General features: G+C 59.7%; 58 protein-coding genes and 1 pseudogene. 23 read left to right on the top strand and 36 right to left on the bottom strand.

Annotated features, from left to right (window positions below; translation table 11 throughout):
• Positions 1–399: 399 nt before the first annotated feature.
• From VHO05_RS08960 to VHO05_RS08910, 11 genes are all read right to left on the bottom strand, one after another.
• The gene (locus tag VHO05_RS08960) at positions 400–699 is read right to left on the bottom strand and encodes a hypothetical protein (RefSeq protein WP_329646245.1); all 300 of its coding nucleotides are present in this window, start codon (positions 697–699) and stop codon (positions 400–402) included.
• A 107-nt stretch (positions 700–806) separates the two neighbouring features.
• A complete protein-coding gene (locus VHO05_RS08955; RefSeq protein ID WP_329646244.1) occupies positions 807–1,376 on the bottom strand; it encodes a CHC2 zinc finger domain-containing protein in 570 nt (189 codons plus the stop codon).
• A gap of 238 nt (positions 1,377–1,614) precedes the next feature.
• On the bottom strand, positions 1,615–2,574 hold the full coding sequence (locus VHO05_RS08950; protein ID WP_329646243.1) for a replication-relaxation family protein: 960 nt from the start codon (positions 2,572–2,574) through the stop codon (positions 1,615–1,617).
• On the bottom strand, positions 2,571–4,577 hold the full coding sequence (locus VHO05_RS08945; RefSeq protein WP_329646242.1) for a hypothetical protein: 2,007 nt from the start codon (positions 4,575–4,577) through the stop codon (positions 2,571–2,573). Before VHO05_RS08945 ends, VHO05_RS08950 begins: the two co-directional genes overlap by 4 nt.
• Entirely contained in the window at positions 4,574–5,098 is a 525-nt protein-coding gene (locus tag VHO05_RS08940) for a hypothetical protein (RefSeq protein WP_329646241.1), read from the bottom strand. Before VHO05_RS08940 ends, VHO05_RS08945 begins: the two co-directional genes overlap by 4 nt.
• Entirely contained in the window at positions 5,095–5,325 is a 231-nt protein-coding gene (locus tag VHO05_RS08935; protein ID WP_329646240.1) for a hypothetical protein, read from the bottom strand. The genes VHO05_RS08940 and VHO05_RS08935 overlap by 4 nt, the downstream gene beginning before the upstream one ends.
• 360 nt (positions 5,326–5,685) lie before the next feature.
• Positions 5,686–5,922, bottom strand: a complete 237-nt coding sequence (locus tag VHO05_RS08930) for a hypothetical protein (protein ID WP_329646239.1) — start codon at positions 5,920–5,922, stop codon at positions 5,686–5,688.
• Between the two features lie 32 nt (positions 5,923–5,954).
• On the bottom strand, positions 5,955–6,155 hold the full coding sequence (locus VHO05_RS08925) for a hypothetical protein (RefSeq protein WP_329646238.1): 201 nt from the start codon (positions 6,153–6,155) through the stop codon (positions 5,955–5,957).
• 1 nt (position 6,156) lies between these two features.
• Positions 6,157–6,390, bottom strand: a complete 234-nt coding sequence (locus tag VHO05_RS08920; protein ID WP_329646237.1) for a hypothetical protein — start codon at positions 6,388–6,390, stop codon at positions 6,157–6,159.
• Between the two features lie 9 nt (positions 6,391–6,399).
• Complete coding sequence (locus VHO05_RS08915) at positions 6,400–6,663, bottom strand: hypothetical protein (RefSeq protein WP_329646236.1); 264 nt, start codon at positions 6,661–6,663, stop codon at positions 6,400–6,402.
• Positions 6,664–6,717: 54 nt separating this feature from the next.
• On the bottom strand, positions 6,718–6,951 hold the full coding sequence (locus tag VHO05_RS08910; protein WP_329646235.1) for a hypothetical protein: 234 nt from the start codon (positions 6,949–6,951) through the stop codon (positions 6,718–6,720).
• A 273-nt stretch (positions 6,952–7,224) separates the two neighbouring features.
• Here VHO05_RS08910 and VHO05_RS08905 point away from each other — a divergent pair, with 273 nt between their 5' ends.
• The 5 genes from VHO05_RS08905 to VHO05_RS08885 all read left to right on the top strand — a co-directional run bounded on the left by VHO05_RS08905 (position 7,225) and on the right by VHO05_RS08885 (position 11,963).
• Positions 7,225–8,541 (top strand): hypothetical protein, encoded by a 1,317-nt coding sequence (locus VHO05_RS08905; RefSeq protein ID WP_329646234.1) that lies wholly within the window; start codon positions 7,225–7,227, stop codon positions 8,539–8,541.
• Positions 8,542–8,706: 165 nt separating this feature from the next.
• On the top strand, positions 8,707–9,945 hold the full coding sequence (locus tag VHO05_RS08900; RefSeq protein ID WP_329646233.1) for a type IV secretory system conjugative DNA transfer family protein: 1,239 nt from the start codon (positions 8,707–8,709) through the stop codon (positions 9,943–9,945).
• A 293-nt stretch (positions 9,946–10,238) separates the two neighbouring features.
• Positions 10,239–11,099: a CBASS oligonucleotide cyclase gene (locus VHO05_RS08895; RefSeq protein ID WP_329646232.1), complete on the top strand. Its 861-nt coding sequence runs from the start codon at positions 10,239–10,241 to the stop codon at positions 11,097–11,099.
• Between the two features lie 5 nt (positions 11,100–11,104).
• A complete protein-coding gene (locus tag VHO05_RS08890) occupies positions 11,105–11,596 on the top strand; it encodes an SLATT domain-containing protein (protein ID WP_329646231.1) in 492 nt (163 codons plus the stop codon).
• Positions 11,597–11,759: 163 nt separating this feature from the next.
• Positions 11,760–11,963 carry a hypothetical protein gene (locus VHO05_RS08885; RefSeq protein ID WP_329646230.1) on the top strand — a complete coding sequence of 68 codons (204 nt, stop codon included), beginning with the start codon at positions 11,760–11,762 and terminating at the stop codon, positions 11,961–11,963.
• 689 nt (positions 11,964–12,652) lie between these two features.
• Here the strand turns inward: VHO05_RS08885 and VHO05_RS08880 are convergent.
• The 3 genes from VHO05_RS08880 to VHO05_RS08870 all read right to left on the bottom strand — a co-directional run bounded on the left by VHO05_RS08880 (position 12,653) and on the right by VHO05_RS08870 (position 15,386).
• Positions 12,653–13,300 carry a DUF4326 domain-containing protein gene (locus VHO05_RS08880; RefSeq protein WP_329646229.1) on the bottom strand — a complete coding sequence of 216 codons (648 nt, stop codon included), beginning with the start codon at positions 13,298–13,300 and terminating at the stop codon, positions 12,653–12,655.
• Positions 13,301–13,370: 70 nt separating this feature from the next.
• A complete protein-coding gene (gene groL, locus VHO05_RS08875; RefSeq protein WP_329646228.1) occupies positions 13,371–14,996 on the bottom strand; it encodes a chaperonin GroEL in 1,626 nt (541 codons plus the stop codon).
• A 75-nt stretch (positions 14,997–15,071) separates the two neighbouring features.
• Entirely contained in the window at positions 15,072–15,386 is a 315-nt protein-coding gene (locus tag VHO05_RS08870; protein WP_329646227.1) for a co-chaperone GroES, read from the bottom strand.
• A 773-nt stretch (positions 15,387–16,159) separates the two neighbouring features.
• On the opposite strand from VHO05_RS08870, the gene VHO05_RS08865 reads away from it, so the two are divergent.
• On the top strand, positions 16,160–17,650 hold the full coding sequence (locus tag VHO05_RS08865; protein WP_329646226.1) for an ATPase domain-containing protein: 1,491 nt from the start codon (positions 16,160–16,162) through the stop codon (positions 17,648–17,650).
• 184 nt (positions 17,651–17,834) lie between these two features.
• On the opposite strand, the gene VHO05_RS08860 is transcribed toward VHO05_RS08865, so the two are convergent.
• Positions 17,835–18,248 (bottom strand): hypothetical protein, encoded by a 414-nt coding sequence (locus VHO05_RS08860; RefSeq protein ID WP_329646225.1) that lies wholly within the window; start codon positions 18,246–18,248, stop codon positions 17,835–17,837.
• Between VHO05_RS08860 and VHO05_RS08855 the strand changes: the two genes are divergently transcribed.
• The 7 genes from VHO05_RS08855 (at position 18,219) to VHO05_RS08830 (ending at position 22,847) form a co-directional block, all read left to right on the top strand.
• A complete protein-coding gene (locus VHO05_RS08855; protein ID WP_329646224.1) occupies positions 18,219–19,310 on the top strand; it encodes an ATP-binding protein in 1,092 nt (363 codons plus the stop codon). The genes VHO05_RS08860 and VHO05_RS08855 overlap by 30 nt on opposite strands.
• Positions 19,307–19,609: a hypothetical protein gene (locus VHO05_RS08850; protein WP_329646223.1), complete on the top strand. Its 303-nt coding sequence runs from the start codon at positions 19,307–19,309 to the stop codon at positions 19,607–19,609. The genes VHO05_RS08855 and VHO05_RS08850 overlap by 4 nt, the downstream gene beginning before the upstream one ends.
• 116 nt (positions 19,610–19,725) lie before the next feature.
• Complete coding sequence (locus VHO05_RS08845; protein ID WP_329646222.1) at positions 19,726–20,187, top strand: Hsp20 family protein; 462 nt, start codon at positions 19,726–19,728, stop codon at positions 20,185–20,187.
• Between the two features lie 82 nt (positions 20,188–20,269).
• A complete protein-coding gene (locus VHO05_RS08840) occupies positions 20,270–20,779 on the top strand; it encodes an Hsp20/alpha crystallin family protein (RefSeq protein WP_329646221.1) in 510 nt (169 codons plus the stop codon).
• Between the two features lie 129 nt (positions 20,780–20,908).
• Positions 20,909–21,352, top strand: coding sequence for a hypothetical protein (locus VHO05_RS08835; RefSeq protein ID WP_329646220.1), 444 nt, complete (start codon positions 20,909–20,911; stop codon positions 21,350–21,352).
• 427 nt (positions 21,353–21,779) lie between these two features.
• Complete coding sequence (locus VHO05_RS20235) at positions 21,780–22,076, top strand: PilZ domain-containing protein (RefSeq protein WP_414653734.1); 297 nt, start codon at positions 21,780–21,782, stop codon at positions 22,074–22,076.
• A 228-nt stretch (positions 22,077–22,304) separates the two neighbouring features.
• Positions 22,305–22,847, top strand: coding sequence for a ferritin-like domain-containing protein (locus tag VHO05_RS08830; protein WP_329646219.1), 543 nt, complete (start codon positions 22,305–22,307; stop codon positions 22,845–22,847).
• 162 nt (positions 22,848–23,009) lie between these two features.
• Here VHO05_RS08830 and VHO05_RS08825 read toward each other — a convergent pair whose 3' ends face one another.
• The 10 genes and pseudogenes from VHO05_RS08825 to VHO05_RS08780 form a co-directional block, all read right to left on the bottom strand.
• On the bottom strand, positions 23,010–23,846 hold the full coding sequence (locus tag VHO05_RS08825) for a hypothetical protein (protein ID WP_329646218.1): 837 nt from the start codon (positions 23,844–23,846) through the stop codon (positions 23,010–23,012).
• Between the two features lie 13 nt (positions 23,847–23,859).
• Positions 23,860–24,132, bottom strand: a complete 273-nt coding sequence (locus VHO05_RS08820; protein ID WP_329647537.1) for a hypothetical protein — start codon at positions 24,130–24,132, stop codon at positions 23,860–23,862.
• A pseudogene (locus tag VHO05_RS08815) lies at positions 24,050–24,647 on the bottom strand (cysteine hydrolase family protein). Before VHO05_RS08815 ends, VHO05_RS08820 begins: the two are co-directional and overlap by 83 nt.
• A gap of 49 nt (positions 24,648–24,696) precedes the next feature.
• Positions 24,697–25,128 carry a DUF421 domain-containing protein gene (locus VHO05_RS08810; protein WP_329646217.1) on the bottom strand — a complete coding sequence of 144 codons (432 nt, stop codon included), beginning with the start codon at positions 25,126–25,128 and terminating at the stop codon, positions 24,697–24,699.
• A 217-nt stretch (positions 25,129–25,345) separates the two neighbouring features.
• The gene (locus tag VHO05_RS08805; RefSeq protein ID WP_329646216.1) at positions 25,346–25,747 is read right to left on the bottom strand and encodes a DUF3768 domain-containing protein; all 402 of its coding nucleotides are present in this window, start codon (positions 25,745–25,747) and stop codon (positions 25,346–25,348) included.
• A gap of 42 nt (positions 25,748–25,789) precedes the next feature.
• Entirely contained in the window at positions 25,790–25,960 is a 171-nt protein-coding gene (locus VHO05_RS08800) for a hypothetical protein (protein WP_329646215.1), read from the bottom strand.
• An 884-nt stretch (positions 25,961–26,844) separates the two neighbouring features.
• Positions 26,845–27,105, bottom strand: coding sequence for a hypothetical protein (locus VHO05_RS08795; protein ID WP_329646214.1), 261 nt, complete (start codon positions 27,103–27,105; stop codon positions 26,845–26,847).
• Positions 27,106–27,388: 283 nt separating this feature from the next.
• Complete coding sequence (locus VHO05_RS08790; protein WP_329646213.1) at positions 27,389–27,748, bottom strand: helix-turn-helix domain-containing protein; 360 nt, start codon at positions 27,746–27,748, stop codon at positions 27,389–27,391.
• Between the two features lie 17 nt (positions 27,749–27,765).
• Positions 27,766–28,521, bottom strand: a complete 756-nt coding sequence (locus tag VHO05_RS08785) for a hypothetical protein (protein ID WP_329646212.1) — start codon at positions 28,519–28,521, stop codon at positions 27,766–27,768.
• 1,104 nt (positions 28,522–29,625) lie between these two features.
• Positions 29,626–30,135, bottom strand: a complete 510-nt coding sequence (locus VHO05_RS08780) for a zinc ribbon domain-containing protein (protein WP_329646211.1) — start codon at positions 30,133–30,135, stop codon at positions 29,626–29,628.
• A 310-nt stretch (positions 30,136–30,445) separates the two neighbouring features.
• Here VHO05_RS08780 and VHO05_RS08775 point away from each other — a divergent pair, with 310 nt between their 5' ends.
• The 3 genes from VHO05_RS08775 (at position 30,446) to VHO05_RS08765 (ending at position 32,476) form a co-directional block, all read left to right on the top strand.
• Positions 30,446–31,999, top strand: coding sequence for a Fic family protein (locus VHO05_RS08775; protein ID WP_329646210.1), 1,554 nt, complete (start codon positions 30,446–30,448; stop codon positions 31,997–31,999).
• 71 nt (positions 32,000–32,070) lie between these two features.
• Entirely contained in the window at positions 32,071–32,250 is a 180-nt protein-coding gene (locus VHO05_RS08770; RefSeq protein ID WP_329646209.1) for a hypothetical protein, read from the top strand.
• Positions 32,234–32,476, top strand: coding sequence for a hypothetical protein (locus tag VHO05_RS08765; RefSeq protein ID WP_329646208.1), 243 nt, complete (start codon positions 32,234–32,236; stop codon positions 32,474–32,476). Before VHO05_RS08770 ends, VHO05_RS08765 begins: the two co-directional genes overlap by 17 nt.
• Positions 32,477–32,523: 47 nt before the next feature.
• Here the strand turns inward: VHO05_RS08765 and VHO05_RS08760 are convergent, their stop codons facing one another.
• The 5 genes from VHO05_RS08760 to VHO05_RS08740 are packed head-to-tail and all read right to left on the bottom strand — an operon-like array spanning position 32,524 to position 38,934.
• Positions 32,524–33,357 carry an ABC transporter ATP-binding protein gene (locus VHO05_RS08760; RefSeq protein WP_329646207.1) on the bottom strand — a complete coding sequence of 278 codons (834 nt, stop codon included), beginning with the start codon at positions 33,355–33,357 and terminating at the stop codon, positions 32,524–32,526.
• Entirely contained in the window at positions 33,348–34,367 is a 1,020-nt protein-coding gene (locus VHO05_RS08755) for an iron ABC transporter permease (RefSeq protein ID WP_329646206.1), read from the bottom strand. The genes VHO05_RS08760 and VHO05_RS08755 overlap by 10 nt, the downstream gene beginning before the upstream one ends.
• Complete coding sequence (locus VHO05_RS08750; protein ID WP_329646205.1) at positions 34,364–35,467, bottom strand: LLM class flavin-dependent oxidoreductase; 1,104 nt, start codon at positions 35,465–35,467, stop codon at positions 34,364–34,366. The genes VHO05_RS08755 and VHO05_RS08750 overlap by 4 nt, the downstream gene beginning before the upstream one ends.
• The gene (locus tag VHO05_RS08745; RefSeq protein WP_329646204.1) at positions 35,457–36,500 is read right to left on the bottom strand and encodes an ABC transporter substrate-binding protein; all 1,044 of its coding nucleotides are present in this window, start codon (positions 36,498–36,500) and stop codon (positions 35,457–35,459) included. Before VHO05_RS08745 ends, VHO05_RS08750 begins: the two co-directional genes overlap by 11 nt.
• 58 nt (positions 36,501–36,558) lie before the next feature.
• Complete coding sequence (locus VHO05_RS08740) at positions 36,559–38,934, bottom strand: TonB-dependent receptor (protein WP_329646203.1); 2,376 nt, start codon at positions 38,932–38,934, stop codon at positions 36,559–36,561.
• A gap of 589 nt (positions 38,935–39,523) precedes the next feature.
• Here VHO05_RS08740 and VHO05_RS08735 point away from each other — a divergent pair.
• Complete coding sequence (locus VHO05_RS08735) at positions 39,524–39,961, top strand: alcohol dehydrogenase catalytic domain-containing protein (protein ID WP_329646202.1); 438 nt, start codon at positions 39,524–39,526, stop codon at positions 39,959–39,961.
• On the top strand, positions 39,843–40,100 hold the full coding sequence (locus tag VHO05_RS08730) for a hypothetical protein (RefSeq protein WP_329647536.1): 258 nt from the start codon (positions 39,843–39,845) through the stop codon (positions 40,098–40,100). The genes VHO05_RS08735 and VHO05_RS08730 overlap by 119 nt, the downstream gene beginning before the upstream one ends.
• A 273-nt stretch (positions 40,101–40,373) precedes the next feature.
• Here VHO05_RS08730 and VHO05_RS08725 read toward each other — a convergent pair whose 3' ends face one another.
• The 3 genes from VHO05_RS08725 to VHO05_RS08715 form a co-directional block, all read right to left on the bottom strand.
• A complete protein-coding gene (locus VHO05_RS08725; protein ID WP_329646201.1) occupies positions 40,374–40,616 on the bottom strand; it encodes a hypothetical protein in 243 nt (80 codons plus the stop codon).
• Positions 40,617–40,706: 90 nt separating this feature from the next.
• The gene (locus VHO05_RS08720; protein WP_329646200.1) at positions 40,707–41,939 is read right to left on the bottom strand and encodes an ATP-binding protein; all 1,233 of its coding nucleotides are present in this window, start codon (positions 41,937–41,939) and stop codon (positions 40,707–40,709) included.
• Positions 41,936–42,661 carry a response regulator transcription factor gene (locus VHO05_RS08715; RefSeq protein ID WP_329647497.1) on the bottom strand — a complete coding sequence of 242 codons (726 nt, stop codon included), beginning with the start codon at positions 42,659–42,661 and terminating at the stop codon, positions 41,936–41,938. Before VHO05_RS08715 ends, VHO05_RS08720 begins: the two co-directional genes overlap by 4 nt.
• A 491-nt stretch (positions 42,662–43,152) precedes the next feature.
• Between VHO05_RS08715 and VHO05_RS08710 the strand changes: the two genes are divergently transcribed.
• The 4 genes from VHO05_RS08710 to VHO05_RS08695 all read left to right on the top strand — a co-directional run bounded on the left by VHO05_RS08710 (position 43,153) and on the right by VHO05_RS08695 (position 49,829).
• Entirely contained in the window at positions 43,153–44,004 is an 852-nt protein-coding gene (locus VHO05_RS08710; protein WP_329646199.1) for a DUF3313 domain-containing protein, read from the top strand.
• A 68-nt stretch (positions 44,005–44,072) separates the two neighbouring features.
• Positions 44,073–47,327, top strand: a complete 3,255-nt coding sequence (locus VHO05_RS08705) for a glycosyltransferase family 39 protein (RefSeq protein ID WP_329646198.1) — start codon at positions 44,073–44,075, stop codon at positions 47,325–47,327.
• A gap of 61 nt (positions 47,328–47,388) precedes the next feature.
• Complete coding sequence (locus tag VHO05_RS08700) at positions 47,389–48,087, top strand: patatin-like phospholipase family protein (RefSeq protein ID WP_329646197.1); 699 nt, start codon at positions 47,389–47,391, stop codon at positions 48,085–48,087.
• A gap of 287 nt (positions 48,088–48,374) precedes the next feature.
• The gene (locus VHO05_RS08695; RefSeq protein WP_329646196.1) at positions 48,375–49,829 is read left to right on the top strand and encodes a mannose-1-phosphate guanylyltransferase/mannose-6-phosphate isomerase; all 1,455 of its coding nucleotides are present in this window, start codon (positions 48,375–48,377) and stop codon (positions 49,827–49,829) included.
• A gap of 32 nt (positions 49,830–49,861) precedes the next feature.
• Here the strand turns inward: VHO05_RS08695 and VHO05_RS08690 are convergent, their stop codons facing one another.
• The 3 genes from VHO05_RS08690 to VHO05_RS08680 form a co-directional block, all read right to left on the bottom strand.
• Positions 49,862–51,481, bottom strand: coding sequence for a glycosyltransferase family 39 protein (locus VHO05_RS08690; protein ID WP_329646195.1), 1,620 nt, complete (start codon positions 51,479–51,481; stop codon positions 49,862–49,864).
• A 75-nt stretch (positions 51,482–51,556) separates the two neighbouring features.
• Positions 51,557–52,711, bottom strand: coding sequence for an efflux RND transporter permease subunit (locus tag VHO05_RS08685; RefSeq protein ID WP_329646194.1), 1,155 nt, complete (start codon positions 52,709–52,711; stop codon positions 51,557–51,559).
• Positions 52,708–53,445 carry an efflux RND transporter periplasmic adaptor subunit gene (locus VHO05_RS08680; protein WP_329646193.1) on the bottom strand — a complete coding sequence of 246 codons (738 nt, stop codon included), beginning with the start codon at positions 53,443–53,445 and terminating at the stop codon, positions 52,708–52,710. Before VHO05_RS08680 ends, VHO05_RS08685 begins: the two co-directional genes overlap by 4 nt.
• A gap of 725 nt (positions 53,446–54,170) precedes the next feature.
• On the opposite strand from VHO05_RS08680, the gene VHO05_RS08675 reads away from it, so the two are divergent.
• Positions 54,171–55,619 (top strand): porin, encoded by a 1,449-nt coding sequence (locus VHO05_RS08675; RefSeq protein ID WP_329646192.1) that lies wholly within the window; start codon positions 54,171–54,173, stop codon positions 55,617–55,619.
• Positions 55,620–55,990: the final 371 nt, after the last annotated feature.

Here is a 55,990-nt window from a genome sequence, read left to right as displayed (position 1 = left end):
ATTAAAAACAGTGGGCTGGTAGCCAATACTGCCCCCCGAGCGAGACCGTCGTCCCTTGTTGCCGGCCGGCTCTCCGTCGCGAAGGCAGACCAGGCTGTGCTGTGGTATAGTTGGGCATGCGAAAGGTCCTCGAAGAGTTAATCGCCACCCTCCGTACACTCGATCCTAACGAACAGGAGAGGGCAGCACAGGTTCTCAGGTCCTGGCTGAGCGGCACATGTGAGCTCGGTGTGGACGCGTGACAAGAGCCCTCGCGTGTCGCGAGGGCTCCACTTGCCCCTAAGGCCGGCTGTCGTTGACGTGGCCTGACATCATTCGACAGGCAGCAGGTGATCGCAGGGGCGAGGGCGAGCCCGTGCTGGATCGACGGACGGCACCGTCCCACCCATTCCGATTATCTCATCCCGGATCGTCAACCATTCCGAGCGATCGCTTCAAGCGCGCCAGACCATCGGCACTATCGCCAATGGGGAAGATGAAGTCCGGCGAGAGGGATGAGAATTGCACGAGGGCGCCGTCCGAAATCTCTTTTGCCGCAGCCTTCAAGCGCACGCGCAAAATCTGGATGCCCGCCTTGTTGACCCAGAGCATGACGTCATCGCCCTGCCTTCCCACGCTTATCTCGACGTCAGTGTCAGCGATTGGCAATGCATTCGGACGCGCGTCGCGCACGTCATCGTCGGTGTATTTGTATGACATTCGACAGTCTCCATTCCGTGCCCGCGCGTCGGCCCAGGATGAGCCGCCGCGTCAGGAACAGAAAAATCAGAGCCCCGCTCGCATAGACGCGCGGGGCTCTCGGCTGTTCAGCGTCGCTTCGACTTGTTGGATGCAGCTTTCTTGTCGTCTTCAGCTGCATCCTCGTCGGTGTACTCCCGCAGCACGATTCTGCCATTGGCAGGCAGTGCCGCGAGCACGACGTTGAGGCCCTTGCCATCCTTGTGAGGCCAAGCGCTTCCGATTTTCGTCCAGAACGCTTGCTCCTCTCCTTCGCCGCGATCTTCAACGACGAAAGCCTTATGTGATGGACGTTCTCCGGCCATCTTCCTTCTCCTTTCCTTGCGATGCTCAATCGGCGCGAGGGCAAACCACCGCGCGATGAGACCTGCCGCTTCTCTCTTCGTGACGTTCTCGAATTCCGCTACGAACTCGAGAACTCCGCCGCCCGCGTCGTGATGTGGCGAGAAGCACTTCCACAGGTCGCGGGCAGGATCGACAACGAACTGCTTCCGGTTTGACCCCCTGTGGATCGGGCAGCATCCCGTCAGGGACGTCCCGATCCGTTTGAGATCCCCGAGCAACCCATAGCGCTCAAGCACGGCCGCAAGCGGCACGCGTCGAACCAGCGGAAAGGGAATGACGTTTCGCTTGGTCATTGGAGATCCTTTCAAAGATCACTCCCTACTGCGCAGTATCCAGCATGCGGACCGTTCCGCAATTGACAGGGCCCAGCCATCATTTCGCTATTCAAAGGTGCGCCGGCGCTGAAGGGCGGACCGTCAAGGGCGCCCCTCGCGTATCCTCGCTCGCCCATGTGGGCGCGGCGAAGCCGTAAACCCTTGACGAGCCGCAGAGCCGGCGCGGGAAGCATTAGCGAAATGATGTCGAGCGCGATCACACGCCCTCCAACAGAGAAACGTCATCGCGCTCGCCGGTAATCCAGATCGGACCGAGGGGACCCCGCGCATTGAGGCGCTGCGGCGTGGTGTAGATGAACATGCCGCCAAGCTTCCCACCGCTAATCACGCTCTGAGCGGCGAGCATATTCTGGATGCGCTTCTCGGACGGCGTCACCGTCGCAACGCGGAAGCCTTGAAAACCCCATTGCTCGCGATGACGGTCGTCGCGATAGGCGGCAAGGTACGCGCTGATCTTGCGAGCAAAGCGTCCGGTCACGCTCATGCTCCCGGTGTCCAGCTCGAGAGCAAAATTTAGACGTCGGTCGTCCGAGATGATCAAGCTGAGCAACCGATCAGGAACGACGGAGAGAGGGATTTTCTTGCCCTTGTCGGTGATCGTTACGCGCAGACGGAAAGGATCTCGGAGGCTTCGCGTGGAAGCAGGGAAGTACTCGAGGAGCGATGTGCCGTCACGAAGCGCGATGTTTCCACGTGCCGCGCACGCTGCCTCGAACAAGATCATGGTCTCCGTGACGCCAAGCGCGTGTAGAAGCCATGCATTCGAAGCGCGACGGTTCTTGGTCGCCCACTTAAGGCGAGGATCAATATCCTCGCCGAGTTCAGCCAGCAGGTTCGCACCCTTGCGGCCCACGCCGTAAACCAGGTGCGAAAAGGACTGCAGTTGCACATGCTGATTGGAGGGACGATCCAGATAGCGGTGCGCAAAGAGCGCCATGAGCCGGCGCGTGATGTTCTGCTCGCTAGCCATCGGATCGCTGATGCGCGCAAAGCGAAGCAACTGGTCGCTGGTGGCGAAGCGCCAGCGCGCAACCGCTTGCAGCAGGGCAACGTCCCGATCCGTGAGCCGGAACGGCGGAGGCGTCTGGGGTCGGGAGAGACGCTTCGGACGACTGAGTTGCGTCGTCAGCATGGGCCTAAGTGTACCACGGTTCACTTGCGGTTATCCCCAGGTCGCTTGCCGCCTTTGATCAGGCCGAAGGAGCGCGCCGGCTCCGGTGCAGCGAAATCGTGATCGTCCGTTTCGGGTCGAGCCTCAGCAATCCTCGCCGCTATCAAGCGATCGGCTTCATCAGCGGGCATCAGGTACCTTGATCGCCGATTGATGGTCTCGATAAAGACCGGCAACATCACGCGTTTGAACGAGGCAGAGCGGAAGGTCGGCGCGAGATCAGCGGTGCGCATGCGGAAAGGACGTTGGTCCTCAATCTTCACGAAGCATTCGCGTCGCGGCAGATTGGCAAGCTCCCCGGCAAGGCGATGCAATTGCTCTTCCAACGTATAGAGGGAGGAGGGCAGCCATTCGTAGACGGTCGTGAAGGCCTCGCTCTCCCCTACAGATTCGCTCTGACCCATGCTCCTGCCACGCATCTGGCCCAATGCGCGGCCAAAAACTTCACTTTCCGCAACGCCGGTACTGTGCGAGACCGCACTCGACCGCGACTTCGCGCGTCCATACGAAGAGCCGGACACCCGGGACATGGATTCGCCCGCAGACCACGAGTGAGAACTCGTAAGAGCACTCCCGGAACCGGTGCTTTCGCCGATAGAGAGCACGACCGGCTCTGGCATTGGCAGAAAGAGCGGCTCCTCCTTGGGCGGCGGCGTCAGGGTCTGCGACGCGCCTGCGCTCTCGAACATGGCCGAACTCGCGCCTCCGCCTTCACTGAACGTCGAGCCAATTGCGCTTGCTTCAGAGACGCTGTCGGAGACGCTTTCACCCTCGGCTTCGGTGATGCTGTGCATGCGGCTCGTGCTGCGCCCCTGAGCGATACTTTCCGAACTGCTGCTCGCTTCGTGCGTCGCGTTGCTGCGCGAGGTCGATTTGCTCCGCACTGTCTCACGCTTCGAGCCGACGGCAACCGGGCGCTCGCTGCCCGGTTTCCACTCGCACAGATCAATGAAGCCACCGAACAGGTGTTCTGCCATGTATCGGCTGCTCTCCGGCTCGAGACCACCGAAGCCGACTTTCAGCCCGCAATTGGTCATGATGGCATCGAACAGAAAATCCCCGCGGGCGCGCGCCTGCCCAAGTCGCTGCAGAGCAAGGTAGACGATCAAGCCCATCTTCGCGGTCTGATCGAGCATTCGGGCGACGTCGACCGTGAGGAGGCTCTCGGACTCGTCCAGGATCAGGCGATGCCGCGCGGCGCGCAACGGCGGTCGAAACCGCGCGGCGGCGAAGTACATGCTCGTCATAATGCAGCCAAGGAACGCCGCATCCTGGTAATTAAGACCGGAGAAATCCGCGAGCACGATCGACCGAGAATCCATGATCGTGCGCGGATTGAGTCCATGCTGCTGGCCCAGAATGCGCGCGAGGCGCGGATCACCGAGCCAGCGCACAAAACGGTTCTTGGCGCTCTCCACTACCTCCAGGAACCGGGCCGGCTGACGCTCTGCAAGCGCATGCAGGTCATCGAGTTCGCGTCGTACGACGTAGTTATCATATTCCGAGAGCAGCGATTGCCGCAGTTCTTCGCCGCTGAGAGACAGCACCTCGACCAATTCGACAAGGGTAAGCCGACGGCGGGCGCAGAACATCGCCGCGACGTAGACGATGCGTGCCAAACGCGGCGTCTGCTCCGGCGACGCCTCGAAGCGGCTCTCCAGGATCGACGTCAGAATGCTCGCGACGAGATGACAGCTCTCCCAACTTGTATCCGGCACTTCGAGGCAATTGAGCCCGAACGTCGTTGAACTGGAAGGATCAAGAAAGAGGATCTCGCGCTGCTGCTGATTCGAAAGGGGATTGGCCAGCCATTCGACGATTGCACGCACGCAGCTCCCGTGGGGGTCGATCAAGGTGACCCCATCCAAACCGAGCCGCAGCAGAAAGCGGATGATCAGCTCCAAGAGGCCGCTTTTCCCGCGGCGCGTGCCACCGACGATGACGGCGTGCAGATCGCGCGTGATGGCCTCGAAGAGCGCATTGTTCACGGTGTCTTTTCCTGCAGCATTCCCTTAAGGAGGCGCATGACGGTGAGTAAGGTGTCGGAGCCGATCTCGGGAAGCTGGCCCAGAATCGTCTCGACATCGTCGATGGACAGGCCCGACGGCGAGGCCGGCGCCGAGGAACTGGCGCCCATGGCCAGCGCGAGCCGGCTGCGTGCCTCGGCTAGGACGATTGCCGCTTCCGTCGCCTCGGCTTCGTTTTCAAGGGAGAGCATGCGAAGCCGATGTTCCTGCTCACGCCGGCAGATCTCGGGAAGCTCAGCCAACTCGACCATGAGGCGCGCTACCCGCATGCGCGCGAGGACGAGATCATGCAGCGCATTCGCCTGCGTCCCCTTTGCCGTCAAAAACCGCGCGTGTGCTTCAACGAACCGCGCGTCGCGGTCGGCAATCTCCTCGGGCGTCTTGAAGAGATCAGCGAAGCTGGAGTAGCTCCCGTCTGATGGCAGCTCGGGAATCGAGATCCGTGGTGTGTGCCGCGCCGGGGGCTTTGGCCTCTGCGTCATGAATCGCCTCGGCGCGACTTAAATTCACGCAGGATTTCATCCGCGTGATCGGCTGCTGCTTGCATGCGATCAATAGTTTCGGAGATGTCTTCTGCCTCGCCGGCCTCGTCGGCAACATCACGGGCATACGCGGCGTGCCGGCGGCGGTTGTCGATCCACGACAAAGCCAGAAGCACAAGAAATCCGAGGACGAGCAGGCCGATCGTCCCGTCGCCCTGGTCGGCCATCTGGAAGCCGTAGTTGTGCGTCCGACAGGCCCCCTGGCGATATATCGTTCCGATCGGGCAACACCAGGTCGGCGTCGCCGGATACATGTCGGGCGGGCATGACACCGGCGACCGCGGTGGTGGGATAAACCTTGGCGGTGCGCGGCGGCAGCGCCAAGTGAAGAAATCTCCCCGATACTGGGGCCTCTTTAAAAGCTGGCACCCTGGTGCGCAACGGATGGAATGTCCCGTGTCCCAGCACCGGGCCTCCGTGCCGGTCGACGCGATCGTGATGCCGAGCAGCGCCGCACAAATACCTACGAATCTCTGTGTCATCCGATTCGAAAATGCGGACGCCGCGTGAGGCGGCGCCGCTGACGTCTAGTGCGACGTGACGGGGAAGCAGTCCTCGATCGCATCGTGCAGGTCCATCAGTTCGACGAACTTAGTTTCGCCGACGAGATGCGCATGTTCGCGCATCATCGCGTCGACGCGGTAGTGGCAGCGAGACGCGAAATCATTCGCGCACTCGCCGGGTCTGCGCGTTAGGCCGATGAGATGACCGATCGCGTCGAGATTGACCGTGGTCACGAATTCGGAAACGTGAGGGTTAGTCATGAGGTATCTCCGTTCCAACGCCTTTGGCGCGGCTAAGCATCTTCGGTGATAGCGAGCGGACCCTTGTCGAGGCGCTCAGCGTCGTACCAGGCGCCGGGCGGCTCGAGACGGACGCTCACTTCGGCGAGCACGAGCGAGACCTTGAGGGCAAGCGCTGCCCAGTCGCTCTTCGTGCGCGGCGCGACGAGGACGACGCCGTAGGCGATCGTGACTACGATGACGAAGTTCTTCATGTCAGAGATCCTTTACCGCGTCGGGCATCAGCGCCTCGATGCGTTCGATGTCGGTATCGATGTTCAAGATCTTGTCGGTCAGGGCCTCGATGAGGCGCTGCGCAAAGTCTCTGGTACTCTCCCCATTCTCGCGAGCGAGGTAGAGGTCGTGCCCGTCGGCGATCTCGATGAGTTCGTAATAGACGTCCTCATCGAGTTGGGTGTCCTCGCCGGGACCTTGATCGAAGGTACCCATCTGAGCCTCCTAGTTCGTCTGACGCGCGTGGGCGTTTGCGAGCGTCGCCCAATAGCGCGGGCGGCGGCAGAGATCGGTGTAGTGATCGGCGAGTTCGCTCATCGTCTGGTTGGCGATGGCGAACCCCTGGGGCGAGCGTCCCAAGGCGAAGAACATGGCGATGTGGTCTGAAAGCTGGAGCCGGTACTCGACCGAGTTGGGATAGAGCTTGGCGAGCGCACGCTCGAGGCGGGCGAATGCCCGGGACCGTGGGTAGTCCGGAACGATATCCATGAAGAGAACTTCGGCAGGCGCCCGAAGCGGGACGCCGCGACTTCAGCCCGAGGGCTATTCCTGAGCAGGATCGTCAATGCTGTCGAACCAGCGCTCCAAGGGATTGGTGGCGAGTTCATTGCGGCGACGAACGCTACGAAGAGAGTGGTAACCTTCGAGCGCTTGCCAGAACCCCTCCGACGAGCCGTCAGGCCACGGATGGGCGGCGATGATGCCTCGGTCGGTGTTAGTTTCAGGAGGGAACAGCTCGTGTTGCAGAATAGCAACACTCATGGGATGATTAGACACGCAATACTCTCCTCTTGGTGTATTGCCACGTCCACGGCGTCGGACAACGCGCGTCGGGCAGAACCCTCGGCGCCAACCGCCGGGGGTTTTTCTGGTGTACACGCCACCTGCATAGGCGTCAATAATCAAGGGGATTGGTAGCTACATACGCCTCCAACCACCCCTTATATTGCCATTTGCTCCCTCACACCAGATTTATAGGACGTTTATGCTGCCCATTGACACAGCGCAGCGAACCACCGCATCACGAAAGCCCAGCGCAAGGGCTCGAACGTGACCAGATCTCCAAAAGACACGCCGGTACCCGAGGGGCTCACCGCAGTCGCGCACAATGTCCTCAGCTTATTGCAGCGGCAGTGGTTTGACGGCCGATTCAAGAGAGAGGAAGCCGTGTACCTCGTGCCACTCCTTCTCAGCGCGTATGTCGCTGCTGATGAGGGAAACCCGATCAATAAGAAAACCGCGTCCGCCGCTATGGGGGCGGACGACATCAAGACTGCCCGCAAATATGTCGTCCTGGCGGAGAAGCAGGGCCTCCTGCGCAGTGCGCCCGACGAGCACGATCGCAGGCGCGAACTTCTGTACCCGACGGACGCGCTGAAACAACTTCTCAGACTTGAGCTGGCGCAAATCCGCGACAACTTCGGCCAACCGAGCGAAAGGGATTCTGATTTCGACAAAGCGGCTGAGAGCCAAATCTTCGTGCCGCCCGCACTCACGCACATGCTGGCCCAGGGGAAGATCCCACTTATGGGGGAAGTGTCGTTCGGCGCCGGCGGAAGCGAGGTGCGTCTGGTCGGCCCTAATAATCCCGCAAACTCACGCGCGGCGAACTTCGAGCCGGAACTCGTGCAGGAGCTGCTTTTCCCGAGCGCGGAGAACGTCAAGCTTATCCCCGGCGCTCACCACCTCCACTATGTTGGCAAGATTCATCCTGACGACGGCGAGGCCGCGGAGATCCTTGCCGCGCTTTGCACTCAGATGGCAGCGGTTGAGCCCATCATCGATCCGGGAAGGTCATCGCTTGAGACGTTCGATGGCAGCCTTGTACTCCTTGGCGGGCCGACGTCGAACGCCGTCACAGCTCTGCTTCTTGAAGTGACGCAAAAGAACCCGCAACGAGACGCATTCGCTTCACCGATCGACCCGGTGGTCAAGCTGCGGTACCGACCGCTTTCCGATTGGAAAGCGCCGTGGGTCAAGATCACGGATACCGACTGGGAACCAGTTTGGGGAGTTGAGGATGCCAAAACGCAGGAGATACTACGCCCTCAAGTTGATACTAACGATCGATTGGTGACTGACTTCCTCGTCGTTACGGTAATGCCAAACTTTCTCAACCCGGCAGCGTTGGCGCGAGGCGACCGCATCGTGATTTTTGACGGCGTGCATGGGGTGAGCACCAGGGCAAACGGTTTACTCTTCCAGAACGCGCGAATGCTGAAGGATCTGATCGCACGCAGCAAAGGAAGCCGATCCTGGCAAGCCGTGCTTACCGTGAGCGATATTGATTACTCCGGGAAGCGCCCGAGAGCGAGAAAGCTCGAGACTGCGCCGCTCTACTCCACATTTGAACTCGACTTGCGGTAACGGTCGCCGAAGCAAGCGTAGAATGAAGCAGGGAGCACCTCGCGGGAGGCCGCTCCGTCTCAGGGGCATCATCGAAAGATCGATACCTCGGACCGGCGTCGCATAGCAGGCGACCGAATAGACTTCCCATGGTCTGTGTTTCCTGCCTCGGCGCCGCGCCGAGTTATGGATGCACGCACACACACTTACATCGGCTACGGCAGATCGAACGGGCACATCTACCTGCCCGCGGATGCTCGGCTTGCGCACTTGGCCGTGCTTGGCGCGAGCGGGGTGGGGAAGTCGATTTTTCTTGAGAGCTTAGCAGCGCAGGACATAGCCCGGGGTGACGGCGTTATGCTGCTCGACCCGCATGGCCCACTGGCGGAAGCGGTGCTGCGGCATGTCCCGCCGTCGCGCCACAACGAGGTCTGCGTGCTCGACCTAGCCGACCTCTCCTATCCCGTCGGCATTAACTTCCTCGAAGACGTCGAACCCGACCGAAGGGCAGTGGTCGTCGATGGCGTCATTGCGTCAATGCGAGCCATCTGGCACGAGAGCTGGGGCCCGCGCATGGAACTCATCCTTCGTCACGCAGCGCGGGCGCTCATCGAGGTCCCCAACGCCTCCATCGCCATGATTCCGAAGCTGCTTGTCGACGACGCATATCGGCGTCGTGTGGCGCAGCGCGTGAGCGATCCCTACGCGCGCGCGTTCTTTTCCGACCGCTTCGAAACGTTCCGAGAGACGCACCGAGCTGAAATCGTGGATCCAATTCTGAATAAGCTCGAGGCACTGCTGTCGTTCCCGCATATTCGCAACGTCATCGGCGCCGGCCGCAGCACGCTCCACCTGGAACAAGCGATGACGCGCGGTCGCATCGTAATCGTTTGTCTCGCGCGCACCCGAATTTCCGAGACGGCTTCAAATCTCACGGGGGCGCTTCTCATCGGAAGTGTCTTGAGCAAGCTCACCATGGCGCAGAAGCGTCATTTCCATCTCATCATCGACGAAGCCCACTCGTTCTCGAGCACGGCTGTGGCGAGCCTCGTAAAAGAAGCGAGAAAATTCGGGGTGTCCGTTACATTCGCGACCCAGGACTTAGCCAGTCTCGACGTAAGAACACGTGCGGCGCTCCTCGGTGCAGTCCACAGTCTTATGTGCTTCCGTCTCGGCGTCGAGGACGCCGATCTTCTCGCGCCGTCATTCGATCAGCAATTCCAGAGCTTCAATCCGTACGCCTTACAGCACTTCGCTACCGGCGAAGCGGTCATTCGCATAGGCGGCAACGACGGCGTAGTCGTTGACGTCGCGCGGCCGCGGGAAGGGGAGGGGAACGTCGCAGCCATCAAACAGCAGAGCCGCTTGCACTATGGAAACAGACGAGAGGACGTCGAGCGCAAGCTATTGCGAGCCCTAGCGTGATCAAATTTTGCGCATGAGGGAATGGCGGCCGGCGCATTGCCTTGGACCGATGGGACAACTCGTGACTCCCCCACGTGGTCGACAGATGACCGCAAAACCATAGTAATCGGTACCGTCACATTTGAGTGGATGATGAAGCGTTGGGGGTAAACGTCTCATCTTAAGTGGCATTCGGGGGTAATGCAGGGGGGCGGACGAGGGCCTTAAGCCCGCCTGGCACGCTCGTAGGGGCTGCCTATGGCCGCTAGCAAGGCACAAGGTATACTGACGGTCCCCGTAGATTCGATCGGACCATGGCCACTACAATTGCCCAAGGCTTCAAGAAGCTCAGCGAAAATCTTGAGATCACTGATCTTCAAGAGACAACGGTGTCATCGCGTCAAAAGAACGTCAGAGCGGCTGTAGACAACGGTCTGACCGTCCTCGAAGATTTCCTCACCGGGTCGTACAAGCGCAGCACCATGATCGCGCCGCTTAAAGAGGCGGACGTCGACATCTTCGCGGTTCTGGACCCCAAGCACTACAAGCAGAACGACCCTGCCTCTGTTCTCGAAGCCACGAAGACAGCACTCAAGAAGACGTACAAGACACCGAAGATCAGTCCAAACGGGCAAGCGGTGACCATCACGTTCGACGATTTCATCGTCGATGTCGTGCCGGGCTTTTATCGCACGGGTGGGGGGTACTTAATTGCGGACACCGAACGAAGCAGGTGGATCGCTACCGATCCAAAGATGCACCTCGACATCTGGACGACCAAGAATAAAGCGCACGGAGGCGATCTCATCCCGATGATCAAGATCATCAAAGGGTGGAACAAGAGTAGGAAGCTGCTGCGTTCGTTCCACCTTGAAGTGCTCGCCCTCGCTGTCTTCGAAGGCATCACGATCAGCGATTTCCAGAGCGGCGCACGCTACTTCTTTGACAAAGCGCGCGCCATCGTCCCCGTTAAGCTCGCTGACCCTGCCGGCTACAGCGATGACGTTGCGACATATATCTCGACGCAGAAGCAGATCGACGACATCGTGAACCGATTAAAATGGGCCTACGACACGGCCTTGGAGGCCGAGAACCTCGCGAGCAGCGGCAAGATATCGGCCGCCTTCGAGCGCTGGCAGAAGATATTCCCTGGCTACTTTCCCGCCTACGGCTGACGAATATGAAAAAAGATGGAATTCGCGCAAAGACGCTCACGCTGTACGAAGACACGCTTTACACAGAAAAGGCGCTGTTCTGGCTAGCGACCAACTGGCGCCGCGCGCATTACCTCATCGGCTTACCGAGTTGCATCGTCTCGGCGCTCGCGGGCGTAGCCGTGATCAACGAGGCACCTGCGCTTGCCGCGTTTCTCACAATCACTGCCGCGGTCCTCACGGCGTTGCTCACCTTCCTTGATCCCAAAGCGACATACACGAAGTACCATGAATGCGGTGTGGGCTATGGCATTCTCCGCGGCAAGGTGGAGCGGTTCAAAGACATCGATCTCGAAGGCAAGTTCGATGAGGAAGCGGCGAGGATCATGCTCGAGCGGTTCGCTGAAGAAAAAGGCGAGCTACAGAAGACCGCACCCCACACCGGTGGCGTTGCCTATTTCTTCGCAAAGAGAAGCATTCAAAAGGGCCAGCACACTCCGGACGCAGCACCTGAGTGACCCCCGCTTGGACTCGCATCTCTGACATTAAGCATTTCGGGGGTGACGGACGACGGCTTCCGACCTGCCTGGCAGCCGGCTCTGCCATCATTCACCTCCATTCTTCCCTCAGCATTGAGGAGGGCACGGAAATGGTACCGCACCGACGGAGGAGATCTCGGTCATGTCGAAAGCTCTAGAGAACGTGTTCGAGAAGTATCGCGCATTGCCGCTTGGATGGCAGCGGTACGCGACCGCAGCTCTGAACGATTTGTTCGGAGAGATCGAAGGTTTGAGGGAGACTCACAAGGAAGCGCCGAAAGTCGAGATAGGAAAGAAGGAAGTGTCGCTGATGGTGTTCGATCTCAGCAGGAAGCCCCCAGCATAGGCGGCCGTCCTGGGGGAATTCCTGCGGATGGAGGTGGTGGGACGACGGCTCAGACCCGCCTGGCAGCCGCCGGTCTGTAGCTGGTCACACTTAGTCACGCGTGGAGCAGTTCAAACGACAAATTTAGTGATTAGGCTGGCTGCCCACTGCATGCCTACGATCAACGACATGTGCGTCCGGCACGCTTCGACTTTTCATCACGCTTTCGAGTCTCCAAGCGACGTGGCTGGCATCCTTCCTACGTGCCTCCAGGCCTTGCAAGCGATGCGGTGTAGAACACGTGACAAAGGGGATCTTCAACTCTCTGAACTCCTCGCAGAGCTCGAACACCTCATTGTGCAGCCCATGGTCGAGCACGGCAGCGTCAATTTTCAGCCGGCCAACCATGTCAAAGGCGGACAGTATGTTACCGGTCACATGGATCCGAGAGCCTGCCCGGCGAAATGCTTCTGCGAGAGCGTCTCCGGCGAGGGATGATCCCTCGACGATCAAGACAGTTTTTCCATTTAGCTGTGATTCCATTTCGGGTACCCTGCAATGCGCGGGGAGCGGAATAGCCGCTGTCCCAAAACGTCGGTAACGCTGGGCCCACGTCGCCGACTGACACGACCGAATTTTTCGCCCACTCTTAATTTTTTCTCGCTTCGAAGGCCGTCAAGGGTCCGAACGTTTTCGAAGCAGAAAAATTGTTACTCAGGAGGTGGTTGCCTCCCATCAGAGCTTTTTCCGCGCTTTAGCAAATACGCGCGTCGCTCACGCAGGAGCTGAAGAGAAACTTCAAATTGTCGAAGTGCCTCTCGGCATATGCGCTCGGCAGGGGGGTCTCGTCTCAACCGCATCGCGCGTCGACGCTGTTCATCCACCCGTGCTTGCGCTTCGGCGAGACGCCGGTTGACTAGCTCAAGTTCCTCGTCGACATCCATCGTCGCGCAACTCATCACCTTTTGATGCCGCCCCCCGGCGACCCGCTTGTTCGCCAATTCGATCAACACTGATGCATGACACAGGTCTGGATGTCCGTGGTCCGGTAATGGACACCAGCACGCGAGATGCTTGCCGCGCAAGTACGGCAATGCACCGAGTATCCATTGACGCTTGGCCTCCAGGCGTTGCGTGAGAATAGGAGACACCATTACCGGGCCATAGTCAGCGCCGGCCAGCCACTCTCGGAACATCTCAACCGCTTCGTCGCGCGGCCGACCACATACTTGGAAGGGGTTCCCAAAAATCGTCGAACCATCAACTTTGCGCGTATCTGATGGCATCCGCCATCCCTTGGTGTGCTTAAGTTGGATGCGACGTGGTACGACTTTGCATCTGAGCGTCTCAAGCTGCATGTCCTTTCCTCCAGATCGCGCTTCTGGGGGACCGTACGGAAGCCGCCCACCTGGGCGGCTTCCGCATTGGCTAGAAGTCCATTCCCGGCGTCGCCGGGATGGGCGATGCCGGCGGCTTGGGCTTTTCTGCAATCATGGCTTCAGTCGTAATCAGAAGACTTGCAATGGACGCTGCATCCTGCAGCGCCGTGCGAACAACCTTTGTCGGATCGATTACTCCTTTAGCTAACAGATCGCCGTATTCGGCTGTTTGCGCGTCGAAGCCCCAGGCGTACGACCCATTTTCCAGAATCTTCCCAGCAATGACCGAGCCGTCCTCACCTGCGTTGCTGGCGATCTGCCGAACCGGTGCCTGCAGCGCTCGCCGAATAATATTGACACCGACCTTTTGATCCTCATTAGCATGCGTAACCGAATCCAGTGCGCGCACAGCACGCAATAACGCGACGCCGCCGCCGGGCACGATGCCTTCTTCAACTGCAGCTCTCGTCGCGTGAAGCGCGTCGTCCACGCGGTCCTTGCGTTCCTTGACTTCGACCTCTGTTGCGCCACCAACCTTGATGACCGCAACGCCGCCGGCCAGCTTTGCGAGACGCTCCTGCAGCTTCTCTCGATCGTAATCGGACGTCGTATCCTCGATCTGGGCCCGTATCTGCTTAACCCGTGCGTCTATTTCGGATTTGCTGCCCGTACCGTCAATGATGGTAGTGGTTTCCTTGTCGATTGAGACGCGCTTCGCTCGGCCGAGCATGTTGAGCGTAACGGTATCGAGCTTGATGCCGAGATCTTCGGATATCACCGTGCCGCCCGTGAGGATGGCAATGTCCTCAAGCATGGCTTTGCGCCGATCTCCAAAGCCCGGCGCCTTTACCGCTGCGACTTTGAGTCCGCCCCGCAACTTGTTGACGACGAGCGTAGCCAACGCCTCACCTTCCACGTCTTCCGCCACGATAAGCAGTGGCTTTCCTGTCTGCACCACCGCTTCAAGTATGGGGAGCATGGCCTGCAGACCCGAAAGCTTTTTCTCATGAATAAGAATGTACGGGTCCTCGAGTTCGGCGACCATCTTGTCGGAATTGGTGACGAAGTACGGGGAAGCGTAGCCACGATCGAACTGCATGCCTTCGACGACGTCGAGTTCAGTCTCGAGCGATTTGGCTTCCTCTACCGTTATGACGCCATCGTTGCCGACCTTTTTCATCGCCTCGGCAATCATCTTGCCGACCTCGCGGTCGCCATTCGCTGAAATGGTACCCACTTGGGCGATTTCGTCGTTCGACGTGACCTTTTTCGATTTCGCCTTGAGCTCGCCAACTACTGCTTCCACCGCAAGGTCAATCCCACGCTTCAGGTCCATTGGGTTCGCGCCGGCCGCTACTGACCGGGCGCCTTCCTTGATAATGGACTGGGCCAACACCGTTGCGGTGGTCGTACCATCTCCCGCGAGGTCGGCCGTCTTCGATGCCACCTCCCGCAGCATTTGCGCACCCATATTCTGGAACTTGTCCTCAAGCTCGATTTCCTTGGCGACAGTGACGCCATCCTTGGTGATGCGCGGCGCACCGAAACTCTTTTCGATTACGACATTTCGCCCCTTCGGACCCAAGGTGACTTTGACAGCGTTGGCTAGAATGTCGACGCCCCGCAGCATGCGCTCACGGGCATCGTGGGCAAATTTGACTTCCTTGACAGACATCTTCGACCTCCTACCGGCGCACCGCTCCCGCCCGCGCCGCGGCGCAGGAAGCGTGCCTAGTGAGATTGGGTTGAATTACGCGGCTGACTTGAGAGACGTGCTTTGATCGAGCACTCCGAGGATGTCGCTCTCTTTCATGATGAGCAGTTCCTCTCCGTCGATCTTCACTTCGGTGCCGGACCACTTGCCGAAGAGAATGCGGTCTCCTGGCCGGATATCCAGCGGATGAACCTTGCCGGCGTCATCGCGAGCGCCAGGTCCAACGGCGATAACCTCGCCTTGCTGCGGCTTTTCCTTGGCGGTGTCGGGTATGATGATCCCGCCACTTGTCTTTTGCTCGGCGTCAACGCGACGAACGACGACGCGATCATGCAGGGGGCGAAACTGCATAAAGTCCTCCTCTCAGTTGCCCATTCAGCTACGGGAACCAATCCCGCGATCAAAAATTTTAGGAAGTCGTTTGGCACTGTCAAGGCGGTAGTGCCAAATTTTTTTGGGCACCGGTCTTAGCGGAGGAGGGGAGAGTGACACCACCGGAGCGGCACCTCGGCACCAAGGGATCGAAGCTTTTCGCAGGCGGTAGCCCGTAGGAAAACAGCTCTGCCTTGGCAGTTTCGGTAGTGGGTCTTCCATCGGTTTGGCGGCAGACCGGATGATGCAGACGCAATAGCACTCGGCTGAGGGCATCGCAGGACCCACACTCGATCCATCCTGCTCACAACCTCTTCCTCCGAGCCTTCGGCTTGATGAACGAAAAACGGCAGCTACATGGTGGAAGACCGGACGAGAAAACGCATGAACTGACATGGACCCAATCGACCTCGAATTGAAGAACGTCGCACGGGAACTCGCCCGCCTTTTTCAGGGTCAGGTCTCGTCGACCGCTTTGGAGATCAGCGAGTTGCGCACGCAGTTGCAAAAGGCGGAGTCGAGATATCGGTCGCAACTCGACGCGCAAGCGCGTCTTGGTTCCTATGTGCCGTCGGTCGGCGGCTCAGCGTATCGGTGCCCGAATTGCTGGATCTCCGAGGGGGTAGCCGTCGCGTTGCAGTCGCTGGCATCGGTGGAGACGGCAGAGCACTTCTTGCGGTGTCCGCAGTGCAATCGTGACTTCGGTATTCCGACCGGGACCGGTAATCCATCTTTTAATTACAGGTGAAAGGATGTTGGACGAAATCAAAAGAGACCTTGCCGCAACAGGCAATGTTGGCCTCGACGAAATCCTCTGCGGCGGTCTCGAGCGTGGGCACCTCTATCTGATAGAGGGGACGCCCGGAGCGGGCAAAACCACCCTCGCCTTGCAATTTTTGCTCGAGGGGATACGCAGCGGCGAACGTGCGCTTTATGTCACGCTCTCGGAAACGGAGAGCGAGTTGCGAAAAATGGCGCGGAGCCACGGCTGGTCGCTCGATGGCATTTCAATTATGGAGATCGTGCCTCTCGAGAGTTCTACAGAACTTCAGGGGATTGTGCATCCGTCTGAAATCGAGCTGGGGCAAACTATCCAGCAGATCTTCGACACCGTGAAGGAACAACGACCCGACCGTCTTGTCATCGACGCTTTGACGGAAGTCCGGCTCCTCGCAGAGGATCGATTCAATTATCGGCGTCAGATCCTCGCCCTCAAGCGCTTCTTCCATGGCCGCGGCTGCACCGTGGTTGCCCTAGACGATCTCACCGACGCGGCACCGGGCCTTCAGCTGCATAGCATCGTGCACGGCGTTATATCGCTGGAGCAGCGGAAGATGGAATACGGTGTTGTACGGCGAAGGCTTTCTGTCGGCAAGCTCCGCGGCGTGGATTATCGCAGCGGCTTCCACGACTACGTGATCCGACGCGGCGGTATCATCGTCTATCCCAGCCTCGTTGCGTCACTCCATAACGAAGAGTTTGAACCGAACCCGCTCGTGAGCGGCGTGCCTGCACTCGACAACCTGCTTGGCGGAGGGCTGCGTCGCGGAACAAGCACGTTGCTCACAGGCCCGTCGGGAGCTGGAAAGACCACTCTAGCAATCTTGTACGCACTAGCAGCTACCAAGCGAGGTCGCGCCGCCTTCTTCGCATTCGATGAACATTATCGGACGGCGTCTGAACGGGCAGCGGGGCTGGGGCTGGATTTAGCCGGTTCGGTGGAGGCTAAAAGCTTTCAATGGATCGGGCTGAGCCCTACGACCCTCTCCCCGGGGGAGTTTGTGAGTAAGGTGCAACGCGAAGTCGACGCCGGCGTAGAGATGGTAGTGATCGATAGCCTCAACAGCTACATCGCGTCGATGCCCGAGGAGCAGGCACTCATTCTCCACATGCACGAACTGTTGTCCTATCTGGGCAACAAGGGAGTCGTTACGATTATCATTATGGCGCAGCACGGACTGATAGGCGAGACGCAAGCGCCGCTTGACCTAAGCTTCATGGCGGACAGTATCGTCTTACTTCGGTACTTCGAGGCGGAAGGACAGGTGCGGAAAGCGATATCCGTTCTCAAGAGCCGAAGCGGTAAGCACGAGAGCGCCATCCGGGAGTACCAGCTTCAGAGCGGCAGCGGCGTGAATGTCGGGCAGCCAATCAAGGAGTTCCAAGGAGTTCTGACCGGCGTACCCGTGTTCGTTGGACATGCGAACCAGTTGGCGAGCGGAAATGGCAAGGGCGTCGAGTGAACCCCGAGATGAGCTGGTGCTCGTTATCGCACCGTTCCGGCAAGATGCGGCGGCCATATGCGCTCTGGTGGCGCGAGGGGGCCTACAGGCGAAAATTGTGCAAGCGCTTTCCGACCTGCACGAAGAGGTCGAGGATGGCGCCGGGGCCGTAATAGTCGCGGAAGAAGCGCTGCGATCGCCGCTCCTAATGCAAATATTGGATGACGCGCTTGCGGGACAGCCGGCATGGTCCGAAGTGCCACTCCTCTTGGTAGCGGGTTCGCACGTGCGCGCGACGGCTACCACGGTCCAGGATCGCGTGGGAGGGTACGCGAACGTTATCCTGCTCGAGAGACCGCTGAGGTCCGCGACACTGCTCAGCACGCTTCACTCCGCCCTGCGCGCACGACAGCGTCAGTATCAGATCCGCGATCATTTGGCCGAGAGGGAGCGGCATGAGCAGGAATTGCTCCGGCTCAATGCGACGCTCGAACAGCGCGTGACAGAACGCACACGTGCACTTGCGGACGCACTCGCTCAGCGCGAGCAAGCCGAAAAGGCGCTGCTTCATGCTCAGAAGGCTGAAGCCATGGGCCAGATTACGGGCGGCGTCGCCCATGACTTCAACAATCTGCTCATGGTCTTCACGGGCGGGTTAACGCTCCTCGAGAAAAAATGGGACGACGTCGAGCAGCGCAAACGCATTATTACCAGCATGCGGCAGGCGGCGGATCGTGGCCAAGCGCTCACGAAACAACTGTTGGCTTTTGCCCGGAAGATAAAGCTGCAGCCAGAAGCGATCGACTTCAACGAGCTGCTGGATGGACTACGGGTACTCGTCGGCGGAGCTCTCCGCGGCGATATTTCCGTCGCCGTTGATGTCGAGGAACACCTGTGGACCGTCTTTGCAGATCGCACTCAGCTCGAACTTGCCCTGCTGAACCTTGCGGTCAATGCACGAGATGCGATGCCGCAAGGTGGATCGGTTTCGATCACGGCACGCAACAAGACAATCTCGCGCACCAACAGCCATTCGCTCAACGGCGACTTTGTCGCCATTTCAGTCTCCGACACGGGCACGGGTATATCGCCCGACGTCATCGATCGCATTTTTGATCCGTTTTTCACGACAAAACCCATCGGGAAAGGTACCGGGCTGGGACTTAGCCAGGTCTACGGCTTCGCGCGCCAATCGGGCGGCACGGTTTTGGTTAGCAGCGAAGTCGGCCGAGGAACGACGATTGAGATTATTTTGCCGAGGAGCGCTACAGAGATAGCGATGGAGGCGTCAAACCGTGGCGGCGCCCCGCCCGCCGTAGCCGCGCCTTTGCAAAAATCCGTGCTCTTAGTCGAAGATAACGATGAAGTCGCTACGATCTCGAGGGAAATGCTCGTGACGCTTGGCTTGGACGTGGAGCATGCGATTAATGCGCGGGAGGCCCTGAGCCGCCTCGCAATCAACCGCTACGATGCCCTACTCACGGACGTCGTGATGCCCGGCGGCATCAACGGTATCGACCTCGCGCGCGAAGCTGCGGTTAAATATCCTGACATGGCGATTATCCTCACCTCAGGCTACGCCGAAGCTCTCCAGACAGCCGATGGTAATGGGTTCCCACTGCTGGAAAAGCCATTTCAATTTCATCTGTTGGAGAAGACGATGAGGGAGGTGCTCGCATGATAAGCGATGAACATCAACGAGGACCGAAGCCCGTCGTTGGCCCTGCATTGGATGTGGATGCGACGCCGGCATTCCTTTTCGAGAGCGATGACGGCCACTTTCTCGGCGTTTCGCTACGGCCTTCCGGCGACGACCTCCCCCGCGACCGCCGTTGGGCGAGGCGGTCCGAATTTGCGCTCGGCGTTCATGAGGCCGTCCCGGCTGCTATTGACCCTGAGCCGCTGCTGCGCGGCATTAAAGCGAACGGTTACTTTGTGTGGGCGACCAATCGCACGAGGCCATTCGGCACGGCCCAGTAATCAAATATTTTTTCGTCCTAGCCTTGAAACTGTTTTGGCCGTTTTTAATTCGTTAGGCGGGTGGCTTGAGCCGCCTCCACGTATCCGTGGTTGTCGCTTCGAAAAGGAGGATAGCTATGGCGACATTCGACTTTGCCCCACTCTATAGATCTACCGTAGGGTTTGATCGGATCCCTTCGCTCCTCTCGCACCTGGTAGAGCGCGAGGAAGTTGCATACCCACCTTACAACATCGAAAAAGTCGGCGAGAATGACTACCGCATCGTGATGGCCGTCGCAGGCTTCCGGAAGGACGACATAGAGATCGTCACCGATCGCAACCGTCTTACTGTACGGGGCGAATTGAAGGATAAGCCGGATGCCACGTTTCTGCATCGCGGGATTGCGCAGCGCGCTTTCGAGCGTGTCTTCGATCTGGCGGACTATATCGAGGTTGTTGCAGCGAACATGGCGGATGGGTTGCTCACAGTTGAGCTTAAGCGGGAACTTCCTGAAAAGCTGAAGCCTCGCCGCATCGAACTCGGTGCAAACAAACTCAAGGCGATTGACCAGCCCGAGCAGGGAAGGTCAGCGGCGTAACATCACCAGCTCGTTAACGTGGGAGTCGCGCGCTGGCGCGCGCGTCGATGCGCGCGCTCCCTCCGTCAGAGGAGAGATATGCATGAACCTAGGATCCTTGATCCCGTGGCGCGAACGGCCGCGCCCCAGCGCTCGCGAACAGCGAATGGACTCGTTTTCCTCGGCCGATCGGGAAATCGACGCGTTCCGGCGTGAAGTCGACCGCGTATTTGATGAGTTCTTCGTCGGTCCACTGTTTGGGACCCGGCATTTCGGAGATCTCTCTCCGTCGGTCGATGTCCGAGAAGATGGCACACACATCGTGGTATCGGCTGAGGTGCCGGGGCTCGATGAAAAGGACCTCGACATCACGATCGCGGGCGACGTGTTAACGATCCGCGGTGAGAAGGTGGCTGAAGCGAAAAATGAAAACGCAGGCGCTCACTATGTAGAGCGGCGTTTCGGATCCTTCTCGCGATCAATCCAGCTTCCAACCGAAGTCAGTGAGGAAGACGTCGAAGCGACGTACGCCAAGGGCGTTTTGACGATTAGGCTTCCTAAGCCGGCCGACGCCCGCAGAGAGCCGCGCCGCATCGAGGTGAAAGCAAGGTGAGGTGGTCGTCATGTTTGTCCAGGATCGGATTATCGCAATGACGGGACTCCTCGCGAGCGTGGCGTTCCTGCTAGTCCTCACATTACCCTAGAACTCAACATTTACGGACAGACTGAAAAGGAGGCAGTCATGTCAAACGTTGCACCGAACCTCAATCCGCGCCAGACCGCGGACTTGGTACCCGGCATAACCACCGCGAGCGTCCTCGTCGTGACTACCGTGTCCACCATTGTCGGCGGCTTAGTTGGAATGTTCCTCTATGGAATGGCTTCGCCGGCCTGGCTCGCGGTCGTTGCCGGTTTTTCTGGCACGCTTATCGCTGCTCTGTTGCGAAACACGCTTCTCGTGAGCGCATGGGAGACGGCGGACATCAAGGATGCGGGCACACCCGCAGCTGTTGTCGTGTACGCACTCGTTGCGTCGATAGCTGGTAGTTTGGCTGCCTATCAGCTGGTCAGCGACGTCGGCCAGGTGTGGTCAGGCGTAACCGGAATGCTCGCTGGTCTGCTTTCTGCTGGCCTCTTGTCGCTCCTCATGGTGACCTATCGCATGGAGCCTGAGGAAGAAGGCTAATCGAATCGCGGGATTCGCGGAGACTGAGCCCTATCGCTGGGGTGGCGATCTAATTGCCACCCCAAACTACCGTGCATTGAGATCCTGAGACGTTGATGGCCCGTCTGAACTGTCCCGGCTCACGGTGAACTCGGCGGAGCCTTTGACCGGCATCGGGCAGGGGAACCAAATTCTTGCCGCCAGCATTTGAGCGTCTGCAGAGGCTACGGAGCACACTATGATGATCACGTTAAATCGCGATAAGGACGAAACGAGCGACGTATTCGAGGCGCCGATTGGAGAGGCTAGCCCCTCGCTTCCTACACCGCAGACCCTCGCGGAACGCCTGTGGTAGGGGAGCGCCTCTGTCTGAAGATTTGAGGCCAAATTAACGTTTTTATGCATAGCTTGGCAGAAACTCCGCCCACAGCCTTTGCAGAGGTGCCAAATGCACCGTCCGCCACGCACACCAGTGACCCGGCCCGCTCGCGTCGAACTTTCCAATGGCAGAACGGTGAACTGCCAAATTTTGGACCTGTCCGAAAGGGGCGCAAAACTCCGCATCGTGAATGCCCAATTACTACCGCCTAGCTTCACCCTCGCCGACTCATTCAGTTCAGAACGGTGGACTGCTCGCGTTGTCTGGACGGGGCACCGGACGGCAGGAGTGACCTTGGAGGGGGCTTCGCCCGCAGCCGTAAAACCTCGAAGGGTGGAGTTCGGAAAACGCGGAACGCCAACCTAAGCGGATCTACATCGTCGCGTTAGCCGGTCTCGATGGAACTCGCCACAGGGTTGATTGCCCTGGGCTTATCGATAGCTGTCGATGATCGACGATAGGGTGTCGTCCATTCGCTCCCCACCTCAGCATTTAGCTTGAGCAGCCATGCCGGCGCAGAATCGAGGCGCGCAGGACCGGAACTGTTATGGCGTTCCGCAATTGGTCGGTATCGACTGCCTGTAGGAGAACGCCATGGAAACGTTAGACAAGCTCTTTGAAGACACCCTCCGCGATATTTATTATGCCGAGAAAGCGATCCTGAAAAACCTGCCCAAAATGGCCAGGAAAGCCAACTCGACGGAACTCGCCTCGGCCTTTGAGACCCACATTGAAGAGACTGAGGGGCAGGTCGAGCGGCTTGAACAAATATTCGAGATGATTGGCAAATCGCCCCGCGGCAAGCGTTGTCCAGCCATTGACGGACTCGCCGAAGAGGCGGGAGAGATTATGCAAGAGGCTAAGGACGACATGGTGCGGGACGCCGGTATGCTCGCTGCGGCCCAGGCCGTAGAGCACTACGAGATTTCGCGGTACGGCACGCTGGCTGCTTGGGCAGAAAAGCTGGGTCTGTCAGATGCAGTGCCGCTCCTACAGGCGACGCTCGAAGAGGAAAAGCTCACCGACCAAAAGCTCACCGAACTGGCCGTCTCTGAGATTAACGTGGAAGCGGGTAACGCCGCGGAGAAAAACGAGACGAATAAGCCAAGAGCACCGAAGAAGGTCGCGGCGAAGTAAGGGAGTGGCCGAGATGAACGGCAAAGCGGACCACCGTAAGGCGGTCCGCTTTTTTGTGCTCAATTCAGAATGCCGAGAAGGTGCATGCCGATGATTGCGATGATCGGCACGCCCAATAGCCACAACGCGATGTCACGAAACATGATGCCTCTTCCTAATGATTTACGTGCGAGTAGACCGCGGGGGCAGGGAAGTGAACCGCGCAGGAATATTCTGATCGCGGTGATGACCTCCGCGCTGCGCGGCATACCAAGCAGCAGCTAAGCTCACTAGCAATGCCGTGGCTGTTGCAAGACCGGCGGCCACAGCTGCTTGACGGGCATTGTCGACAGCTTCCAAGGCAGAGGCATACGCGTCGTCAACGCGCTTCTGCGCGACATCCGGCGGCAGCCCCGTTTGGGCACTCACGACCTGGGCCAGATAGTCCTTGTCGGCAGCGCTGAGGGTGCCGTCAGCCGTCGAGGCGACGAAGATCCGAGTCAGCTCGTCTCGATTATCAGCTGCCTGTTGCGGAGCAGGATTTTGAGCAGGGCCCGGTGTCGGTCGCAGCATGGTGTCGATTGAGGTTGCTACGAGGGCACCGCGGTCTGCGATAGCGGCCTTGCCAATTTCACCGCCGACTTGGGCCGCCGTTCCGGCAGCAAGATAAGCGAGCAATCCGCCAATTACGACCGCAGTCGACCAGACAAGCAAACCATGCACGCCATCCCGAAACTCGCGTTCATCGGGATTAATGCTCCACGCGGCGCGCATCCGCCCCGCGAGATAGCCGCCGACAAGCAACGATAGTATCGGGACCACGATCGCCCAGAACGCGGCGAGTGTGGCTGCAGATTTTCCGTAGGATTGGTTCGGATAGGGTGAGAGCAACGACAGCCCGATAGCACTGCCAGCGGTAAAGAGCACAAATGAAATTGCCGATGCGGCAACCGCACCGGCCAGAACGGGACCCCATTCCACATAGTTGGTCCGAATGTCGGATCCGATCGCCTCGGCCATGTTTATTCTCCCTTTAGCGCAGTCCGAGTGCGCCCAGGACGAACATCACCACGACGATCAGGCCGATGAGATAGATGACTTCATGCATGGAGCGGACACTCGGTATTGTTGACGTGGACTGAACAACACCATGCAGCCACGGTGGTTCCGTGTGCGTGCGAAAAATCCGCGAAACGGCACCGCCCAAGAAGTCGTAAATTGTCTCACCAATCGTCGAGGATTTCGTCGACTTCGGCGGCCTCGATCTGTTCGGCAAGACGTTCATGGTAAAAATCGACAAGCGCATCGTGCGTGTCGTTTGCACAAAGCATCGGTTGCGACGATCACGCGGTAGCCCGCATCGACGGCCCCTAGCACGGTGCTTAGTACGCAGACATCGGTCTCGCCTCCCGAAACAATCAGCGTGTCGACATCGCGCGTCTGGAGGGCCGCTAGAGCTGCGGTTGACCACGGGGAATACACTCGTTTGTCGACCACGAGCGCTGGCGGCACGAACATTTGAAGCTCAGGAACCAGTCTCAATAGGTTGTGGTCAATGTGCTCCAACGTCATTTTAGCCCAGCGGCGGTAGTAGCCACGCCAAGCACCACGTGCCTCGTCTGCGGTGTTCGCGGGGATGAATCGCGTGAAGATCGTTCGTGCAGGATCCCGTGCGCAGAGCCGAGTGACCTGCGGAAGTACTTGGCGGAGCCATCCCGTTGCCCACGGTGAATCCGCGTCAAACATTCGCTGCATGTCGACGCATAGGTGAGCCGCACGAGGTCCGGGCGGTCCGAAACGCAGGCCCGAAGACTTCTTGATCAAGGCGTCACCTTGATCACACTAAGTCTCCCGTCGCCCTCGAGCTTCGCTAGGCGGACTTCCTCGAAGGAACCTCCTTCTCACGCAATTGTGCCCGCAATTCATCCTCCGACAGCATCTCACGACGGAGATTAGACTCGACCAACCGTCCGTCCTTGATGAGGGTCAGTGGAGGCGCGGAGAAAAGGGGACGCAACGCCGAGATGCGATACTGCAGCCAATCAATCAGGTACTCCCACGCGACAATACTAACCACGAGGACGAGACCCTCAGTCACTGAGTTGTAGTCCTTGCCGAGCCCGTTTTGCGCGGCATCGGCGATCAAAACGATTATGAGAAGGTCGGCGGGGCCGAAGCTGCCAGCCTGGCGGCGAGCGATGAAGCGCAAAATCGCGAACAGCCCCAGATACATGATCGAACCGCGCAGTACGATTTCGGCGATGCTGATTGCGGGGACGAAGACCGCATGCCAGTTGACCATATGTCTGCCTCCACTAACTGAGCAACAAGTCAACGCGCGGCGGTTCACAACGGTCGCATCGGTCGTAGACGGCGGGACACAGCGCTTTTGAGGACCCGACCGACGCTCGATACCATTCTGAAACGACTTACGAGGACTTCGGGCGGATGGAGGGGGTGGCGGGACGACGGCCTCGGACCCGCCTGGCAGCCGGCGGGTCTGAGGGGTTGGTCGAGCTTTAGTACTCGCCCTGGAGCATGATGGTGAGCACGCGCCGCGTCTGCGTGGGATCGCGCGGATCGGGCGAGTACATCTCCAGCTCGTTGTCGTACAGGTCGATCTTCCAGCAGAGCGGATGACCATCGATCTCGAACGTCCCGAAGTCGTGCTCGCCCCACGGATCGTTCGCCTCGGTGAAGCTGTCGTACGCGCGGACGGCTTGGAACGCGCGCTGGCAGAACGCCGAGCCGAGCGCTTTGAGGCCGCTGGTAATGACGACACGGTCGCGGCCGAGCCGCGCCTCGAAGTTGGAGCGGAACGCATCGTTCTGGGCGCGCACGTCGGCGTTCTCCTTGCGCATCTGCCGGTCGAATTCGGCGGCGGCTTCGAGCTCGCGGATAGGGTCGATGTCAGTAGACATGGTAGGATGGTAGCGAAGGCTGTTAAGTAAGGCGGGCGGGCTCTAGCGGCTCGCCCGTCTGCTGTTCTGACTGCGGCGCGCGGTGAAGCGCTTCTCGGCCGCGGCCATGTGGTTCGCCTCGAGGGCGACGACCGCCGCGATATCGCGCAGCTGCTCGGCAGCGGCGTCGAGCGCAGCTCGGCGCTCGCGAAACGTAGGTTGCTTGTCTGGCATAGGGTAGGGAAGTAAGGGCTACTAAAGGTCGACCAGCCGGCGGCTGCCGCATCCGGCTCTAGCTATTCCAGCGCGCCAGGGCAAAGCGCGGGGTCAAGGCGGAAAGCCTTGAGGACGTGAAGAAGGGCAGGGAAGCGACGCGGGCCTTGACGCCGTGCTGCGCTGGCGCATCGATCATGAAGAGAGCCGGGCGGCAGGCGCCCCGTCTCGGGAAGTAAGAAAGCGGCCGCCTTCGGCGGCGACCGTCATGCATCCTCGAAAGAGGCGCTTCGCGCCGTCGTAGCCGAGTCCCCATCCACTCGGCTGCATTTCCTCGCGGCCTTGCCGCAGTTTTGCGGCCTGGAGGCCGCACGTAGGGATGCGCGCGACTTCGGACGCTCGCGTCCGAAAAGCGCTTCCACGCACTCCAACCCCCCAGCCGTCGGCCCCGAAAAATAAGGAGCGGCCCCGCCGCGACTATATTTTTCGAGGAGCCCGACCAATCGCCCGACAGGCGAGGCGCCCGAAAGCAACGAGGAGGAAGTGTCCGATAGCCCCACCGGACTATCGCGACGCGCACCGACGACTATGCTTTCCGCGCCGAGCCCGCCAGCCGCTCATCTATCTACCGCTGTATGCTCAGCGGTATCGAGCGGTGGCGGGCGATTGGTCGGGCTCCGCAGGAGAGCGAAGCGTCCCGACGGCTGGGGGGCTGGGTGCCTTGTATTTCGGGCAAAAGCGTCGCTTAGACGCTGTCTGGCGACCCCTACAGAGCGGACGTAGCCGCGATTGTAGGGCAATCCACTATCGGACGCGTGTTCAAAACCACGTTTTGCGACGCGTGTTCGATAGGGAAGTTCAAACGAAATCTCTATCAGGCGTTCGATTTTTCGGACGCGTGCCAGCTACTGCAAATACTGCAGGATGGCGATGATGACGGCGGCCTGCGCGAGCAGGGAGCCGGACATCCAAGTGACGAGCCGTGTGGTCTGTCGCGCAAGAGCGATCTCAAGATCCTGCTTCGTGACGAGGGACGACACGTCGAGCTGCTTGATGACCTCGGTGATGCCTTCGGCCTGAACGCGCGAGAAGCCGCTCGCTTCGAGCTTCTTCACGATGCCATTGGTGTCGACGACGAGGGCTCGCATGTACGGGAATCGTACCACGCGGATTTCCGGCCGCAAGCTGAGCAGGAAACTAGGCGTTGGACCATGTCGCAGAATATCTGTTTTGCGACACGATAATAGCTAGGTGTCAAGGTCTCTCATCTAAGGTCGCGGTCGGTTTGACTTCCTGCATTTCTGTGTTCCTATTTTTATAGATGCATCCCCTTTACTGGATATTTTTCTTTCTGAATATTCTTAGATGCATATTCTTATATAGAGTGAATTCAGCGGGCTGTGACTCTAGCCTTCAGCAGGCTGAATCCTTGATTTCAGCGGGCTGAAATCAAGACTTCGGCGCCTTCCGCTTCACGACGAAGTTGATGGTGTAGAGATTGGTCTTCCCTTGCCCTCTTCGCGTGATCTCGATAAGGCCACACGCCTCGAGTTCCTTGATGAAAGTGTTCACGCTGCCGATCGACATGCCGATGTCCTTGGCCAAGCGCTCTTGGCCCGGAAAGCAAAGACTGTTGTTCCATGCGTAGGACAGGAAGAGCGCGTACGTGGTCTTGGCGCCGATCGAGAGGTCGGGATTGCGCAGGATGAAATTGGGAAGCTGCGTGAACCCGTGCAGCGCGATTGGGTCTGCGCTGTTGAGCTTGATGTTCTGCTCGAGTTGTTGGAGCCGGCCCCCGATGTGATCCATGAGGCCATTATCGCCTGCTAGTTCCCTGCTGGCGGTGAGTTATCAACACGCGCGTCTCGGTGATCTGCAGGTTGGTAGGGATCTGCTTGTCCAAGCAGTGGCGCGAACATACGCTGCATCGCGCCGAGCAGCGTGTGAGTCTCGCGGTAGCGCGTAGAGAGTTCGCTGATCTGTTCGTCCTTTGCGGTGAGCTGGCCTTTGAGCAATCCGATGAAGTCGTCCTTTTCCTCGATGCGCTTTTCGAGCTGCGCGACATAGCTCGCCGTGGCCGGTTGTGTCTCGCTGTGACCAGGCACGACCAGCTCCGTCTTCTCAGAATTTGGGCCACCATCTGAGTTAGACATGTCCGGCTCAGGCGCGCCACGGCGCGCCATGTCGGGCTTTGTCTCGGTTGCAGCAGAGCCATTTTCTAAGTCGGACGTGGCGAGCTTAGGCGCGCTAGGGCGCGCCGTGTCCGAGTTGGAGTTGCGCGATATTTCAGGGTGGACATGGTCGGACATGGGGTGGACAGAGTTGGACATGTCCAGCTGCGTCATACCCTGTCCTTCTCTCTGCGCCTCCCATTGCTTCAGGTCTCCGATCGCCTTCGGGAGCGATGCAGGCGCGACGTACCATTGGTCGCCAGTAGGGCCGGGAATCTTCACGGCATCGAGGAGACCCGTCTGGCAGTAGCGAATGATCTGGCGGCGGGAGCGAGGGACACCGGCCTGGGTAAGAAGCACCCCGACGTGTTCGACGGTGAGAATGTGACGGAGCTCGCCGGGGTTGGACATGGCGGGCTGTGGCGCGCTATGGCTGGCCGTGTCGGGCATAGGCCAAGTGTACCAAGCGGCGCTGATGAGCTTTTGCCGTTATCCCCATTGCGAGGGCTGAGTGCGGCAAAGTTCATCAGCATGAACGGTTGCCGCTGGATAGCAGGCCCGAAATGTTGTCGAAGTCTCTCATGCTGATCCGAGCAAAACATCATCGGGTAGGATCTGGTTGGAGGAAGCCGCCGACGGACTCGCCATGTATGCAGTTGGCCACTTCTTGACAGCGGCCGAATGCGGCGGCAATCACTCTAACGAACATGAACGCAAGCTCCCACACGAGGGCGCTTTTTTATTGTGTGGCCAGCGTGGGCCGAACAATTCCAACAATAAAAAGCCCCCCGCTATGTACGGGGGGCAGAGTAGAACCGTGGCAACGACATGCATCCGGCTTCGACCTAGCAAGTACGGTAGACCGGTACCACAGCCACAACGTTACAGTATCGCCTATGACTAAACTGTCAAACTTAGCGTCTGCGTAGCAGTAGCGTTCGAAGCTCAGCATTCGTCGTTGCCTTCTCACAGGAGGCTGCGATGCCATTCATGCTCAAGTCGCCGTTCCTTTTTTCAGGGGCGGCAGAAATATGCCTCCCATTGATACGCAACGGATCGACGCTACCGAGCGCGCAAGAACCGAGAGCCGCATCTGGACACCGCGCGACTTCGTGTGATGACTCTCATAGCGACCAAGAAGAAGCAGTAATTCCAAGCTCCGAAAAGGCATGGCTCGTTCGTCGTGACCAGTCGGTGCTGGTGGAGGGATAGCGGGCCGCAGCGCGTAGTGATATCAAAGAGCGACGCGGGTGGTCCGCGGTCCGCGCAGAGCGCGCTGAGCCTATTCTGAGCCTAGTGGGAATCTCATCCGACCGAAACCGCTGACGGCAAAAGCAAAAGCTGGAAAGAGTTGGTGCGGAGCACCAGACTACGAATCTGGGGGTCAGAGGTTCGAATCCTTTCGGGCGCGCCACTCTCGAACAAAACTGGGCACTCCAGCAGGAGCTGCGCCCCCTGCCATAACAAGGCGCTCCAAGACGCTCTTGCGTCCTACGATGCGGATTTCCGCGTCATCTACCTGAACTTGGTCGACGAAGGGGTATCGCCTTCGAGCACGTTTTTGCGCATGACTTCCGCGAAGGCCGCGATCTTGTCCGGCGTAAGTTTTGATCCGGGGCGAAGCTCGGCCTTTGCGCGATCGAGAGACGCTTGCGCTATGTCGCGATCCTGCTTGGCGACCGCGACCCGATCCTTCAGCGTTGGATCGCTCGGATCGGCGATACCCGCCTCGATGGCATCGTAGAGTCGCCGCAGACGAGTCTCTGCAGCGGCAAGCTTGGTTTGAAGGGCCGCCAATCGTTTCGCGTGGTCCTCGTTACGCGAACCCTGACGCTGCATAAGGCCGGACAGTAGTTCTTCGACGCGCTCGGGCGCGAGTAGGCGTTCGGCCAGCTTCTCACTGACGAGCCGGTCCAGCTTGTCCATGGGGATCGACCGGCCCATACACGCGGCCTTGCCCTTCTGGGCGCAGGTCGCGCAGGTGTAGTATCGGTACCGGCCGGATTTTCCGGTGCGTAGCGTCATTCCTCCGCCGCAACTCGCGCATGTTGCGATTCCGGTCAGAAGGATCGGGCCGCTTACAACGCGTGGTGGGGTCGCCTTGGGGTTTCTCGCCTTGAGCGCCGCTTGCACGCCGTCGAACGTCGCATCGTCGATTATCGGTTCGACGCTTAATCTCCGGCCAAGATGGGTTTTTCCTAGGATAATCAGCGCGCCAGGCTGAGTATCAATTTTCACAGCCTAGCGCGATTTTATATCAAATTTCATGTCTTGGTATCGTTTTTCATGGCATGATGCCTCTCGTATCGTTTTGCACGGAGAGGCACCGTTTTTCATGGCACGAGCGCCGCAGAACCAGTTTGCCGGTCCTGTAACCGTTTTTCACGAAAGACGGCTGCCTGAGACTGCGACTCCGGCCGGCTATGCAGCGCTGATAGACGCTTACCGACTTGCTGTGCCGATCCCTATGACCCTTTCCGCAATCGGCAGCCGTCACCGCCGGACAGAGCAGCAGGGCTGGCGGATATTCGGTCCGCGCTACACACCGGAAGCGACACTCGAAGGTCACCTGACATTTGCACTCAAGCACGAAGGTCTGGACCTTGCAGTGCTCAAGCGCTTGTTCCTTGCCGTCGGCGCAGCAGGAATCGAGGCGCTCGTGCGCGCAGAGCCTACGGGGCGTTATGCACGCAGGATCTGGTTCCTCTATGAGTGGCTGACGGGGGCACGGCTAGATCTGCCGGATGCCACAGCTGGGACGTATGTCACCGCCCTCGATCCGAAATTACAGTGGGACGTTCCCGCCGAAAACTCGCGGCGTCATCGGGTCAAAAACAATCTGCCCGGTACGCCCGAGTTCTGCCCGCTCGTTTTCAAGACAGCGAAGCTTGATGAGTTCGTCGCGGGGAACCTCGCAGAACGGGCGAGAGCGGTCGTGGCCGACGTCCCGCGCGATCTGCTGGCGCGCACCGCAGCTTTTCTGCTGCTGAAGGATTCAAAGTCCAGCTACGTCATCGAAGGCGAACACCCACCGCAAGACCGCATCCAGCGATGGGGGCGCGCGATTGGTGAGGCCGGACGCAGGCCGCTCGATCTTGATGAACTGCTGCGGCTCCAGCAGATCGTTATCGGAGACGCTCGATTTGTTCGCCTTGGGTTAAGGCATGAGGGCGGTTTCGTCGGCGAGCATGACCGGGATACTGGCGCGCCCATTCCCGACCATATCAGCGCGCGGCACGAAGACCTGCGCAGCCTGATCAATGGCATGTCGGAGTTCGACCGCGTTGCCTCCGAGCATCTCGATCCTGTCATCGGAGCGGCGGTGCTGGCATTCGGCTTCGTGTTCGTTCACCCGTTCGAGGACGGCAACGGCCGAATTCATCGCTACCTGATCCACCACGTCTTGGCCCGTCGCGGGTTCAATCCTCCCGGCCTCGTGTTCCCTGTCTCGTCTGCGATCCTCAACAGCATCGACGAGTACCGCAACGTGCTCGAAGCATATTCGACGCGCGTGCTGCCTGTCGTGCAATGGCAGCCTACGCCGCAGGGCAATGTGCGGGTTCTGAACGACACGGGCGATTTCTACAGGTACTTCGACGCTACGCCTCAGACGGAATTCTTGTTTGAGTGTGTGAGGAAGACCATCGAGGAAGAACTGCCAGCCGAGACGGACTATCTGCGCCGCTACGACGAGTTCAAGGAGGGTGTCGAGCAGATCGTCGACATGCCGGAGCAGAGGATCGATCTCCTGTTTCGCATGCTGAAGCAGAACAACGGCAGACTTTCGCAGCGGGCGCGGCAACGCGAGTTCGAGCAACTCACGGATCAGGAGGCACAAGCCTTGGAGGACGCCTATGCCCGAACATTCGTTGCTGAACGCGAAGGGTAAGGATCAATCGAACATTGGCATCGATCCCTCGTCAATTATCCGCGTCTGAGGAGTACGCTAGGATCGCGACTATGCTGTCGGGGCTGACGGCTTCGATGCCTATTGCGCTGATCACCGAGCGCAGACTCGGCGAGATTCAGTCACAGGCACTTGCTGAAACCACACTCGCGGCTCTCCTCGCGGTATTGAGGAAATCTCTCAAGGCTGTCGAACGCCCAGAGGATCTCTGGTGCCATGGCGCAAGCCTATGAGGCTTATGCTGAAGCGTCGTTTTGGCTGGAAATGGCCGATCGCGGCGTAAAGCTTGAGCGTAACCCCGGCACCGGCGTGGACAGCCAACAGCGGCCGGATTTTGTCCACCATCATGCCGGCGGTGACCTCTACTTTGAGGTCAAGGCGCTTGAGATCGCCGATCCTATGCAGCGCCATAAAGCAAGCGCATATGAGGAGCACGCCACAGTGATCGGGTTTGCCTGACGTGTGATGTCTGCAAACTCGGCAGTGCAGAGATCGCTGCTACTGCCTCACTGACCGGTTGGAAAAAACGCCCTGCGGCCACAAGCGAGCGCGACGCTTTCAACGTCGACCCCGTAGAGTTTTTGCATAGTGGCGGCGGTCAGAACGTCATCCGGCTTTCCATCCTGCTCAAGGTGGCCATCGATCAGCAGCCCAATGCGGGTTGATGCACTGTAAGCGAGCTGAGGATCGTGGCCACTCATAAGGATCGTGTGGCCGTCGTCGGCCAGCCCTCTCAAATGCTTGCTGAGCAAAGCCTGATAGCCGAAATCGAGGTTTGCCATTGGCTCGTCCAAAATCAGGATCGAGGCTTGCTGCGCGAGTGCGCGCGCAATGAGCGTGAGCTGGCGCTCACCTCCTGAGATCTCGCTGTAGACGCGATCGGCGAGGTGAGAAATATCGATCTGTCCGAGCACGCGTTGCACCACGTCGTGATCGCGATCGGACGGGTTGCTCAACAAGCCCTTCTGCGGCAACCGCCCCATCGCGACGACTTCGCGGACGGAGTATGGGAATGGCGTCATGTGGACTTGCGGCACATAGGCCAGCGATCGTGCCACCTCGCGGCGCGGGAGCGAAGCCGTGGGGGCGTTGTCGATAAAAACCTCTCCACGCGCAGGAGCGGCTAGTCCCAACAGCACGCGCAGCAACGTCGTCTTTCCGGCTCCATTGGCACCGAGGAGCGACATGATCTCGCCCGGACCGATAACAAGATCGATACCCTTCAGGATGTCCCGGTTGCCAACGCGGAAATGAATATCGCGCGCGCTGAGAAAGGTGCCGGACGACGTCCCAGACTGGCCGTCGCGATTTTCTCCTATTCTGTTCGGTCCTATATCCAAGCTCGCCGAGCCCTTCCCAGAACAAGTATGAAAGCGGGGATGCCGAGCAACTCGGTGACGATCCCGATTGGAATCTCTGCCGGAGTTAGAACACGCGTTATACAGTCCGCGCTGAGAAGAAATAACGCACCGATGGCCGCACTCAGTGGTAGCAGGCGGGCATTGGCCGGTCCGAAAACCAGACGCGCGAAATTCGGGACCACGAGCCCCACCCATCCGATGATCCCTGCAATCGACACCGACAAAGCCGAGACCAGCGTGGCCATGATGATGACACCGTAGCGAACCGCGGTGACCGGAACTCCAAGCGCCCGCGCTTCGTCGTCGCCCATCGAGAGCGCATCAAGTGCATGCCCAAGCAGGGTCAGCACGACGATGCCGGCGAGAATCGGCACCATCACCACGGCAATGTGCTTCAGCTCCACAGCTTGCAGGCTGCCCATCAGCCAGTAAACGATTGCAGGCAGCTCATTGTAGGGATCGGCCGTGTATTTGGTGATCGACAACAGAGCGGTGAACAATGCGCCGCTGATGATCCCGCCGAGAACGAGCGTCACCATCGTGCCTGGGCCGAAAAGATTGGCGATGAAAACGCCGAATCCGACGGCAAGAAGGGCCATGACGAAGGCAAGCAGCTGAACCACCATCCATTGCTCCGAAATCAGCAAACCAAGTGCCGCTCCGAAACTCGCCCCTCCGAGCACGCCGAGGATGCCTGGAGAGACCAGCGGGTTTCGAAAGACGGCCTGAAATGAGGCGCCGGAGATGGCAAGCGCCGCCCCGATCAACACGGCGGCGAGGAGACGCGGCAGGCGGATCTCGACGATGATGTTGTAGAGCAGCGCGTAGCGTTCGGGCGCAAGCTCGTGCAGACCGACCGACGCTTGAAGAAATTCCCAGATGTCTGCGAGGCTCAGCGGATAACGGCCGATAGCGAGCGACACGGCCATCATGCCAAAGAGCGCCAGAATCAACAGCGCGCCAATTGCGAATACGCGCTGCCGTCTCATGGCCGGATCCCGGCCGCCAGCGCACGCTCTACGCGTGGTCGGAGCTCAGTACCCATGAGAGCCAGCGACTTCTCGAGAAGCTCGAGCGGCAGAAATCCGAAGAACGCGCTCAGGGCATTGAGATACGTCACGCCTAGTTCGTCATGAAGCGCGATAACCTGCTGGGCGCAACTTTCCGGGCTGCCCGCAACGACCATCTCGCTGTAGAAGACCTCCGGATCGAGATCGCGCTCGGCGACGACGCCCTTGCGATTGAACAGTCCGAAGCCTCTAAGCCGTTCGGTAAGTTTCAGCACCGTTGGCCAAAGCTCCTGGCGCGCGCTTGCGTCCGACTCGCTCACATACACAAATCGCCCGAATGGAACCCGGCGCACGTCGCCTCCGGCGTCTTTGAACGCTCTCACCAAGCGGCGTTGGTTGTCCATGCTGGTGATGCCATGGCAAATGACCGCGTGCCCTTCGCGCGCCGTCCAGGCAGCCATCTCGTCGGAATAAGTTCCGATGAAGACGGGAGGGTGGGGCCGTTGGACCGGTTTCGGCTCGATGGAGTAGGCGTTTCCGCCGAACGTCATTGTACCGTCCTGCCACGCCTGGAGCGCAAACTGCAGCGTCGATTGGAAGCGCTCCTCCACGCTTTCGGGCGCGACACCATACACCTCGAGATAGCGGCCATTTCCGCCCCGCGAGATGCCGAAATCAACCCGGCCGTCGGACAGCACGTCGAGCGTCGCGATCTCCTCGGCGAGACGAACGGGATGGTGAAGTGGAAGCAGCAGGACTGAGAAGCCGACGCGCAACTTGCGGGTGCGAGCCAGAATTGCGCTAGCCAGGATGAGCGGCGAATGGCATCGGCGCCCCTCGACTTCGACGATGCTGCCCTGGAAGTGCTCCTCGTTCAGCCATAGCCCGTCGAACCCCCAGCCTTCCACCTTTTCGGCGAAATCGAGCAGCCTCGATGAGGAGATCGATTCCAGCCCGCCGCCGCATCCCGAAAGGCCAATGCGAAATCTCGATACGTTCGGTGTTGCGCACTCGGACGAAGGCTCAGGCGCCCAATCGCCATGGGGCACTGAGGGTCCGGTTCCCGTTTCAGTGCTCACCGGCCCGGCCCTCCAAGATCACATCGATGTCATTGTCGCTGAGTTTGGATTTGAAGAAGTTGGCGTAGAAGGCGCGCACCTCCTCGCTGATCGCGACATCCTTGAAAAGCTCAGGGTGGAACGCTTTGGCAGCCCATAGAATGGTCAGCGGTTGCTCGGCCGTTCGATTTCCCCAAACATGCGCGCCCATCGGCACGGCGTACACACGGCGGTTCTTGATGGCAGACACGCCGGCGATCCTCGCATCGGCGTACGCATCCGCAATCTCGTGCGCCGCGCTGACGACGATCACCTCGGGGTCCCAATGCAGAACCTGCTCGATGGAGAAGTTGAACGCCTCACTGGTGCGGCCATCGTCAGTGACGCTCTTCCCGCCGGCCTTTGCGATCCACCACTCTGCGATGCGATGCGGCTGCGTCAAATTTTTGAGGTTGGCATAAAGAACGCGCGGCCGCTGAGCGTCACGCAGTGCGTCAGTGCGGGCGCTCACCTTGGCCAGCGTCTCGTCGAAGTATCGGCAATAGGCTTCGGCGGCATCCGGCCTATCATACAAGGCGCCGAGCAGACGCATTGCGGCCTTCACGTCGTCCGGCTCACGCCATGCCAAATAGATCGCCGGCGTGCGCGTCCGCTCCACCAGATCGATGGTGGGACGATCCATGGTCAACACGACATCGGGCGCGACTTGAGCGACACCCTCGACGCTCGGACCTTCGCCACTTTGAATGACGGGCAGCGTTGCGATCTGCGGCGCGACGACATACTGGAATCGCCACCGTGAGCCTCCGAGGTTCGGCGGCAGATTGTTGGCGATCGTCGCCGCTTCTCCCATGGCAAACACAAAGCTGTTCAGGACGGGAACCGGCCCGATGGTTGCCACGCGCGCGACCTTGTCCGGCACCTTGACCGTGCGTCCAGCCATGTCCGTGACGAGGCGTTCAGCATGAACCGGGGAAGCGCCGGTCGCTGCCACTAAGACAAGAGAGAGCCATAGCGCGGCAACTCGACGAGCGGTCGTTTGGATCAAGAACATGCTGGCGTTCCCAGAAACATACGAATGAAGCATCGGTGATGCTCCGTTCGTCTCGTCTTCAGAATTTCACCGCGACGGTGCCAACGAAGGTACGCGGGGCACCAACGTAATACTGCGCGTTTGAGCTCAGGTCGAAGTCGTTCGGCGCGATCTGCGAGATGTACTTGCTGTCAAACACGTTCACGACACCGAGCTTCATTGTCACCTCTTCCAAGCCGAACAGGTGCGTGGCGTCGTAGGCGACCGTGAAATCGGCAACCGTATGCGCGGAGACCTTTTGAATATTCGCCGCGTCGCCGTAACGTTCTCCGATGTATCGGACAACCGGCGTGAAGGAGAGACCATTCCAGCTATAGGTCAGGCCGCCTTTGAGCATCGTCTGGGGCGTGTTGGGGATCTGCTTTCCTTTGGTCTCAAGAAGCGCGCCGCCGCCCAGCGTTGGGGTGTCGGCATCGAACGTCTCGGACGCGAGCGTTCCCGATCCGAAGATAAAGAGTTCCGACCCGAACTGATAAGCGACCTGCAATTCGGCGCCGTACTCCGTGCTCGATCCGGTTCCTTCATAGTAGGCAATGTTGGGACCGATGCCGGGATCGATCACCTTCACCTGCTTGTTGGTGTGCTCTGCATAGAAAACGGAGGGTATGATCGTCAGGCCGTATCCTTGGAAGCTGACTTGGGCGGCGAACTGATCGGCAATCTCGGGCTTCACTTTGTCAACGAGATCCTGGAGCGAGATGCCTTTGGCTTGGAAGGCGACACGGTTCGAAATGTAGTTGCTCGCCTGCGGACCCCAGTCCGGCCGTCCGAAGTTCCGACCGTACGCGATGTTCGCGCTCCACCCGGCGCCGAAATCCTTGGTGATGGCGATGTTCGGAAGGAACTCGTTGTAGTCGTGCGCGGCCACGGATGCGCCGGGTAGAAGTGCCGGATTGGTAGCCAGAGCATCGTCCAAGGTACCATCAGGCACGCCCGCCCCGTTGTAATACTGCATGTCGGGTGCGCCGAGGCTCATGTAGCGCAGTCCACCGGTGACGGTGATTGACCCGAAGGCCTGCGTTAGCTGGGCATAAGGGCTGTTGACGACGAAGTCGTCGATCCTGGCGATCGTGCTCCAACGATCGAATGCCAGCTCTCCAGACGGAGTGACCTTGAAGCGACGCTGGTCGGTCGGCGGCGGCGGCGGCGCCATGGACTGCCACCAGTAACCGACGGCGAGATCCGTCCCAGTTCCGAAGTGGCCATTGTATTCGAGCACTCCGCCAACGTTATCGTTCTCCTGGCGCCAAATCTGGACGTTGCTGCCGGCGGCGGAATACTGCACGCCGTCGTTGTTCCAATAGTAGGGCTTGAACACAACGTGCTGCCCCTCGGCAAACTCATAGTCGATGTTTGCTTGAAGCGCGTAGGTCTCAGAGCTCGAGCGATTGAATTTGTAGTAGTTGACGTCGGTCGCTGAGTTTCCAGTCAACGTGCTGTTGTAGTCGAACTTGTAATTGGCCTTGAGATTGAGAATCTGATCGTAGCGGAGGGCACGATAAGGATTGCCGTCGAACTTGTTGTATACGGCATTGACGTCAACCTTCAGGGCGTCTCCAAAAGTCTGGCTCCAGCCCAACGCGGCGTTGTCGCGCGAGTTGTCGCCAACACCCGTCCATTTATCCGCATCTGTGGTCGATCCCGAAACGAAGAATTTCGTTCCCGTGCTCAGCAGGCCGCTGTCGAAACGCGCAAATGTCTTGCTAAAATCCCAAGACCCGAAGCTTTGCTCGATGAAGTTCGATGGTTTGTCTTGCGGCCCGAGAATGATCTGATCGATCACGCCAGATGCGTTGGACATTCCGAGGCTCTTGTCAGCCGGAATCGGCCCTCGATAGACGTCCAGACGATAGATGTTCTCAAGGTCATAGAGATCGGCGCCGCCCACGATGCCCGCGACGGGGAGGCCGTTGATATTGCGGGAAAGGTGAAAGTCTGACTTACCCGCAATATTGATGTTGCGCGTCGCGCTAAGGCCGTAGGGATCGGGGCTCTCCACATTGACGGACGGCAATATGTTGGCAGCTTGATAGAAGCTTGTCTGGGCTCCGCCACCGAGAAGCGTGAGGCCCTCGTGCGTTACGCTGCTGACCCGGCCGAGATCCGGATCAGTCACAATTACGCCGCCGACGACTTGGCTCGTCACGGACTGCGGCAATGCGTTGTCGCCGCCATTGAGCGGCGCATTTGCGTTCTCTGCGGTGCTGCTTTGCGGCATCGGTTTGACTGCGGGCTTCTTCGCAACTTTGGCGTTGGTCGTTTTCGGTTTTGCCTTGGTCACCACAGTCACGGGCGGGAGAGTTTGAACGGTCTCATCAGGCTTTGCTTGCTGCGCCAGCGCCGTCATGGGCGTTAGTATCAATGCAGCAGCTAGTGCGAACTTTACTTCTCTCATACGCAACGCTCCCAGTGGTAGTGCGCGGTGGTCACCGTGGCTCACCGCATAGATTTGTTGTTGGGCCCCTGCTCAATCGATCTCGTGCCGAACACCCGGGCCGCCCCTCGGATGATCGTCGCCACTTACAATTTGGTCTCGCTGAGCTTGAGCCGTCGGTAGCGGATGCGATGGCGCCAAATCACGCTGCGAAGGCCGGTCACGGCGCTCACGCGGTTCTGAACCCCCTTCCCTCGTCCGAAGACCGTATGCTGGCAGGCCGCGCATGCGCGGGCTCTCCAGCGCTTGAAGCGCTGCCGGAACGGCGCACTCGCTGTGCTGAAATTGACTCTGACTTGTTTTGAAGAACGCACGCAGCCATCGCTGCAGCGGCAAACACACGCCGCGACATCACTTCCCCCACGCGATACTCGATGCCCCCCGGCATCATCGGGTGATATATGCATGTATATAACGCAGACGCAACGACGTTTGATGCCTGCCGGATTCGACAGCCTCCGAAGGCGGCCGACAAGATACGGGGCCACTCAGCGCCGACGATGTGGAGATAGCCGTCGAGACTTGCGGCATCTGCCACTCCGACGTCTCCATGATGCACAACGAAAGGAGCATGACCGCCTACTCGCTCGTGCCGGGACACGAGGTGATCGGGGCGGTCACGGCGCCTTGTTCGAACGCCAAGGAGCTCAAAGTAGGCCAGCGCGTCCGCGTGGGTTGGGTCGCTTCAAGCTGCATGCATTGCCAGCCCTGCCTCAATGGGGATCAGAACCTCTGCGCAACCCACACGGAAACCATCGTCGGCCGCCATGGCAGCTTTGCCGAGAAGGTGCGCGCCCAATGGACGTGGGCTATCCCGATTCCCGATGGCGTCGATGCCAAGGAGGCGGCACCGCTCCTCTGTGGCGATCATGGGCCAGGACAGCGTCTCAGGCTCGCCCAACGGTGCGCCGGTTACGTCGCAGCTAATGCTCGAGTTCTGCGCCCGCCACAACATCGTGCCGCAGACCGAGCACCTCCCGATCGCTAAGGTGAACGACGCCATTCAGCACCTACTTGACGGCAAGGCGCGCTACCGCATTGTGCTCGACATCCCGCAACCCCAGAACAGGATCATGGACGAAACAATCCTCAACCGTGAGCCCCTGCACCGCATCTCGTTACGCTGATCGGTTGTTGGCCCCAAGCGTCAGGTCGACCATTTCCGCTCTGTAAGGCAATGCAGACATTCCCGTGCCATCAACGCGAGCCGCTGCCTCTGGTGGGCCCACGTCTCCTAACTCGGCTTTGCTGCCGGCCGACATCGACCGCAAAGTCCCAGGAGCGGACATCGTCGAACTAGATGACCACCCGCGTTGTGCGTCTGGCATCTAGGTCCACAACGGGGTGAAGAGCAGACGTCCATCTGCCGCATCGAACGACCGCCAGTGCCCCTGAACGGACTAGTGGCCAGCCATCTGGCAAGTAAGGCGCCGCGTACCTACAGCGGCAATTCCGAGCAGGTTGACCTTCGCATAGCCGCCGAGGGGCGCATTCAGGTTTGAATTGTCGCTGAAGAAGAACTGGCTGCTCGCTGCGATCAAATCCGCCCCAAATCGCCACTGACGCGTGAGCCAGTAGTCGAAGCCCGCCTTGAACTTGTGCGCGGAAACGCCCGTAATTTGATCGCCGGGGGTGACAAACACGCACGTCGGCGCCTCGGGGCGCGGTTGCGGCTTTCATGCTGGAAGCAGACATTGGCCGCAAACGGATCCGAGCTAATTCTCCGATACCGGTCACTTCAGCTGCGGATCTGCCGTTGGCAACTCGACAACTTGAACCAAGCCGCCGTTTGGTTGATTGGCAATCCTGATGTCTCCGCCGTCTCTGCGGACGATCTCGCGCGAAATCGTGAGGCCCAGCCCAGCACCGGGCACTTTCTGGCCACGCGCCCTGTCGGCGCGGAAGAACGGCTCGAACACTTGATCCAACAAGTCTGCTGCGATGCCAGGTCCCCGGTCGGAGACCACAATCCGTGCCGTCGAGCCTCCCGTAACGCTTACAACGCCCCTCTCGCCATGGGTCGCTGCATTGATGAAAAGGTTGCGCAATGCGCGGCTCAAAGCCAAGCGGCTGGCCTTGACGTATGCTTCGCCGGCGTCTGCCACCTCGATCGCAAGATTCTGTTCCTGCAACTCCGCTACGATGTTCTTGACGAGGTCGTCCAGCCGAATGAGTTCTGGCGGAGCCTTCGTCGTTTCATCTCGGACAAGCTCGATGGCGCTGTCGGCGATCCGATCGAGCTCCTCGATGTCCTTGAGCCATAACGCTCGATCCTCGTCGTCCGTGACAAATTCTGCACGCAGCCTCATGCGTGTCAGGGGAGTGCGAAAATCGTGACCGGCAGCCGCGACAAGCCGCATCCGGCTTTCGGTGGCGCGTTTCAAGCGAGAGGAAAGCGAGTTGATCGCAGCAGCGGTCGCCCGTACCTCCGCTGGTCCTTGTTCAGAGAGGGTCGGAAAGCTCCCGTCTGGTCTGACCGACTCGGCCGCACTTTCAAGGAGCGCCAGAGGTTTGGTCATGCGATGGGCTGCGAAAACCGCAATCGAGCCGGCACCAATTGTGATAAGTGTAATCCAAACCCACAATTCGGGGTCTGAGGGAGGATCAATATCTACAAGGAGCCAGCTCTGAGACCCGACGCGTATCGACGCGATGCTAAATCGGCCGTCATCCGCCTTATGCGTAACGGTGACGTCGACGGGCACCCCAAATCGCATAGTGCCGGCACGCATCAGTTCGGTTTGTTCCTTATCAAGTGCACCTGTATCGGGATGTCGCGATAGACCCTCTGCCTCGGGGTTTTGCCTCCCAAGCCGATCTAATATTATGAGCTGCTTGGCGAGCAAGTCGACTTCCATATCCTTGGGTGTCGCGAAAATGTACATCACCGCCAGGGTGATCAATACCATTACTGAGACGATCGAGGTGACAAGGAGCAGAGCGATCTTCGCCCGCAGGGTGTTCATCTCGGTTTGTCCAAAACACGGACCTTCGCGGCGAGTTGGTACCCTCCGTTGCGGATCGTCTTGAAGATCTGTGCTGCGCCGCCGTCGGCCAGCTTGCGTCGAAGACGGCTGATCAGCACGTCAATCGAGCGGTCCAGGACCTCACCGTCGTTGCCATGCGTCAGATCGAGCAATTGATCACGCGACAGCACGCGGCCCGGACGGTGAAGAAATGTCATGAGGAGGTCAAACTCGGCGCCGGTCAGCGGGACATCTGTTCCGTTGGCGTCGGTGACGGAACGAATTGACGGATCCGCCACCATGCCCTCGAAATGGTAGAACCCCGTTTCCAGAGGCTCGGAGGCTGAGTTCACACCTCGCCGGAGGACTGCGCGAACACGGGCCACAAGCTCGCGCGGATTGAAGGGCTTGCCCAAGTAATCATCCGCGCCGATCTCAAGGCCAATGATACGATCGACGTCCTCTTTCAATGCAGTCAGCAGGATGATCGGTATGCTCGAACGCGATGCGCGCAAATCGCGACAAAGGTCCAATCCTGAACCGTCGGGTAGCATCACATCCAGAACGATGAGATCGATTTGATTGGTCACAATCCTTTCGTGCACTTCGGCGCACTTTGATGCGACCAAAACGCGGAAGCCTTGTTCTGCCATGTAGCGCGCGATGAGTTTTCGGATTTCTGCATCGTCATCGACGATAAGAATCTGTGGGTGGGTGATCATGGTCAGCCGCGATCGATTGGTGGTCTTGGGGTTAACTGGCGCTTCCCTAGCGAGAGGTCGCAACTTTTTTGTGTCAAAGGCTGTCTGAGACCTTGGAAGACATGCTTCGACATAATTTCCAACCGGATAGAAACATTCGGACATCTGGAGAAGCAGTTTTAGCCACGAGACGGCGCTACCGGTAACTCACGCCAACGATCAGGGGGACCGGATGCGATTTCTTGTTGGGTTACGTCGGATTACTACCGGCGATGCGGCTGCCAGCAATCATACCGACGGCCAGGCTCGGGCTCTCCTTCTCGAGGGCAAGCCATTGAGCTTCCATTGGATGACCTTCGGTATCCTTGTCGCGTTCGCGGCGGCATCGGCGATGTCGTCTGCTAAAGACGTCAGAACAACGGCCTCATTTTGGAGCACTTGGGTGGATCACACCGGAGCGCCCGAGCAGAGCCAGTCACACTCGAGAGAAGCAGACGACAAGGAGGCGAGCAATGCAAGCGTCGCCCCTTAATCATGTGCGCCTCTCTATGCTGGCCCTGGTCATGTTTCTACCCGCCTGCGCCACCGCTCCGCTCGTGCAAGGCTTCGGGCTGTCATCGTACGATTCTATGAAGCAGTCCGACGGAATGCTCACCAAATCGCGCCTGCACGTAAACAAGGAGCAGGTCCTTGCCGCCAAGACGATCAAAATCGTGCCGACGGTATTCTCTTCAACCGTCTCGCCGAAGCTCTCCAATGAACAGCGCGAGGTGGTCGCGAACGCCATCAATCGCTCGTTGTGCGTCAATCTGAGCGATCGGTTCAAAGTCGTGACGCTGCATGAGGCGGCAGACCTGACGGTTCGAGCGGCAGTCACTCAGGCAACCGAAACCGACGAAATCGCAGCCGGGGTATCGGCCGCCGCTTCGCTGGGCATGAATTTCGTCAACGTGAACGTTCCGGTGCCGGTGCCGCGCGTTCCAATCGGACTGGGCAATCTATCGATCGAGGCCGAGGCCGTGAATCCGTCCGGCCAGCAACAGGCATCCATGCTTTGGGGACGCGGCGCGACGGCGTTTTTCAGCTCACCAAAAGCGTCCAAGGCGAGCGACGCGTACGACTTGGCCTATGAATTTTCGAATGACTTTTCCGAACTTCTCAGCAAAGGCGAGAGCCCGTTCGGCGACGGCATAAACCTTCCAACCCTGCCGTCCTGGCAAAAAATCAATTCGACGATGGGTCTCGCTCCGAAATACGCGGCTTGCGAAGACTACGGTCGTGCGCCGGGTGTGGTGGGCATGGTCGGGGAGCAGCTCGGTTTGCCGCCAGAGTGGACCGATAGCGGCGCCAAGCCGGCGCAGTAAAGCGCTGGCGCACAGCCTCTCAGTTTATCAACCGTAGTTCCCAAACCAGAGAGCGATGAGCTTCTCCGATGCAGCCACCTTTGACTCCCGAACCAATGGACATGGCGCACCGTGCGGGAAGTACCGCACTCGTGTCGATTATCGTGCCGACGTTGAATGAGGTCGACAACGTCGATTCTCTGCTGGCCGCGATCATTGGAAAGTCCGGGCGCGGCTTGGAGTTCGAAATACTCGTCGCCGATGGAGGCTCCACGGATGGAACCGTCGATAGGGTTCGGGCCTGGGAAGACGTGGCCAACGTTCGTTTGATCCAGGGGGGCGGAAAGCGTGGTCTCGCAGGCGATGTCCTCGCGGCTGCCGCACTCGCCTCTGGGGATGTCGCCGTCGTCATGGATGCCGACTTCAGTCACCCGCCTGATCGTATTCGGGATCTTGTCGAACCCGTGATTGAAGGGGCGAGCGATATGGTCGTGGGCAGCCGCCACGTACCGGGTGGATCGACACAGGGTTGGCCCATGCAGCGGCAGATTCTTTCGCGACTTGGCGCGCTGCTCGCATGGCCGTTGACCGAGCTCAAAGACCCCATGTCCGGCTATTTCGCCGTGCGCCGCAACCGGCTGTTGGCGATCGATCCGGAGGCGGCAGGGTTCAAGATAGGACTTGAAATCATCGCACAGGGCGGCAGTGCGATGACAGTGAGCGAGATCCCCATCACCTTCCGGGACCGTACGCACGGACAGTCCAAGATCAGCAAAGCACAGCTGGTAGCTTATGCACGTCGTCTGTTTGCTTTGGCTGGCGGGGCCGTATCGACCGGCGGTGCGGCTCGCTTTGCGACAGTCGGCCTACTGGGCATGGCTGTTGACCTCCTCGCTTTCCAAACGCTTTCCGTCCTCGGCGCGACGATGGTTACGGCTCATATCGCGAGCTTCTTTGTCGCCACCGTCTCAAATTATTTTCTGAACGCGCGATGGGCGTTCGCCGAAGGAGCAGGCTCGCGCCAGGAGGTCGCAAGCAAGCGTTTCGTGCGGTTTCTAACCATATGTCTTTTGGCGCTCGCAATTCGCGGCGGCGTGCTGGTGTTTGCGACAGGCGTTTTGGGCTTGCAGCCGTTGGTCGCAGTGTTATGCGCCATCGGGGCCGCTGCCATCGTCAACTATCTCGGCTCAGCGTTCTTTGTATTTCCGTCTGTCAATCCACGCGTTCCAGCCGAAATCCGCTGGCGGTTCGCAGCCATCGGCATCGTCGGCTATGTCGTGGTCCTGCGGCTTTTGTTTCTCGGTTTTGTCGATCTATTGCCTCAGGAGGCGTATTACTGGAACTATTCTGAGCATGTCGATCTTGGCTATCTCGACCATCCGCCGATGGTCGCGTGGTTGATCTGGACCAGCACCAGCGTATTCGGCGATAACGAACTCGGCGTGCGCATCCCAGCGTGGCTCGGCTGGTTTGCAACCGCTTTCTTCAGCTTTCGGCTAACGCATCGGCTGTTCGGTAAGTCGGCCGCGTTCGTAACCCTGCTTCTCGCAGCGGTCCTGCCGTTCTATTTCGCAACGAGCTTCCTGATGACTCCCGATGCGCCGTTGGTGGCGAGTTGGGCAGGTGCGCTCTATTTCCTCGAGCGCGCGCTGATCGGCGGTCGACGCAATGCATGGTGGAGTGTCGGCATCTGCATTGGGCTGGGAATGCTTTCGAAATACACCGCAGCGCTGTTGGGGCCTGCCGTGTTGTTATTTCTCCTGGTCGACGCGCAGGCAAGAGTTTGGCTGAGGCGGCCTGAGCCGTATGTCGCCGGTCTATTGGCGTTCTTGATCTTCTCGCCCGTCATCTACTGGAACCTGGAACACGGCCTGGCATCGTTCTATTTCCAAGGTGCGCGGCGCATGGGGTCGGCATTCGAGTTCTCGCTGCCGATGATGCTCTTCAACTCTGTAATCCTGCTTACCCCGACGGTGCTGGTCACTGCCGCGGCAGTGCTGTGGGACCTTCGCCGGCTTGAGGCCGTGCCGTCACCAGACGAGGATGCGCATCGCGTCTCGCGCTTCATCCTCGTCTTTACGCTGGTTCCGCTTTTCGTCTTCTTCGTGTTCAGTTTGGCGCGTGACGCGAAGCTCAACTGGACGGGCCCGGTCTGGCTCGCCGTCCTTCCTGCCGTCTCGGCGTCTATCGTTTCTGCCGCCAAGTGTTCATCAGCCCTCTCACGCGCAATGCATCGCGTGTGGGCGCCCACGATCGCTATCAGCCTCGTGGCGTACGGCTTCATCCTGAATTACCTCGCGTCGGGAATTCCAGGTGTGGGGTATCCACTGCGCTTGCCGGAAGCGCCGGTCGCCTGGAGCGAATTCGGGCGTGAGGCTGCCGACCTGGAGCATGAGGTGATGCAGGAGACCGGCCGCGAACCGCTCATAATCGGCCTGGATACCTACAACGTTGCGAGCCAACTCGCCTTCTACACCAACGGCGATGGCGAAGGGGCAGCGAAATCCGTTGGACGTGGCATCCTGGGCAAACACAGCCTCATGTACGGGTATTGGCACCGCGCCGAACCGCTGCGCGGACGTCCCGCCGTGATGTTTTCCTTCAAGCGCTCGCACATTCTCGATCCACGGCTTACCAAATATTTTTCCGCTCTCAGCGCGCCGATGGAACGCGCCGTCACCAAGCGAGGGAAGTCGGGAGGCCACTTCTACTATCGGATCGGCTACGGGTTTCGGGGAGCAGGATCGTGCTCAAGGCATTCGCCCGTCAGCGCGGCGTTGCCGGCTCGGGCCGATCTAGTCCAACGGAAGGATTTGTCCCGGTCGGCGGGCGCCGGACCCGACGGAAAGCAAAGGCTCGCAAATCCAATCGCAGAATCCGCAATGGTCACGCTCGGCGCACCGGAGTGCCCTCGCTGGCGATGGCGGGGCTGGTGCCGCTGCTCGTTGCCGGCTGCGCGTCACAGAAGCTCGATCCGACAGGCGTGGGGCGTGCCTCAGAGAGTGATCCGCCGGATCGAAACATTGAGATTTCGGCTAACCCCAAAGAGAGCGGCACCTGCGCAAGCCTTGCGAGCGCCTACGCCAAGCACCTCCAAAATATGGACGCGCTGCAGACGCAGAAAGAAGCGGATCGGAAGGAGCCTCCACCGACGATCGCGTCGGCATTTGGACGCTGGTTCGGGCCTGACGGCGCCGGATACGCCGCCACGGCGGAGCTACGGGAAGAGCGTGCCAAGGTCGATCGGCTCGAAGCCGCCCTTTCCGCCAAAGGGTGCTCAAGTATCAGAACGGATTTTCCGCCGCCCGCTAAGCCCGGGCCGACACCGGTGTCGGCTTGTATGAGGAACGTGCGTGCATCATGCGTATCGAGTGCATAAACCTGAGGCGCTTCCGACCTCGAGCCTTGGCGATTGCCGGTTGCGTCTCGACGCTTGCGTACACGCCTGTGCCAGAGGCTGCCGTCGCGCGAGCCCAGGTCGTGGGCTATTCGCATATCCGCATGTGGGGAGATGCGAATGTATTGGAAATCGATGCCTCGACCTTGTTCGCCTTCTCGTCTGGGTCGGGCGGTGGAAAGGGAGCGCCATCGCGGAACTACCTGGCGTTGCCAGGCGGCGGTGGGGATGGTGCATACGGCGCAGGATTGCTGGTCGGCTGGACAGCGCGCGGTGGTCGTCCCACTTTTGATGTCGCAACGGGTGTGAGCGCGGGTGCCCTCGCTGCACCGTTCGTGTTCTTAGGTCCGGTCTATGACACGCGTCTTGAGGAAATCTACACCCGCTATAAAACCGACGACCTCGGAACCCCACAGATATTCTCGGCAGCCCTCGGTGGTCCGTCACTCGTCGACGCCAGCGGCGTTGAGGATTTTCTGGCTCACTACGTCAACAGCGAACTTGTGGACGAAATCGCCAGAGAACATGCGCGCGGCCGGCGCCTGCTGGTTGCGACGACAAATGTGGAAGCCGAACATCAGGTGATCTGGAACCTGGGAGCTATCGCGCGGCCAGCACCAACCCGGATCGCATCTATCTGTCTCGGCAGGTGTTGCTCGCATCAGCGGCCGTGCCCGGTGTGGTTCCGCCGGTCCTCATCAAAGTGACCGTCGACAGCCGCGACTTTCAGGAAATGCATGCGGATGGAGGCACCGTCGGGCAGCTTTTTTTCCTCCGCGACGAAAGGGATTCGGACATGCCCGTGCCGGCACACGGAAGAGCCATTCGACAAGGCTTATATGCGCAAGCTCTTCAACCTCGGTTATGGCGAGGTACGGCACGGGTATCCGTGGGCGAAAGCACCCCCTTGGTACACCTCCTTGTCGTCGCAAGTGTCAGACATCTCGGAAAGCTGATGCATGCTCTTCGGAAGATCGGGCAAAGGAGAAATTGAGTGACAGCGATCTTCCCCGTCATTCTTTCGGGTGGATACGATACACAGCTATGGCCGCTGTCGCGGTTAATGTATCCGAAGCAGTTCATCAAATTCTTTGATGGACCGAGCTCGAGCCTACTCGGCGCGGCGCTCGGGCGCTTGAAGATCGATGCGGGCTTCGAAGCGCCGATCCTTCTTTGCCACAACGATCACCGCTTCCTTGTCAAAGAGGAGCTAGAGCGCCTGCAGGTGTCGCCACACGCCATTATCGTCGAGCCTATGTCGCGAAACACCGCGGCGGCCATTGCGGTAGCCGCGCTCTCCGTTGTGCGCGAGAGCCCGGGTGCCACTCTGGTCGTCATGCCGTCCGATCAGATGATCAACGACGAGGTGCGGTTCGTCGAGCACGTCAAACGCGCGGCACGCGTTGCGGCGACAGGACGGATAGTGCTGTTCGGCATTGAGCCCAACGAACCGCGCACGGGGTACGGCTACATCCGCCGTGGCGCTCCCATCGAAGGATTCGGCGGTGGCGCCTGGAATGTCGATGCGTTTTTCGAGAAGCCGGACGTTATGACGGCCCAATCCTATTTCGGAGAGGGCGGCTTCTACTGGAATAGCGGCATCATCGTTCTTCACGCGCGCTTCTTCCTGGACGAACTCGGGCGGTTCGAGCCGCGCATCCTTGATGCAGCAGAAATGGCGCTATCCGGAGCGGAAGAGGATCTAGGGCATTTGAGACTTGAAACGACGGCTTATGCCGCCTCGCCAACGATTTCGATCGACCGTGCGTTGCTTGAGCGGACGGATCTCGCTGCGATGTTGCCGATTGATGTCGGATGGAGTGATGTTGGCTCGTGGACCGCGCTGTGGGAGATCGCACCCCACGATGCCGACGGCAACTACGTTCATGCCGAAACTGTTCTGAACGACACGACGAGCTGTTATGTGCATTCCGAGAGGAGGCTCGTCGCCACCATCGGGATCAAGGATCTCGTCATTGTCGATACTCCGGATGCGCTGCTCGTCGCTGACAAGAGCCGCTCGCAGGATGTCTCCAAGATCGTCGAGGACATAAAGCGTCTGAATCGGACAGAGCATGCGGAGCACGTGCGCAGTTACCGCCCGTGGGGATTTTTTGAAACGTTGAGCGTTGGTCACCGTTTTCAGGTGAAGCACTTGCACGTCAAGCCCGGAGGCAAGCTTTCCATGCAGATGCACCATCATCGCTCCGAGCATTGGATCGTGGTGCATGGCACGGCCAAGGTCGTTATCGATGGCATCGAGAGACTCGTGTGCGAGAACGAGAGTGCCTATATTTTCTCAGCGCAGTGGCATCGCCTGGAGAACCCGGGAAAGGTCCCTCTGGATCTTATCGAGGTGCAGATCGGCACCTACCTCGGCGAGGATGATATCATCCGCACTGACGACATTTACAGGCGCGCCGTGGACGAGACGCGCGGAACTGATTGAGTACGCGGGCATGCATTCATTCGGCGCTTGCCTCATCGGCGACGAGGGTAGGGTAGAAAATAGGGCGACTTGAGGAAGCGGCCGATCGCCACTTGGGCTTCAAACAGCGTCGCGTCGCCGGCCTTCACCTGGATCGGGGCCTGGCGATCAATATGGTCAAACAGATGTCGCACCGCCTCTAGTCCGCGAGAGAAAGTCTTCGGCCGGCCGATCAGCAGGATGTCGTGGCCCAGCCAGTCGGCCGGGTCGGAGATGAACGCAAATCCACGCGGATCGTTGTCGAACACCGCAATGGTTGCCCGGTTTCCGAGTGCTTCGGCGAGGCGAGCAGCATCGATCCAACGGAAGGCGACGACCAGCGGCCGTCCTTGCGTCACCGTCGATGGTGGGTCTGCCGCCAGCAGGCCCCGCGCGGTGAGACTGGCTGTGAGGCCGCGCCATGTCACCGATTCACTCAGGAAGCCGTTGATTCCTAGGCGGGCGACGGTTGCCGGCGACGGCGGAAGGGTTCGGAATATTATCACGGCGGAAATCGCAAGGAGGAGTACCGCGGTGGCGCAAGCAACGAAGCCGCGAACGAGGTGCAAACCTTTACCGCGCTGTGCCTCAATCTCGGCGATGGCGCAGCCGAGGATTGGCAGCAGGAACAGCCAACCCGGCATTTGCCAATGTGGTAGCGCTTCTCCCCCCCACAGTGGCACGGCAGTGAAGACGAGGATCGACGGCAAAGCGAGCGCCAACAGGAAACCGCTCGGACCGGCGAAGGTGCGGTCAACCCGCAGCCGCGAGACGGCAGCGACAACCGCGCCGACAAGGACCCAAGGGCCAAGGTATGCCATCTGTCCAAGCACCGCGCGCGCCAGACCGGACCAGTTCGTGCCCTCGCGGGCGGCGCCGCGCGAGGACTGGAAGAGTATCGACACCCAGTCGTTCGTGGCATTCCAGATCAGCACCGGTGATACCAAGATGCAGACAATCAAGGTGGCCAGCCATGGTGCAGGAGTGACTAGCCGCCGGCGGTGGGGGCTGGCGAGGACGAAGGCTAGAGCGCCGAGTGCGAACAATGCGGCGTGATATTTTGACAGGCCGGAGAGACCGAGCGTGAGGCCGGCAGCAAGCCACAGCCGCCGTTCGCGCGCCGCGTCTGGAGCGAAGAACAAGATCTCGGCGAGCAATCGGGCGGTCAGGGCAAGGAACAGCACCAATGGCCCGTCAGGTACCATCCATGAGCCGGCGGAAACCATGAAGAAGGGCGCCATGGTCAGCGCCACCAAGGTCCACAAGCCGGCCCTCACGCCCCACAGGCGGCGGGCGAGATCGAACATCACCGCGCTGGTGGCGGTGAAAGCGAGAACAAAGGGAAGGCGCATGATCATCGCAGGTACGCCGTCCGCGAAGAACGGCGCGGCGAGAACCTTCATTATCTTGATCCACCAGAAAACCATCGGCGGGTGGTCGAACCAGGAGAGCTGCCACTGCGTCGCGACCGCCATGGCATAAGCTTCGTCGACACCGGGGTCGAGCAGCGCGGCAAGGCTGAGGCGAGCGGCGACGCCGGCGATTAGCACCACCAAGGCGGTCCGCATTGTCGCGGCTTCACTCGGGATCTGTCGGATCATCGTCGATTGATCGCGGTGGCGCGCGCTGTCCACTATTTTGTATCCGCCAGGCTGGGCTGTGCAGTTTCGAAGAGGGCTCCGAGAACTCGGCGCGCCCACAAATCGAGATCATCCATGACGGTGAAAACCGCAGGAACGCAGATGAGGCTCAGCGCCGTCGAGCTGCGGCAGAGCCACGGTGGAAATAAGGGTCGCGCGCGTGTCACGCAGGAAAAGCCAGACCACGAAGACGGCAAGTGCCGCCCCGATGAGGAGCGCCTCGATCGCGGCGGAGTAGCCCTCGATAACCTCATCGGTCGAAGAGGTCACTTCGCGGATCGCGATTTCGGGGTGCTTGGCGGCGAATGCCGCCACCTTCGATCTCACAGCCCTGGTCACAGCGACCTCGCCCGTGCCCACGGAGCGGTAGAGACTGAAACCGATAACTTCCTTATCATCGAAGCGCGCGCGTTGGCGCGGCTCGGCCCACGATCGTTCTATGACGCCGAGCTCTGACAGCAGCACCGTGCGTCCGCCTTTCAGGACCAAACGCGTTCGCGCAAGCGTCTCGACGCTCTCGGCACTGCCAAGCGTTCTGACCGCTTGCTCGCCGCTCCCGAGCGTCATGCGTCCGCCGGGTTGGTTGACGTTCTGCGCCCTGAGTTCCTCGGAGACTTCAAAAGCGGTGATGCCGAGCGCCATGAGGCGATCGGGGTCGAGCCGAACCCGGATCTCCTGATCGACGCCGCCCGCTCGCTCGATCTTGGAGACGCCCCGGACCGATAGCATCGCCTTGGCCACATCGTTGTCGACGAACCAGCTCAGGTCGTCGACCGCCATCGTCGGCGCGTCGACAATGAAGGTCAGGATCGGCTGACCGGTTGCATCGATCCGCTGCACGGTCGGTTCGTGGACGTCTGCCGGCAAGAACGAGCGTATCGAGTTCACGGCATTCCGAACATCGTCGGTTGCGCGGTCGATGTTGGTCCCCAGGGTGAATTCAATACTGGTCGTAGAAAGACCTTCCGTGACCGTGGAACGGACATGCTCGACGTTGCCAAGGCCAGAGACACTGTCTTCTACGAGGCGCGTGATCTGCGTCTCCATCTCGGTGGGCGCAGCGCCGGTCCTGCCGACACTGACGTTGACCGCAGGGATGTCGATATCTGGCATATCGTTGATGCGCAGTTTCGAGAAGCTCACGACTCCCGACAACGACAGCAGCAGAAACAATACGATTGTGGGCACCGGATTACGGATGGCCCAGGCGGAGATCTGGCTCATGGGGTTTTGGTCAACGGCTTGGCTGACGCGACTTCGGCACGAACCTTCTCTCCGTCATTCAACAGCCCCGCACCTTCGACGACGATGCGCTCGCCCGCCGCCAGACCCTGCACGACCTCGACGACAGAACTGGTTTTCCGTCCGACCGTGATCTCCTTGAGGAGCACGGTTCCGTCGTCACTCAAGGTGAATACGCCTGCCTTTCCGGCGCGCCAGACCAGAGCCTTGAGCGGAACCGTCAGCGCGGCTGCCCCGCCGGCCTCGATTTCGACGCGGACAAACATTCCCGGTTTCAATTCGGTATCCGAGGACAGTCCAATGCGTACGGTGCCCTGGCGAGATGTTGGGTCGACTACCGGCGCCACGAGCCGCACAAAGGCGGCCTCGGCCTCGGCGACGGCTGCCTCATTCTGGTCGATCTGCACCCGGAGAAGACTTTGATTGAGTCGCGCCAGGACTTGCCCCTGTTCGACGCTGTCTCCTTCGTCTGCGTAAATCTCGAAAATGGTCAATCCACCGGCTTCGGAGCTGATGGGCATTTCCCTCCAGGCAGCTGCCGTACCCATACCGACGATCGTGCTGTCGATCTGGCTTTCCCGCACTGTGTCAACGGAAACTTTGATCAAGATCCTGCGATCATGTTCGCGTTCTTGCGCGTAGATCACAGCGGACCAGATCGTGACCAGCACGAAACTGAGAGAAAGTACTGTTCCGACACGTATGAGTGCTGGCATTGCGGTTCTCCAGCGGGTGGAGAACCCAATGTGCCGGTCAATCGTTGCGGCGCTAAGTTCAAGTATGTCTAAACTTATCTATGCAGCGGAATTTCATATCGGAATGTTTCTGCGCCCGTCAGCTAGACCAGACTTGGCTACGTCATGCCGCAGACGGCAGCCCAGGATGGAACGTATGTCAGCTGAACGGCACGCCCGGTCGCCAGCCGGATGCAGACATCGTTTGCCAGCACAAGTTGTCGCGCTGCTCACACTCGAGAATGTCCGCTTCTGGGATGGAACAATCCGATAAGCCAATCGCGCGGCGCGTTGGCGGATGTCGGCTCCTGGCCCGTAACGTCGCCGACCAGATGACTGGTTTTGGATCTCTGCTGCCTAGCGTCTTAGGACGCGGGAAACGGCGGTCCGTCCCAGAAGCGGAAATCGGCGATGTCGAAGGCTGGCGCCGATAGCGCCTCCCTGCTCAAGCGCACTGATTGATAGCGAGCGGACACTAAGGGCGACGGCCGAGGGGCGGGGAATGACCCATTGCGGATACGTGAAGTCGCTTCTCGACAATAGGCGCAGCGATCAAAGACCGTCCCTGCGTATTATAGCGGGGGATCACACCTGAGGTAGTCGCATGGAGGGATGCGCCTATACCGCATTGCGTAACAGCGTTCCGGCGCGACTGGACTTCCTTCCCTACCGTAGATACGCGCCAAATCTTCCCGGTCGAGCGGAGATTGTCAGCCGCACGTCAGGATCAGTTGCATACGTTCCAACTCGCAAATCCCACCCCACTCGGGCGCGATCACGTCAATCGCTGGGAGCTATGGATTGGAAAGCTAGTGGGGCGTTCACGTGCGAGGCGTTGGAAGGTCGTTGCATCCTGCCTGCTTCTAAGCGGTCAGACGGCGATAGCTGAAGATTCCTCGGCCTGCTGTGCGGACCTCGATGCGCGCATCGCGGAACTCGAAGCTGCGGCGGCTGCGAAGGGCAACTCAAAGACAGCCCTCACGCTCTATGGCCACGTCAACCAGGCGGTCATGGCCTGGAATGACGGCTACGAACGCAACGCTTATTTCGTCACCAACGACGCGTCGCGCACGCGCATCGGATTGCGCGGCAAGTCCGAGATCAACGCGGATCTATCGGCCATTTTCCTGCTCGAGCTCGGCATCCGCTCCGCCAATTCGAAGCGCAGCGATCAAACCGAGATCACCTCCGGGATGCACTCCCGCCGCGCGTGGTGGGGTGCCGCCAGCAAGAGGCTTGGAACAGTTCAGATAGGGCGCGTCGTGACCTCTCTGGAAGAGATCACGGAAGCCAACCTCGCCGATACCCGACGCGGCGCAAAATATTCGGACGTGGAAGACAGTGGCCTCGGCTTGCGCTTACGCTCAGAGACCACGCCTGCCCTCAGCGACGTGACCTGGCGACGCTTGCTCAAGCACACCGGCAATCAACCCGGCGAAGGCGATGCGCAGATGGGCATTCGCTACATCACGCCGACGATCTCCGGGTTTTTCGCAAGCTTGGCCTGGGGCGCCGATGATGCGTGGGACGCGAGCATCCAGTACCTGGGTGACATCTCAGATTTCACTGTCGAAGGGAGGATCGGCTACGGCCAATCCAAAGACGCCGGCGACGAGGTCAGCATCCAATGCGTGGCGACCAATGTCCCCCGCGCTCCGAGCGATGCCGAATGCGAGATGCTCGGCGGCTCGCTCAGCATCATGCACCGACAGACCGGCCTCTACGGCAACGTTGCGGGCGGGTGGTTCGAAGACCACACCGCGTCCTACGCGTCGGTGTTCGCCGGGATCGAAGCGCAATCCGAGAGCACCTTTTTTGCACTCGAGGCCGGCATCCAGAGGCCGTGGCTAGACATGGGCGCGACGACGCTGTTTGGCCAATACTACCGGATGGATGGCGGCGCGAATGCGCGTCTCGCAGTGCCAGCAAGCGATGCGATCAATTCCATCGGCGTCGATGCGGGCATCGCTTCAAGCACGGTGACGTCGTGGAGCGTGGGGATCACGCAGGACATCGAAGCGGCCAACACCAAGCTCTATGTGTTCTATCGGCAGTATAGCGCGGACGTTACGCTCGCGGGATCGGGGATCGAGCAGGTCTCCGAGCCGCTCGAAAACCTGGACATTGTCATGTCCGGCGCGATCGTCAGATTCTAGGGGAACCGGCTCGGTCGAGGCGGACCCAGAGCGGCGTGTCGGCGTCCGCTTCTCGCCCTGAGCGCGGATAGCCCCCATGGCGGTTTCCGGACTAGAGCGACGGGCGAGGGTCGTCGAGCGTGAACCGGCGGTCCGTCCCAATAGCGGCCATCGGCGGCACTTGTCGTCTCGTCTTGCTGCATCAGCAGGTCAGGTCCGCTTACGGGCGACGATCGGGCATCAATATCATTTCTCCAAAGCGATCGAGCGGCTTTGCCGTGATGGGCGACGGGCTATGTGGACGGGCATCAGGCAGATTGGCGCGAACAAGCCGCTCAGCGACATCGGAAAGGCGATCGGCACGTTCGCTCGTCGAAACCACTATACGCTCG

Source organism: Hyphomicrobium sp. (assembly GCF_036262015.1).
Lineage (GTDB): Bacteria > Pseudomonadota > Alphaproteobacteria > Rhizobiales > Hyphomicrobiaceae > Hyphomicrobium_C.
The sequence above is the reverse complement of the archived record's forward strand: the minus strand, read 5'-3'. Positions and strand labels throughout refer to the sequence as shown.

Excerpts from the sequence above, each read along its gene's own strand:
- VHO05_RS08960 (WP_329646245.1), bottom strand. The coding sequence starts at position 699 with ATGTCATACAAATACACCGACGATGACGTGCGCGACGCGCGTCCGAAT.
- VHO05_RS08955 (WP_329646244.1), bottom strand. The coding sequence starts at position 1,376 with ATGACCAAGCGAAACGTCATTCCCTTTCCGCTGGTTCGACGCGTGCCG.
- VHO05_RS08940 (WP_329646241.1), bottom strand. The coding sequence starts at position 5,098 with ATGACGCAGAGGCCAAAGCCCCCGGCGCGGCACACACCACGGATCTCG.
- VHO05_RS08935 (WP_329646240.1), bottom strand. The coding sequence starts at position 5,325 with ATGGCCGACCAGGGCGACGGGACGATCGGCCTGCTCGTCCTCGGATTT.
- VHO05_RS08930 (WP_329646239.1), bottom strand. The coding sequence starts at position 5,922 with ATGACTAACCCTCACGTTTCCGAATTCGTGACCACGGTCAATCTCGAC.
- VHO05_RS08925 (WP_329646238.1), bottom strand. The coding sequence starts at position 6,155 with ATGAAGAACTTCGTCATCGTAGTCACGATCGCCTACGGCGTCGTCCTC.
- VHO05_RS08920 (WP_329646237.1), bottom strand. The coding sequence starts at position 6,390 with ATGGGTACCTTCGATCAAGGTCCCGGCGAGGACACCCAACTCGATGAG.
- VHO05_RS08915 (WP_329646236.1), bottom strand. The coding sequence starts at position 6,663 with ATGGATATCGTTCCGGACTACCCACGGTCCCGGGCATTCGCCCGCCTC.
- VHO05_RS08900 (WP_329646233.1), top strand. The coding sequence starts at position 8,707 with ATGGATGCACGCACACACACTTACATCGGCTACGGCAGATCGAACGGG.
- VHO05_RS08895 (WP_329646232.1), top strand. The coding sequence starts at position 10,239 with ATGGCCACTACAATTGCCCAAGGCTTCAAGAAGCTCAGCGAAAATCTT.
- VHO05_RS08890 (WP_329646231.1), top strand. The coding sequence starts at position 11,105 with ATGAAAAAAGATGGAATTCGCGCAAAGACGCTCACGCTGTACGAAGAC.
- VHO05_RS08885 (WP_329646230.1), top strand. The coding sequence starts at position 11,760 with ATGTCGAAAGCTCTAGAGAACGTGTTCGAGAAGTATCGCGCATTGCCG.
- VHO05_RS08880 (WP_329646229.1), bottom strand. The coding sequence starts at position 13,300 with ATGCAGCTTGAGACGCTCAGATGCAAAGTCGTACCACGTCGCATCCAA.
- groL (WP_329646228.1), bottom strand. The coding sequence starts at position 14,996 with ATGTCTGTCAAGGAAGTCAAATTTGCCCACGATGCCCGTGAGCGCATG.
- VHO05_RS08870 (WP_329646227.1), bottom strand. The coding sequence starts at position 15,386 with ATGCAGTTTCGCCCCCTGCATGATCGCGTCGTCGTTCGTCGCGTTGAC.
- VHO05_RS08865 (WP_329646226.1), top strand. The coding sequence starts at position 16,160 with ATGTTGGACGAAATCAAAAGAGACCTTGCCGCAACAGGCAATGTTGGC.
- VHO05_RS08855 (WP_329646224.1), top strand. The coding sequence starts at position 18,219 with ATGGGCCAGATTACGGGCGGCGTCGCCCATGACTTCAACAATCTGCTC.
- VHO05_RS08860 (WP_329646225.1), bottom strand. The coding sequence starts at position 18,248 with ATGGGCGACGCCGCCCGTAATCTGGCCCATGGCTTCAGCCTTCTGAGC.
- VHO05_RS08850 (WP_329646223.1), top strand. The coding sequence starts at position 19,307 with ATGATAAGCGATGAACATCAACGAGGACCGAAGCCCGTCGTTGGCCCT.
- VHO05_RS08845 (WP_329646222.1), top strand. The coding sequence starts at position 19,726 with ATGGCGACATTCGACTTTGCCCCACTCTATAGATCTACCGTAGGGTTT.
- VHO05_RS08840 (WP_329646221.1), top strand. The coding sequence starts at position 20,270 with ATGAACCTAGGATCCTTGATCCCGTGGCGCGAACGGCCGCGCCCCAGC.
- VHO05_RS08835 (WP_329646220.1), top strand. The coding sequence starts at position 20,909 with ATGTCAAACGTTGCACCGAACCTCAATCCGCGCCAGACCGCGGACTTG.
- VHO05_RS20235 (WP_414653734.1), top strand. The coding sequence starts at position 21,780 with ATGCACCGTCCGCCACGCACACCAGTGACCCGGCCCGCTCGCGTCGAA.
- VHO05_RS08830 (WP_329646219.1), top strand. The coding sequence starts at position 22,305 with ATGGAAACGTTAGACAAGCTCTTTGAAGACACCCTCCGCGATATTTAT.
- VHO05_RS08825 (WP_329646218.1), bottom strand. The coding sequence starts at position 23,846 with ATGGCCGAGGCGATCGGATCCGACATTCGGACCAACTATGTGGAATGG.
- VHO05_RS08820 (WP_329647537.1), bottom strand. The coding sequence starts at position 24,132 with ATGCGCTTGTCGATTTTTACCATGAACGTCTTGCCGAACAGATCGAGG.
- VHO05_RS08810 (WP_329646217.1), bottom strand. The coding sequence starts at position 25,128 with ATGGTCAACTGGCATGCGGTCTTCGTCCCCGCAATCAGCATCGCCGAA.
- VHO05_RS08805 (WP_329646216.1), bottom strand. The coding sequence starts at position 25,747 with ATGTCTACTGACATCGACCCTATCCGCGAGCTCGAAGCCGCCGCCGAA.
- VHO05_RS08800 (WP_329646215.1), bottom strand. The coding sequence starts at position 25,960 with ATGCCAGACAAGCAACCTACGTTTCGCGAGCGCCGAGCTGCGCTCGAC.
- VHO05_RS08790 (WP_329646213.1), bottom strand. The coding sequence starts at position 27,748 with ATGGATCACATCGGGGGCCGGCTCCAACAACTCGAGCAGAACATCAAG.
- VHO05_RS08785 (WP_329646212.1), bottom strand. The coding sequence starts at position 28,521 with ATGTCCAACCCCGGCGAGCTCCGTCACATTCTCACCGTCGAACACGTC.
- VHO05_RS08780 (WP_329646211.1), bottom strand. The coding sequence starts at position 30,135 with ATGACGCTACGCACCGGAAAATCCGGCCGGTACCGATACTACACCTGC.
- VHO05_RS08775 (WP_329646210.1), top strand. The coding sequence starts at position 30,446 with ATGGCACGAGCGCCGCAGAACCAGTTTGCCGGTCCTGTAACCGTTTTT.
- VHO05_RS08770 (WP_329646209.1), top strand. The coding sequence starts at position 32,071 with ATGCTGTCGGGGCTGACGGCTTCGATGCCTATTGCGCTGATCACCGAG.
- VHO05_RS08765 (WP_329646208.1), top strand. The coding sequence starts at position 32,234 with ATGGCGCAAGCCTATGAGGCTTATGCTGAAGCGTCGTTTTGGCTGGAA.
- VHO05_RS08755 (WP_329646206.1), bottom strand. The coding sequence starts at position 34,367 with ATGAGACGGCAGCGCGTATTCGCAATTGGCGCGCTGTTGATTCTGGCG.
- VHO05_RS08745 (WP_329646204.1), bottom strand. The coding sequence starts at position 36,500 with ATGTTCTTGATCCAAACGACCGCTCGTCGAGTTGCCGCGCTATGGCTC.
- VHO05_RS08740 (WP_329646203.1), bottom strand. The coding sequence starts at position 38,934 with ATGAGAGAAGTAAAGTTCGCACTAGCTGCTGCATTGATACTAACGCCC.
- VHO05_RS08735 (WP_329646202.1), top strand. The coding sequence starts at position 39,524 with ATGATGCACAACGAAAGGAGCATGACCGCCTACTCGCTCGTGCCGGGA.
- VHO05_RS08730 (WP_329647536.1), top strand. The coding sequence starts at position 39,843 with ATGGGCCAGGACAGCGTCTCAGGCTCGCCCAACGGTGCGCCGGTTACG.
- VHO05_RS08720 (WP_329646200.1), bottom strand. The coding sequence starts at position 41,939 with ATGAACACCCTGCGGGCGAAGATCGCTCTGCTCCTTGTCACCTCGATC.
- VHO05_RS08715 (WP_329647497.1), bottom strand. The coding sequence starts at position 42,661 with ATGATCACCCACCCACAGATTCTTATCGTCGATGACGATGCAGAAATC.
- VHO05_RS08710 (WP_329646199.1), top strand. The coding sequence starts at position 43,153 with ATGCAAGCGTCGCCCCTTAATCATGTGCGCCTCTCTATGCTGGCCCTG.
- VHO05_RS08705 (WP_329646198.1), top strand. The coding sequence starts at position 44,073 with ATGCAGCCACCTTTGACTCCCGAACCAATGGACATGGCGCACCGTGCG.
- VHO05_RS08685 (WP_329646194.1), bottom strand. The coding sequence starts at position 52,711 with ATGAGCCAGATCTCCGCCTGGGCCATCCGTAATCCGGTGCCCACAATC.
- VHO05_RS08680 (WP_329646193.1), bottom strand. The coding sequence starts at position 53,445 with ATGCCAGCACTCATACGTGTCGGAACAGTACTTTCTCTCAGTTTCGTG.